The sequence below is a fragment of the Gordonia sp. (in: high G+C Gram-positive bacteria) genome (assembly GCF_049647785.1).
In the GTDB taxonomy this organism is placed as follows: domain Bacteria; phylum Actinomycetota; class Actinomycetes; order Mycobacteriales; family Mycobacteriaceae; genus Gordonia.
This window is the reverse complement of the sequence record NZ_JBARYI010000051.1, coordinates 1-57,671: the sequence shown is the minus strand read 5'-3', so window position 1 is coordinate 57,671 and position 57,671 is coordinate 1. Positions and strand designations below refer to the sequence as shown.

The window sequence follows — 57,671 nt, the reverse complement described above, 5'->3', positions numbered from 1 at the left end:
GGAGTCTCTGGAATCGAACGCGCCGCTGATGGCCTCACCGTGACTTTGGCCGACGGCACAGCGGTCGACGCGGCCCTCCTCGTCTTCGCCGCCGGCGTTCGTCCCCGCGACGAACTCGCCCGTGAGGCCGGCCTCGACATCGCCGAGCGCGGTGGCGTGCTCACCGACAGCACTTGCACCACAAGCGATCCCGACATTTACGCGGTCGGCGAGGTCGCCGCCATCGAAGGTCGCTGCTACGGCCTCGTCGCCCCCGGCTATGCCACAGCGGAAGTCGTCGCCGATCAACTCCTCGGGGGTTCGGCATCGTTCCCCGGAGCCGACATGTCGACGAAGCTAAAACTGCTGGGCGTGGATGTCGCCAGCTTTGGCGATGCCCTCAGCACCACTCCCGGCGCCCTCGACGTTGTCGTGTCCGACCCCATCGGCGGGGTGTACTCCAAACTCGTCCTCTCCGACGACGCCAGCACCCTGCTCGGCGGCGTGTTAGTCGGCAACGCGAGTTCGTACGGGCTGCTGCGGCCACTTGTCGGATCCACATTGCCGGGCGACCCGGTGAGCCTTATCAGCCCGGCCGGAGAATCCCCGGCACTCGGCGTCGCGGCATTGGGTGACGACGCCCAAATCTGTTCCTGCAATGATGTTTCCAAAGGCACGCTGTGCGCGGCGATCGCCGATGGTGCCTGCGACGTCGCCGCACTAAAGTCGTGCACCGGTGCCGGGACCTCGTGCGGCTCCTGTATCCCGCTGCTGTCGCAAATCCTCGCAGAGTCCGGGGTCGAACAGTCCACTGAACTGTGCGAGCACTTCACCCTCTCGCGCGCCGAACTGTTCGAGACCGTCCGCGCGAGTGACCTCCGAACTTTCTCCGGCATCGTGGAACGGTTCGGTACCGGCACCGGTTGCGATATCTGTAAACCCACCATTGCCTCGATCCTCGCCTCACTGGGCAGCGGCCACATCCTCGACGGCGAGCAGGCCGCACTCCAAGACTCCAACGACCGATTTCTCGCCAACATTCAACGAAACGGCACCTACTCGGTAGTCCCGCGTGTTCCCGGCGGTGACATCACCCCCGAGCACCTCATCCTGATCGGCGAAATTGCCCGCGACTTCGGGCTGTACACCAAGATCACCGGTGGTCAGCGCATTGATATGTTCGGTGCCACTGTCGACCAGCTTCCCTTGATCTGGCGGCGCCTCGTCGACGGCGGCATGGAATCCGGCCACGCGTACGGAAAGTCGTTGCGGACGGTGAAGAGTTGCGTCGGCTCGGACTGGTGTCGCTACGGGCAGCAGGATTCGGTCCGCATGGCGATCGACCTGGAGTTGCGGTATCGCGGGCTGCGGTCGCCGCACAAGATCAAGATGGGCGTCTCCGGCTGCGCCCGCGAATGCGCCGAAGCTCGAGGCAAAGACGTCGGCGTGATTGCCACCGAAAAGGGCTGGAACCTCTATGTCGCAGGCAACGGCGGCATGACTCCGAAACACGCGCAACTCCTGGCTGGCGACCTCGATGATGCGACGCTGATCGCCTACATCGATCGCTTCCTCATGTACTACATCCGGACGGCCGAGCGCCTGCAGCGCACTGCGCCGTGGCTCGAGGAACTCGACGGTGGACTCGACCGACTCAAGGCTGTCGTGATCGACGATGTCCTTGGCTTGGCCGCCGACTTCGAAGCCGACATGGAGCGACACGTCGCCGATTACCAGTGTGAGTGGAAGGGCGTCCTCGACGACCCCGACAAGCTCTCCCGGTTCGTCTCGTTTGTGAATGCCCCCGGTGTCCCCGACCCCACCGTTGCCTTCGGCGAGAGCAATGGCCGCAAGGTCCCCGTTCTGCTCGGCTCCCCAGGTATGCCCGCCCCTGCCCTACCCACCCCTGCCCTTCCCACCCTTGCCCTACCCACCGTCTGACCTGCCCAGCGTCTGAAAGGCTCACCGATGACCAGCAACTTCGACCTGCACCGCTGGACCCGCGACTGGACGGCAGCGTGTCACACCGACCGTCTCGACCGGTTGCGCGGCGTAGCCGTTCTCTTGCCCGACGGCGCGCAGGTGGCCCTGTTCCGTCTCGCCGACGACAGCCTGCGCGCGGTCGGCAACATCGACCCGATCGGGCGGGCCGCAGTCATTTCGCGTGGCATCGTCGGTGACCGCAATGGTTTTCCGGTCGTCGCCTCACCCCTCAAGAAGCAGGCCTTCAGTCTCATCGACGGTCGCTGCCTCGACGTTGAAGGCGTCCGAATCCCGGTATACGGCACCCGGATTGGCCTCGACGGTACGGTGTTCGTCGCTAACTCTCCCGACATCCGGTTTGCCTTCCGGCCCGACGGATTCGGGCAGCGAGAAGCTGCATCGTGACCGTCGTACTGGCCGCGCATGGCACGCGCAACCCGCACGGCGTCGAACTTCTGGGTGAATTGGCCCAGGCGATCTCGGCCAGGCTCGCCGACGCCGTTCATCTGAGTTTCGTCGACGTCCTCGGCCCCAGCCCCAGCGAGGTTCTGGCCACCCTGCCCGCCGGGCCGGTGACCGTCCTGCCAGCATTCCTGTCGCGCGGCTATCACGTCCGTGTCGACATTCCCGCTCACCTCGAACGTGCTAATCGTCCGATACGACTGGCGGAAGCGCTCGGGCCGTCACGACTGCTCGTGACGGCCCTCCAAGGCCGCCTGGCCGAGGCCGGGGCGACGCGCAACGACGCCGTCGTCCTGGCCGCGGCCGGTTCGTCCGACCCGGCAGCGCACCGCGATATCGAAGTTGTGGCGTGCGGCCTTTCTCATCAGATCGATGCACCCGTTCGAGTGGCGTTCGCGAGTGTAGTTCCCGGTTCTGCCTACCCGTCGGTGGCCGATACCGTCGCAGAACTTCGCGAAGACCGAGGCGTTCGACGGGTTGCGGTCGCCTCGTACCTCTTGGCCGACGGACTGTTTCAGCAGCGGCTCGCCGCGAGCGGAGCCGATATCGTCGCGCGGCCGCTCGGACTGACCGCGCCGGTCATCGAATTGGCCTGCGCGCGAATCGCGTCGGCCACTTCCTGGAAACTCACTGATCCGGATCGACGTCTAATCGATATCCCCGCTTGACGACGGTTGCCACCATCCCGCGGTTCCCCAGGGCAGTGCGGAGCCGAGCCACGGCCACCTCGACGGCATGCTCGTCGCCAGCGCCGATCGACTTCAGCAGTTCAGCCCTCGACAGGACCGTGCCCGGGCGCTCGGCGAGTCGCGCCAGCAGCCGCAGGGACGCTGCCGGCAGATCGATCACTTCCCCATCAACGACTACCGAATCGGCCCGAATCCCCAACCGATGCCCACCCGCCAGCAAGTCCGGATGTGCCGCCGGTAGGTCTTCGGCAACCAATCGAGCCAATGCTCCCAAGCGCATGCGGTCGGGCCACTTACTGATGACTCCGGCCAGTTCCAGGGGTGCCGCCGTGACCGGTCCCACGCTGTAGGTCGACACCGAATCTTGTAGCGCCTCAACAAGTTCGGCACGAAGGCCGAGTTCGCCCGCGCGAGTCAGCATCGACACGGCGGCCGGTCCCGAAGTAAAGGTGATCGCATCGACCCGCCGATGGGCGACGTCGGAGATGAGGCCATCGAATGCGGTGAGGTCGGTGGGCCGGCGCCAGCTGTACACGGGCACGGCGATCACGTCCGCACCCATCGCGGTCAGGCCGTCAACGAAGTCGCGGTTGGGATCCCAGCCGTCGATCGCACCGTGCAACTGCACGGCGACGCGTTTACCTGCGACGTCGGACGGATTGAGGTACTCGAGTACTTCGGCCGACGACTCCGACGCCGGAGACCATTCTTCTCGCAAACCGGCGGCCCGCAGCGCCCCGGTCACCTTGGGTCCGCGGGAAATGATCCGGGCACCGGTAAACGCTGCCATCAGTTCATCGGCCAGACCCCACTCGTCGGCGGCCTCCACCCAGCCGCGGAACCCGATACCGGTCGTCGGGATCAGAAGGTCGGGAGGGCTTGCGATCACCGCTTCGGTCCCCGCACGCAAGGCGGGATCGTCTGGGAGCGGCACCATTTCGATCGCCGCAGCTGAGGTCACCCGAGCACCGCGACGGATCAGCAATGCTCCGAGTTCTTCGGCGCGTCGCGCCGCAGTCACCGCGACGGTGAACCCCGCCAACGATCCTTCCGCTGGCGGGGTGGTCCGAGAGATATCAACACTCATAGGGAGATCTTGGCAGACTCGGCAACCATGGCCGCATCCTCGCGCTTGCGCGGGACTGCAACGTACACGCGCCACGTCACCGCGGCCGCGATCGCGTAGAACGCTGCGAACACCATGACGGCGATCGCCGCGTCGCCTGTGCTCATGTACGACTGCCGCAGCGCCATGTTGATCCCCACTCCGCCGAGGCCTCCGACGGCCCCGGCGATGCCGATCACCGCACCCGACATCGCCCGTGAGTAGTTGGCTCGGCCGACCTCGTCAAGCGGAAGCGACCGCGACTTCGCATCGAACACGGACGGGATGATCTTGTACACCGAACCGTTGCCCATACCGGACAAGATGAAGAGGGCGATGAACCCGACCGCCTGGATGGCAATCGACTCACCGATCAGGAGAATGCTGGCAGCGACGATCATGCCGCCGAACACAGCCAGAGTGACGCGGCTGCCGCCGATGCGGTCGGCGAGTTTGCCGCCATAGACGCGGGCGATGGATCCCAGGAGCGGGCCGATGAACGCGATCTGTGCCGCATGCAGTGATGCCTGCGCGGGGGTATCACCGGCTTCGATGAAGTTCAGTGACAGAACCTGCGAGAACGCGAATGCGAACCCGATGAATGAGCCGAAGGTTCCGATGTACAACAGTGAGATCAACCAGGTGTCACGGTCGGCGATCGCCGAACGCATCGCGGCCATATCGACGCCTGGACCGTCGAGGTTGTCCATAAAGAGGGCTGCGCCAACGGCAGCAACGGCCAACAAGACGAGGTAGACGGCGCACACCCAGTACGGCGCACGATTGCCTGCCCACGCAATAACCAGCAAGCCGACGAGTTGCACAGCGGGGACGCCAAGGTTGCCTCCACCGGCATTAAGGCCGAGCGCCCATCCCTTGAGTCGTTGCGGATAGAAGGCGTTGATGTTGGTCATCGACGAGGCGAAGTTGCCGCCACCGAAGCCGGCAAGCGCAGCACACGCCAGGTACATCCACAGCGGCTGTCCGGGATTAGCCAGGATTGCGATGGTCGCGACCACCGGAATGACCAGCACGATGGCCGAGAACATGGTCCATCGGCGGCCACCGAAGCGGGTGGTGGCCATCGTGTACGGGAATCGCAGCAGTGAGCCGGTGAGGGTGGCGACCGCGCCGATGAGGAATTTATCTCCCGCGCTGATGCCGTACACATCGGTCGGCATAAATAGCACCATCACCGACCAGAGGGTCCAGACGGAGAAGCCGACATGCTCGGCAATAACCGACCAGATCAGGTTGCGACGCGCGATAGCCGAACCGCCGGACTCCCAGTCGTTGGTGTTCTCCGGATCCCAGTTGGTGATCCGGTGCCGCTGCTTGTCTTCAACGAACCCGGGATTCACCGATCCGGTTGGGATGCTTCCACTTTCCACGTGCTACCTCCTAAAACTGTCCGGCGCAATGCTGTCGCGTCGAGAACCGTCCGGATGACCACCGGACGATTCCGAAGGTATGGGCGCGATGTTGCCAACACCGGCGGACTCGATCACGCGTACGTAATGAAGTCCTCACGGCCGATAAGCAACGTCGGTGAGGTGACCGCGGGAGGTTTGCGATCCCTTTGCCGACTTTCCAGAAACCTGCCAGAGATCCTCCAGAGGCCCCACAGAACTCGCTCCTAGATTCATTCATGTCGGACGCGAGATACGCGATCGTCGAGGATCGAAAAGACCAATAGCTTCTCGCAACTCGGCGACTATCCGAATGATTGAGGAGCACGGCATGAACTTTGATCGCAATGAGCGCAACGATCACAACAACCGCCACCGTGAACCGCAGCCCCGCCGTCGTCGCCGCGAGCGCCGCTGGGACCGCCACAATAAGCGCTGGTCGTGGGTCTGGGTTGGCTAAGCCACAGCCCTTCCCCCGCAGGTAGACATCAAGTGCGCCGACCCTACCCCCGGGTCGGCGCACTTGCCCTGCCTGCAGCTTCAGGGCTTGCGGATCCCTCGGCAGAATTGGATGCAGGAAATGAACCTTTCGACGACCGCACGACGGTACTACCCCTTCCTTTCAGGGCAAAAGAATCACCTTATTGGTGCCGCAGTCTTTCTACTTATTGCCGCCGCCTGCGACGCCATCGGCGTCTTTGTCTTAGCCGATGTTGTCGACGGGGCGTTAGGCGCCAATGGATGGCATACTTTCGCCAGGCTCGCCGCCGTGTGGCTCGGTGTGACTGCGGTCAGCGTTGGTGCCGACTACCTCGGGATGGTGCTGGCAACCATCGCCTCCGAGCGCACCGTTCTGGCCATGCGCACGGCATTGTTTGCCCACATCCAGCGCCTCGCTCCCGTCAGCCACCGCCGCCGTGGACTAGGCGACCTGATGGTCCGGCACTCCAGTGACCTCGAAGCCGTGGAGCAGCTGATCGGCACCGGCATCATGTCGTTCGCCGTCGCGGCAGCCAACGCCGCCGGCCTGCTGATCGCCGCTTTCATCCTGAACCCCGTCGTCGCAGGTGTCGCCGTCGCCGCCTGCCCCATCTTGTGGGCGGTCTCCGCGTACTTCGGACGAAAACAGACGGTCACCACGCAGAAAGAACGCGCAGCCAATAGCGCCATTGCCGACTCGGTGTACTCGGCCCTCGCCGGGCATGAGACCACTGTCGCCTACAACCAGCAGGAGCGAGAAGCCGCCGACCTCGCTCGAAACGGGCGGCGGTGGGCAGCAGCGAGAATCGGTCAGACACGCGTCGAAGCCGGTTTTGGGAGCGCACTCGGGTTCACACAGGTTCTTCTCTCTCTAGCCGTCACCCTCGCGGGCGTCTGGCAGGTACGCCAGGGCGCACTGACGGTGGGACAAATGTTGGCTCTGACCGGTTACCTCGGGATGCTCTACCCCCGGCTTCAGCAAATTGCCGATGTGCGGCTGTCGATCGCCGAAGCAGGCGTCAGCGCCGCGCGGGTGTCAGAACTGCTCGACGAGCCACCGCACCGGCCCGACCCCGAGTACGCCAAACCGCTTCCGCCGGTCAAGAGCCACGACCCGGTCACCGTCGAACTGAACGACGTCCATTTCGCCTACGACGGCCACGCAGTTCTAACCGGGACAGATCTCCGACTGCTCCCCGGGACCATTACCGCGCTGACCGGTCCTAGCGGCGCTGGAAAATCCACCCTCGCCACCATGATCTGCGCGCTCGAGAACCCCGACTCCGGGACGGTAACAATCAATGGGCACGACCTCACCCGAACGACGGGCCGGTCCGTCCGCGACCAAGTGACGCTACTCCCGCAAGTCCCACATGTGCGCCCGGGGACCGTCGCTGACAACATCGCCTACGGCAGACCAGAAGCGAGCCGTGCAGAAGTGCGATCCGCCGCCATTGACGCCGGTGCCCACAGCTTTATCACCGACCTTCCCGACGGCTACGACACGTATCTCGCCGGTGACGGACTAGAACTGTCCGGCGGCCAACGCCAGCGCCTAGCCGTCGCACGGGCCATGCTTCGCGATACTCCGGTGCTGGTGCTCGACGAACCCAGTGCAGCACTCGACGATGCCTCGGTCACCGAGATCATCGGACCGTTGCGAGCCTTGTCTTCCGGCCGCACCACGCTGCTGATCACTCACGATTCCCGGCTGACACCAATCGCCGACACCGTCGTCGAATTGCGGCACGGCCGGATACACCCAGCAGGAGAAACTGCCGACCTACGAAATCTTCAATACCCCCATGGCATTGCCGAGGATGGTGCCGAGATAGAGGGTGCCATCCCATTCGGCAACCGCAGTGACGAAGCCGAAGTCGAGATCGTCGATCCGAATGTCGTGGACCAGGGATCCGTCGAAGGTGTAGGCCTGGACCCAGATGATCTCCTCGGCGGTCGGTCCCAGGCTCTGCGGTGCTCGGGCCAGGACTTTGCGGGCACGCGTAGGAAGCCGGAAGATGCCTTCCAGGACCGAGTTTCGTGGTGAAGCCAGCGCCACCCACAGCAGTCCGTCACTGCCGATCGACATATTGTCCGGGTAGCCGCCGAGTCCATCGAGAAAGACGTCGGACGTCCCAGCGGCATCACCGGTCAGCCAGTAGCGCGAGATTCGGGATGCGCCGGTCTCCGCGACGAGGACGTACTGATCATGCGGTCCCAGGACCACGCCATTCGCGAACTGCAGATCATTGCGCAGCACCTCGACAGAGCCACCGGGCCGCAGTCGCATCAGGCGGCCGGTACCCGAATGCTCAATGAGGTCCGACCGCCAGCGGTCGATCGTGAAGTTCTGCGACGACGACGAAAAGTAGAGGGTGTCGTCGGATGCCTTGACGACGTTGCTCGCAAACCGCAGGGGACGACCATCCACCGAGTCGGCTAGCACTCGAGCACGCGATTGGCCGGCGTCGAGAACCAGGAGTCCACGGTCGTGGTCGCAGATGTAGATGCTGCCGTCTTCCGCGAATTCCAAGCCCAGTAGTCGCCCGGCGGTGTCAGCAAGGACCGCGACTTCCCCACTGACAGGATCGACGGCCAACAGGCGACCGTCGTCGAGCCCGGTGGCGATCCTGCCGTCAGGAAGGCAGACAACGTCTTCGGGAGAGGTTCCGGGGAGTGCAATGCGGTGAAACGAGGTCACGGCCACATTCTTATCAGCAAACGAGACCCACCACCGCACACCGCGCGCGAGGTTGCCGCCTTCGGAGGAAGCTTCCGACCAAAGACCTATATAAACTTATGCACCAAGGTTCATATGAACCCTATTGCATAGTGTGTAGTTGCATTGCTAGGTTGTGTTCATGGCACTCGAGCACGCAATCCTTGTGTCGCTCTCCGAGCGGCCCGGCACCGGCTACGAAATCGGTCAGCAGTTCTCCCGATCGATCGGCTATTTCTGGTCGGCTACGCACCAGCAGATCTACCGGACTCTGAAAAAGCTGCACGCCGACGGACTGGTGAGCTTTGAATCCATTGCGCAAGACGGACGTCCCGACAAGAAGGTGTACACGCTCTCCAACGCGGGCGAGGCGATGCTCGCCGACTGGGTCAACAGCCCCACCCCGCTGACCCCGCTGCGCAGTGACCTCGGAGTGAAGCTTCGCGCCGCCGATCTGGGCGACCTCCCGACAGTCATCAGCGAACTTCGCGCTCATCGCGATGAGGCCAATGGTCTCCTGGAGATCTACCGAGGATGGTCGGAGCAGTACTACCCCGAGCCCGACAATCTCACCGGCCGCAAACTCAACCAGTATCTGGTTCTCCGTGGCGGCATTCGCATGAGTGAGCACACCGTCGGCTGGTGCGACGAAGTCCTCGAACGCTACGAACGCGAACTTGCCCGAACCACCGCGACAGCCTCTGCCGCCCCCTAATCCGCTCCCCCGAACAAGCACTTCACATGCACCACAGCCTGCAACAATCCTTCGGAAGAAAGGTCGCGCCATGACAGCCCAATCAGCGCCCAACGCCCATTACCCTCGACTCATGGAGCCGCTGAAAATTGGCGGCATGACGCTCGACAATCGCGTCGTCATGGGGTCGATGCACACCGGCCTCGAAGATCGGCTGTGGGACACCCCCAAGCTAGCGGCGTACTACGCTGAGCGCGCCCGCGGCGGAGTCGGCCTCATCATCACCGGCGGCTTCTCGCCGAGCCGAACCGGCTTGCTTTCGCCCTTTGCGGGCAAGATGACCAACAACGCCGACATGATCCGTCACCGCGAGTTCACCAAGGCCGTTCATGCCGAGGGTGGCAAGATCGCGCTGCAAATCATCCACGCGGGTCGGTACGGCTACACCCCGTTCAAGGTCGCCGCCGGTAGCGAGCCCAGCCCGATTCACCCGTTCAAGCACATCAAGATGACCGAGCAGATGATCTGGCACGTTATCCGCTCGTTCGGCAGCGCCGCCAAGCTCGCGCATCGCGCAGGCTACGACGCCATCGAGATCATGGGCGGCGAAGGCTACCTGATCAACCAGTTCTTGTGCCCGCACACCAACGACCGCACCGACAAGTGGGGCGGCAGCACCGAGAACCGCCAGCGATTCCTCGTCGAGATCATCAAGGATGTCCGCAAGAAGGTGCCGCGCGACTTCCCGGTGATCCTGCGGCAAAGCGTCGCCGACTTCGTGAAGAACGGTCAGACGTTCGACGAGATCGCCCTGCTGGCCCAGCGTGCCGAAGAACTCGGCGTCGACGCCATCAACACCGACATCGGTTGGCACGAGGCACAGGTCCCGACCATCGTGACATCGGTCCCGCGCGCCGCGTTCGTCAAGTTCACCGAACGGTTGCGCGACGTCGTCGACATTCCACTCATCGCCTCGAACCGCATCAATACGCCGGAGGTGGCCGAGGAAATTCTCGAGCGCGGAAAGGTTGACGCCGTCTCGATGGCTCGCCCGCTGCTGGCCGACCCGGATTTTGTTAACAAGGCGCGCGATGGTCGTGCCGACGAGATCAACACCTGCATCGGCTGCAACCAGGCCTGCCTGGACCACGCGTTCGTCGGCAAGAAGGTCTCCTGCCTGCTGAACCCGCGCGCTGGTCGGGAAACCGTCCTGACCTTAGGCGCTACCCGCACTGCGAAGCGCGTGGCTGTGGTCGGTGCCGGTCCCGCCGGATTGTCGGCTGCCGTGTCGGCCGCGCAGCGCGGTCACCGCGTCGACCTGTACGAGGGCGGCACGAGCATCGGTGGCCAGTTCTCGATCGCCGCTCGGATCCCGGGCAAGGAAGAGTTCAACGAGACGATCCGCTACTACGGCCGCCAGTTGGAGATCAACCACGTCAACGTTCATCTCGAAACCCGTGTCACCGCGCAGGAACTCATCGACGGCGGCTACGACCAGGTGGTTGTCGCTACGGGTGTGGTGCCGCGCATCCCGCAGATCGACGGCATCGATCACCCGATGGTGATGTCTTATGCCGACGCCGTCCTCGGTCACCGCGAGGTCGGCAAGCGGGTAGCCGTCATCGGTGCGGGTGGCATTGGTTTCGACGTTTCCGAGTTCCTCACCGTCGACGAGTCCCCCACCTTGAACTTGAAGGAGTGGGAGCAAGAGTGGGGCGTCACCGACGACCTCGACACCCCCGGGTTCCTCACCAAGCCGCGCCCGCTGCCTGCCGTCCGCGAGGTTTTCATGGTCCAGCGCAAGACCGGCAAACAGGGCCGAGGCCTCGGCAAGACGACCGGGTGGGTGCACCGCGCCAGCGTCAAGATGAAGGGCGTTGAGCAGATCTCGGGCGCCGTCTACGACAAGATCGACGACGCCGGCCTGCACATCACCCTCCACGACAAGGAAGGTAACGAGACGGGCAAGCGCATTCTCGAGGTCGACAACGTCGTCGTGTGTGCCGGCCAGGAATCTGTTCGCGACCTGGTTGATCCGTTGACCACCGCAGGCATCATCACCCATGTGATCGGCGGCGCCGACCTAGCGTCCGAACTCGACGCGAAGCGCGCCATCCGCCAGGGCACCGAGGTCGCCGCCGGAATGCCCTGACCGACACCGCCTTCAGGCGAGCCCCCCGCTCGTTCTCGCATGATGCGTTGATTCCCGCTCCACGTCTGACGTGGAGCGGGAATCAACGCATCATGCGAGAAGGGCGGGGCGGCGGGGCGCAGCTAAGGATGCACACAGATCAGGGTGCGGAGTCCTGCGAGCGCGGTGCTCGTCTGTTGCGGATTGGCTGCGACGCTTTGCTGCCCGCACAGTGTTTGACCACTGGCTGTTTGCAGAAAGCTGATGCTCGCTCTCGACAGGGTCCATCCGAGTGGCAGTTCCACTGAAGGCCCAATCGGCGGGGCCGACGTCACCACCGATCCCTTGCGCACACCGATCGGCCACGACCCGCCGAACAGCTGCTCTCGCGCCGACCCGCAACCACCGTCTTTCACCGGTGGACACACGGCGTCGAATGCGGCATTGATTCGGTCAATCGACGCGTCCGGCCAAGCCATTGAGCCCGGATTGTTAGAAGACGGAGGGACCAGCGCTTCTGGGGATGGCGGGTTCGAGCCCAACCGGGTCGGCGGTTTGGGCTCATCGTTCAGATACACGACCACCGGAACGACAATCGGGCCGCCGGGTTTCGCGTTCTGTTCCCGCACCAATTCCGCGACTTGCGCCGACATGTCGGCGATCGTTCCGAGCCCCTCCCCTTCGACGTATCCGCCGTCGATGATCTGCAGCGAATTGTCCGCACAGTATCCGGGCGCTCCGGCTGGCGGCTGATTAACCTGCACGCGGCCCGACGGTGTCACGTACGGAAAGCGGGCAGACAGCATGGCCGTTGTGGCCCAACTGGTCACCGGCAAACATTTGCCAAACACCGAGGCGAAATCCATAGATCGTGCAGGCACACCCTCTTGACCGTCGCAGTTGATACCTGAGGACTGGGCGGCGAATTGCACCTGTCCGACGAGCAGTCGGCACGGGCCACTGACCGACGCGGCGTTGAAGATCAGCGCACCGGTGGGACCGCGGGCATTCGTCCAGTCAAAGTCGTCGCTCAGCTTCGGAACTGCGCGGATCCACCGCTGTTCCATCAGGGCGGCCCGATCGCGCCACCCGATCTGGCCGTTCACCCACTGCACGCGAATCCCTGTCGCAGAGGCCAAGGCGTCCGACACCAGGAGACCGCTGATCCCGGCCGCTAGCGCATCGGGGTTGCTGACGTTTGCTACATCGCGCCGAAGATCCGCTGGTTTCCACTGCACATCCGGCGAGGTTGCACGGGCCAGTGCCAGTCCGACCGAACCACCGCTGACGCCAACAGAGGCGAACACCGCGACCTGCCCGCACGGATCGATTCGGTTGCCCTCGGAATCGGCAGCGGAAATGGTGGCCAGGGAGTTCGCGGTCCAGACTGCCGATCGAATCCCACCACCGCTCGCAGCAACCATGATCATCGGCCGCACCGGTCGGTCCACGCCGTTAACCTGCCGATCACAGGCTTTCGACCTGTCGAGCCACTGCTGGAATGTCTCCTGCAGGTCGAGTCGCTCGGTCGCGTCCGTCACTTCGGTAAAGGCGATGCGGTGCAGTCGCGGCGGTCCGCCGCCCGCCGCAGCCAGGACAGCGATAACAAGGCAGATGGTGAGGACCGGGGTTCCGGTAAACTGGAGCGCACCGAAAATATCGAGCGGCTCACGGTCTTGCAATCCGACGACGACGCAACCGAGGAGGGCCGCAATCAGACCGATCACCATTGTCGTGGTGCCGACTACCCCGAAGACTCCCGATAGTGGCAGCGGCCAGAACACAAATGATCCGAGCATCCCCAGTCCGACGATGACGACCAGACCCGTGAGGCAGCTGCTGATTCGAAGCGAACTCGCATCGAATCTGCTCGGGCGCGGTACCCACCAACTTGCCACTGCTCCGACTACAACGAGCGCAAGCCAACTGGCGGTCAGCACCGCACCTTGTGCCCAGTCGACTGATACTCCGCCGGACGTGGCCAGTGTCAGGATCACCGGCGCGGTGAACGACCGCACCCCGCCCCAGGCGCACACGGCGAGGAACAGCATTGACATTGCGCGTGCCACCCACTGTGCCACGACAATCCGTTCGTTTGCCGAGACCGATGGCATCGTCGGCATCGCGGCGGAGACGATCGGGGAAGCACGTCGGCGCATTAGCGTCGCGATAACGAACCCGGAGATGATCGCGACGACGACCCACGCCGCAGCCCAACCGGGCATCCCGGCCAGCCCGAGGAACGCCAGGCAGGCGATGAGAGAGATGACCGCGTCAATTACCGGCCAGAGTGGGGTGCGTAGTTTGGGGTCGAACGTGGCCAAACGTGCCGACGCCGACGCTGCAACAATCACCACGAGCACAGTTCCGGTGTTGACGAGGGTGCGAACGTCAACGAGGTTCTCGTGACCGCGCCAGTCGAGGAATCGCATGCCGCTAACCAATGCGAGGGGCACCACCGTCCAGGGGAGCAGCAAGGCGGGCGGTCGTGCACGGCGGAGACCGCCGGAATCTAGGTCGGTGTACCTGCGGCGGACACGATTGGCCCGGGCAGTCCCGACGACGTACAAGGATCCGGCGACGACCGCCGCTGCCACTCCGCCCGCCAACAGCGACCACAGATGATCGCCGCTCCCGAGGTCGTCCAACCAACGTCGTTGAGCGTCGGGAAACTGGTCGAGCGGACCCGCCGCCGACACCACACCGGCCACTGCGGCGACCAGCACGACGAAGACCGACAGTCGTTGCACCCAGAGCCCTGTCCACAGAACCCGCACAGCCACGGTCAATTGGCGACGAACCTGCGGTGAGGCGACCACCAGGACCGCCGCGATCAGCAACGACAGCCACTTCACTGCGCTACCAATTCTGAGCAGCCACTGCACCATCTCGGGTGCGTCGTGCACCAAGGCAAGTACCGCGATCGACTCCACGGCTTCACCTGCAATTGCGGCCACGATGCAGGCCCGAACCGCGCGCCTCACGATCGGGTGGGCGATGAAACTTGAGCCCAGGAGCAGCGCCGTCACGTAACCGATGGTGAAGACCGCGTCGAGTCCGACGTACCAGGCGGTCAGTCGTTCGACGATGGTGGCCGCGCCGGAACTCCAGCCCGACCACTGTTGCCGGTCGGACTGAAAGACCCCTCCCGGGGCTTGCGCCGCACTGAGCGAGAGCGCGCCGTCGGTCGTCCGCAGGAGGAGCCGATCCACTTCGGACAGCGCGATAAACCCAGCAATTCCGATTAACGCGGACAGCCACAAGCCCGCCCGCCGATGCACCGTTAGGAACGCTCCCATGGTCACACCTCGATGTCGGTCCGCCTTACGTCCACCTCACCGATTTCCCTGACCGCCTACCGCATAGCCGTCCTTACAGTCTGCGCTTAGGAGCGTCCCGACGTTAGATCTTTGTGATTGCGGGGATCGTGTACGTGCCGTCCAAGACGGAGTTAGCCGGTTCGTACATGCGCAGGATCGGGCGGAAAGGCCCCGCTGGGGCGGGCAGCCAGTTGGCCCGGGCACGCGCGTCGTCGGGCTCGTCGTGGGAGATGGTGATGATGAGCGAACCATCGTCCTCAAATTCGATCCCCGCGGTCCGATCACCGATCGAGTAGCGATTCGCCGCGTTCGCGACCAGGAAGTAGTCGGGAACGTCGTACATGGTCAACGACCAGAACGCCGAGACCGGCGGCAACTCCAGCAAGTGGAGCTGGTAGGTGTTGGTGCCGACCAACTGCTCACCCGCATCGTCGACGTACGTCGCAATGTAGGCGGCCTCGTACGCGTGGTTGCCCCATAGCCCGCCGAGGGCGGCCGCTGCCCGCTGGACGACGCGACGCTGCGGATCGGCAATCTTGAACTCGGGAAGATCCAGCGTCCCGACCTCGAAGTAATCCAGGTTGTAGTCGAACGAGTGGTAGGCCAGGTTCCACCCATTCACCACGTCGTTGCCGCCGCCCGCGCCCAGGATCTCCTCGAGCTTGGCTTGCCCCTGTTCGACGGCCGCTTCAAGGTCCTCCGCGCTGGCCGCGGCGACGAGTTCGACGTAGCGCTCCTGCATCTCGCGGTCACGGTCAGCGGGTGCGAACGCCTCGCTCCATCGCGCAAATCGCTGCCAGAATGCCGCCGAGTCCGACAACCCGGCGTCGATCGAGGGCACTCCGGCGGGCACAGCTGCCGGATCGATCTGGGTCAACGTGGTGGCGTCCTGCAGTGCGTGCACGTTCGGCAGATCATCGTCGTTGGCGACCGCCCAGCGCCCGACGATCGAAGCGACCCGTGTCGGGACCCGCACCAGCATGGCATCGTCGGGGATCGGGCCCGCCCAGTTCGGCGGAACCAAGAGGAAACGACCGGCGCGCGGCCCGGTGGCCCGATGTCCGATGTACGCGAAGTTCTCGGTCCACGCACTCACAAACTGCAGGACGAAGTACCGGCCCGCAGTCTCGGGTACCTCAAGCAGGATCGGTCCGACGCTCATATCGAGCTGAGCCATGGAGTACAGCGTGTCGTTGTTGATGGTCACGAAGGTGTCTTCGGGGCCAGCGAGGCCTCGCGCATGGCTAAAGGTGTTGAAGTCGGCTGCCGGGTTCTTACCGACGCCTGTCGTCAGGTATCGCTCAACCTGCTCAATGTTGAAAACGACGGGGAACCCGTAGAAGTAGGCGCCGATGAGATCAGAGAGGTTGCCGGTCATGCCGCTGTCTCCTGTCATGCCGCTGTCGCCTGTCATGCCGTCGTCTCCTGTCATGCCGCTGTCTCCTGCCGGATGGTGGGGAACTGCCAGGTGCCGTCGAGGATTTCTGGTCGCGGCCGGTACAGGCGGACCAAGTAGTTCCAGCCTTCCACGATGGGCAGCGTGTTCGGCCGACTTGGGTCGCCGCCGAATCTGATGGTGACGGTGCCATCGTCGTTGCGGTCGGCGGTGATGTTGTTGACGCTGTACGCGCCGGCCTCATTCTCCGAGAAGTAGCCTGCGGCGTCGTACATCGAGACTGACCAGAAACCGTCGACCGGGACGTCCCCCACCGTCAGGGTGTACTCCCCTACTGGCAGACCTGGGTCGACCACATAGTAGGCCTCCTGCTCCGGCAGGCCGCCCCATCCCGATGCTGCCCCCAGGAGGTGCCGAATCGGGTCAACGTCCTCGCGCCGACCGAAGCAACCGTCCAATCCCCCGAGCCCGCGGGACAGTTCAAGGAGCGCATTTCGGGTGCGTTCGAAGGAGGGTTCATCGTAGGTCGGCGGTACAAAGGTTCCGCCTGCCACGGAGTGCAGCCCGAACCCATCCTGGATTGCGTTGACGGCGGCAACGTCGGCCGGGTCTTCGGCATCAACTAAGACCCGTCCCGCAGCCAGGACGAAGTCGCTCCCCAATTCGGCTGCGGTGAGCGAGTATTCGCCCGCGCCGTGGAAAACGCGATTGACGTAGTGGTCCTCGCTGACGATCATCACCGAGACGTACCGGTCACCGACCTCGGGGATCGTCAGTGTCGCGCCGCGCGAAACGTCGACGATCGCCGCACTGTAAAGGGTGTCCCGATTCATTCGGATGACGGTCTGCTGGTCGATGGGCGTCGGGACCCGGTAGTGCCCCCACTTGTTGGTGCCGCCAGCAAAGGCCGTGATGCCCGCGAACATTCGCGCGCTTTCGATTCGGACGTAGTTGGCGTAAGTGACAGCTGCGTGAGATTCGGTCATTCACAAAGCCTTTCACGGTGCGGAACCGCCGCTCCGGACGGGTGACGGCGTGTCCAATCATAGGTAATGCCGGATTCACCGAAGCCCAAACGAGCAGCTAGGTTTCGCTCGGTCCTAGTTGCCCGGCCGATTGAGATCGTCGTCGTTTGGGTAGCTCGACATCCCAGTCTGCTGTGTCCCGTACGGCTGTGTCCCGTACGGCTGTGGACCGGATACCCAGACCGTGGAAGGCGGAGCCTTGGCTGTGTTGGCCCCGATGATCCACAAGATTGCGCCGATCACCAGAAGCAACACACCGAACCCACCGCCAAATACCGCCAGCAGAATGCCGCCCACGCCGGTGAAAATGCCGGCCGCCAGATCTCGAGGGCCCGCAATGACGTCGGGGGCGTCGCACACGATCGTGTAAGTACCAGCCTTGGTGAAACGGAAGGACTGGAAGCTGGACACCGAACGGTTGTTGTAGGTCACCGAAGAATTGGTCCGCTGTAGCCCCGACTCCACCCGGGCCGGGCCGGTAGCAGTGCACTTTGGTGCGTCGAAGCCGACCTGCGACGAATACAGCACCAGGATCGCGTCTGTCTCCGCGACGAACTCCGTGGGTCCGTCAACACCGAATGCATCGGATTGGAAGTCGCTCATCTTGCCGAACCCCATCACAGCCAGCACCGTTCCCGCGACGACGGTCGCGATCGCGATGGCGAGTCCGGACCACGTGAGCCATTTGCCAAGCTTTTTCATCTGCCCATCCTGACCCAACCGGAGATCGCTTCCTAGCCGCCCCGCAGTACCATGACCGGCATGTCTGTTCCCGCTCCTCAGCCCACGGCCCGCGCAGTCATCACCGGCGCCTCGTCGGGTATCGGAATGGCCCTAGCCCGAGCACTCGCGGCCCGTGGTCATTCGCTGATCCTCGTGGCACGGCGCGGTGAGATTCTCGCCGAGCTGGCCGCCGAATTGACGACCAACCACGGTGTCGAAGCCGAAGTGCGTGCCGTCGACCTGTCTGATCTGACCGCCGTCGCAACCCTTTGCGACGAACTCGTAGGCCGTGAAATCTCCATTCTTTGCAACAACGCGGGCATCGCGACGTTCGGTCCGATCGCCGAGTTGGACGCGGCGTACGAGCGAGCCCAGTTGCGTCTCAACGCTAACGCCGTGCAGGAGTTGACGCTCGCAGTACTTCCGCAGATGGTTCAGCGCGGTTCGGGCGGCATCCTGATGGTCGGGTCGGCCGCTGGCAACATGGCGATCCCGAACAACGCCACCTATGCCGCATCGAAGGCCTTCGTCAATACCTTCAGCGAATCGTTGCGCGGCGAACTCAGGGGCGCCGGCGTCCATGTGACCCTCTTGGCACCCGGTCCGGTCCGCACCCAGACTCCCGCACCTGAAGACGAGTCGATCGTCGACAAGATGGTCCCCGACTTCCTGTGGCACTCGTCCGACAAGGTCGCGGAGATGAGCCTTGATGCGTTGGCGCGCAACAAAATGCGCGTCGTGCCGGGCACGCTAAGCAAGGCCATGTCGGTGGCGGGTGGCTACTCGCCGCGCGCGATCGTCGCGCCGATTGTCGGGAGGTTTTACGGCAAGATGGGGGAGCCCGAGTAGTCATCGTCCTCGATCCCCCCGGACAGTCGTGCTGTGACGGCACTACAGTTGACTGCGTGCAAGACAAACTGGTGTGGATCGACTGCGAGATGACCGGTCTCGATGTCGGATCCGACAAACTCATCGAAATCGCCGCTCTCGTCACCGACAGCGACCTCAACATTCTCGGAGACGGCGTCGACGTGGTGATCCATGCCGACGACGAGGCCCTGGCAAACATGCCCGACGTCGTGACCAAGATGCATGCCGATTCCGGGCTGACGGAGGAGGTCCGCGCATCCACGGTCACTCTCGCCGAGGCCGAAAAGATGGTCCTGGACTATCTCCGCGAGCACATCACCACGGCCGGTGCCGCACCACTCGCTGGCAACTCAATTGCCACCGACCGCGGCTTCATCGTGCGCGATATGCCTGAGCTGAATGCATACCTCCACTACCGGATGGTCGACGTCAGCTCGATTAAAGAACTGTGCCGCCGCTGGTTCCCGCCGATCTACTTCGGTCAGCCACAAAAGGGCCTCGCACACCGCGCACTGGCCGATATTCGCGAGTCGATCCGCGAACTCCGCTACTACCGCGAGGCGGCCTTTGTCGCCGCTCCCGGACCGGATGCCAAGACGCTTGAGGCGATCGTCGAAAAGCTTGGCCCGGCGTAAAGTCACTGGTAGCTAAACCGATTGGAGTTTCGGACGGTAACTCCGCTAGAGTATGGTCCTGGCTCGGGAACAACGGATATCCGTTGCGAACTGAGTCGATGGTGGATGTAGTTCAGTTGGTAGAGCACCAGGTTGTGATCCTGGCTGTCGCGGGTTCGAGTCCCGTCATCCACCCCTAGAGAGAACGTCTGACCCGCAAGGGTCAGGCGTTCTTTCGTTTCTGTGCACCGAGAACTGTCGATTTCGTCGCTCCGCGTACGTCGCCATGGTGTCGGGTAGTTCGGCCCGGAAGAACCACAGGGAGTAGTCATGAAACATGCACTGTTACTGATCGGCCATATGTCGAAGATCCGGCCTGCGGGCGAGACGGCGGTGCCGACCCGGAAGAGTTCTTCGCCTTCGACAAGGAGATCACCGATGCTGGCGTGGTCGTCAGCTCGTTCTCCCTCGAAGACGAGTGCGTCTACGTCCACACCGATGCTTCTGGCGCGGCACCGGGGGGGCACGTCGAGATCAGCCCGCGGGCGCCGTAATGACCGATGACGGTCCCTCCGCACCGTCCGGGAGCCTCCCCCCGCTGAGGCCCGCCGGGCGGTCGCAGCCGTCGACCGTGAGGCCAGATCCAGGTTGCTCGCCACCCTTACGAGGCTGTCGGGAAAATTGGACCCGATATGGTGACCGATGACCGGCTTGGAATGTTCTTCGCGTGCGCACACCCCGTCTTGCCACTGGAAGACCGCATCGCGCTCACCTTGCGCTTTGTTGCCGGGCTCACGACCGCGGAGATCGCCCACGCTTTGCTCGTGGCCACCGCAACGATGCAACAGCGGAGTTGCAGGCCCCTACGCCATTCAGGCAGCGATCGCCGCGGTCCATGCCGAAGCACCCAGCATGGACGCGACGGACTGGGCTCAGATCGCGGTGCTGTACCAACTCCTGGAGACAAAGGATCCGAGCCCGGTGGTGAAGTTGGGTCATGCGGTCGCTGTCGGCCGTTCGGTTTCTGTCGGCCGTTCGATTTTCGAGGACGACTATCTGGCAGCCGCACTCGCCGACTGCCTTGAATGAGATCCCTCAGCGTCGCTGAAATACCAGCAGCGCGTCGGCAACCAGGTCGTGCGGGTACTGATCCCACACGATCTCGGTGGTCCCGATGTAGACCAGATGCTGCGCGAGGACCTGCCGACAATCGTCGATCAGGTGCGTGGTGTCGCTCATGTGGTGAATGTCGGCCACATTCCAGACGACGTACCCGCCGGGCGCTACCAGGTGCGCGCATTGCGCCGCGACGAATCCAAGCTCGTTCAGGTACTGGGTATAGTTGCCGTCCTGTTCCTCGTACGCAGTCAAGGGGTCGGCGTCGTGATTCTCCCTAGTCATATACGGCGGCGACGTCAGGATGAGGCCAACAGATCCATCTGAGCTCTCCCCCGCCGCCCGCAAAACGCGAACCATGCCCCGGGCATCACCCTCATAGATTCGCGCCGCAGGCGTCCGCTCCCGCAGATAGTCCACCCGCTCGGGAAGCAGCTCGATACCGAGTGCTTCCCTGCCGAGTTCCACGGCGCGGGCGATCGTAGTTCCGAAACCGGCGAACGGATCGAACACTATCTCTCCCGGACGACTGCAGCGAGTAATCACGTGATCGACGATGTCGGCGATCATGTGAACATCTTCCTCAGCCGACGACGGACGCTGGTCCAGAAAGTCAGCGAGCACCGCCGACAAATGCCGATCCAACGGAGACTTCAGCGAAGTTGTCACCAACCCAGTTTATTCACTCTCGGACTGGGGGCTCCTCGATGCGGGGCAAGGAGCCCGGAAATGCGAATGTGCGCTGTTACCGCTCAGCGGCAACAGCGCACATTCGCTTACTTTGGCCTACCGGCCGCTAGCTACCGGCGGAAGCGAGAATTTCGTTGAAGGTTGCGCTCGGACGCATTGCAGCGTCGAGCTTTTCCTCGTCGGCGAGGTAGTAGCCACCGAGATCCACCGCGCCACCCTGCACTGCGGCCAGCTCGGCGATGATGGTTTCTTCCTGCGCCGCCAGTTTCTCGGCGAGCGGCTTGAAGTAGGCCGCGAGCTCTGCATCTTCGGTCTGTGCGGCCAGTTCCTGCGCCCAGTACAGGGCGAGGTAGAACTGGCTGCCGCGGTTGTCGAGCTCGCCGGTCTTGCGCGACGGCGACTTACTGTTGTCGAGCAGCGTTCCGGTCGCCACATCCAGGGCCTGGCCCACAATGCGGGCCTTCTGGATCCCCGACTTGCGTCCCAGGTCGTCGATGCTCACCGCGAGTGCCAAGAACTCACCGAGCGAATCCCACCGCAGGTGGTCTTCTTCGACGAGCTGCTTGACGTGCTTCGGTGCCGAGCCGCCTGCGCCCGTCTCGTAGAGCCCGCCGCCGGCCATCAGTGGAACAATCGACAGCATCTTGGCGCTGGTACCCAGTTCCAAAATCGGGAACAGGTCGGTGAGGTAATCGCGCAGGATATTGCCGGTGACGGAGATCGTGTCGAGGCCGCGGACCAAACGCTCCAGGGTGTAACGCATCGCGCGCACCTGCGACATGATCTGTATGTCGAGGCCCTCGGTGTCGTGGTCCTTGAGGTACTCGCGAACCTTACCGATGAGCATGTTCTCGTGCGGGCGGTACGGGTCAAGCCAGAACACGGCGGGCATGCCCGACTCACGGGACCGCTCAACCGCCAACCGCACCCAGTCGCGGATCGGCGCATCCTTGACGGTGCACATGCGCCAGATGTCGCCCTCTTCGACGTCCTGCGACAGCAGGACCTCGCCGGTCGACAGGTCGATAATGTTGGCGACGCCGTCCTCCGGGATTTCGAAGGTCTTGTCGTGCGAGCCGTACTCCTCGGCCTTCTGCGCCATCAGGCCAACGTTCGGGACTGTGCCCATGGTGGTCGGATCGAAGGCACCGTTGGTCTTACAGAAGTTGATGATCTCCTGGTAGATACGGGCGAACGTCGACTCCGGCATCACTGCCTTGGTGTCCTTCAGACGACCGTCGGCGCCGTACATCTGCCCGCCCGCGCGGATCATCGCCGGCATCGAGGCGTCAACAATCACATCGCTCGGCGAGTGGAAGTTGCTGATGCCGTTATCCGAGTCGACCATCGCCAGTTCGGGGCGATTCTCGTGGCAGGCGTGCATGTCGCGCCGAACTTCCTCGCGGAGCGAGGACGGCAGCTTGTCGATCTTGTCGTACAGGTCAACGAGGCCGTTGTTGACGTTGACGCCCAACTCCTCGAAGAGTTCGTGGTGCTTGGCGAAGGCGTCCTTGTAGAAAACCTTGACCGCGTGACCGAAGACAATCGGGTGCGAGACCTTCATCATGGTCGCCTTGACGTGCAGCGAGAACATCACACCGGTGTCGCGGGCATCGTTGAGCTGATCCTCGTAGAACTCGAGGAGGGCCTTCTTGCTCATGAACATGCTGTCAATGACGTCGCCAGCGTCGACGCGGACGGACTCCTTCAGCACGATCGTCTCGCCACTCTTCGTGACGATCTCCATGCGGGTGTCGCAGTCGTGGTCGACGACCATCGACTTTTCACCGGCGTAGAAGTCGCCGTGGGTCATGTGCGCGACGTGCGAACGCGACGCCATGGACCACTTGCCCATGCTGTGCGGGTGCTTCCGCGCGTATTCCTTCACGGCCTTCGGCGCGCGACGGTCGGAGTTGCCTTCGCGGAGAACCGGGTTGACGGCGCTGCCGAGGCACGCCGAGTAGCGGTCGCGGATCGCCTTTTCTTCTTCGGTCTTCGGATCCTGCGGGTAGTCCGGAACCGCGTAGCCCTTGTCCTGCAACTCAGCGATCGCGGCGTGCAGCTGCGGGACCGAGGCGCTGATGTTGGGGAGCTTGATGATGTTGGTGCTGGGGTCCTGCGTCAGGCGACCCAACTCCGCCAGGTTGTCCGGGACGCGCTGTTCCTCGGTCAAGAAGTCGGGGAACGCCGCGAGGATGCGGGCACCAACGGAGATGTCAGAGGTTTCGACATCGACGCCTGCGGGCTCGGTGAAAGTCCGAATGATCGGAAGGAACGAGGCCGTCGCGAGTCGCGGAGCTTCGTCAGTCAGTGTGTAAATGATTGTGTTCGGCTGTGAGGCCATCTGTGGCAACCTCTTCTGAATTATCGTTCTTGTGGAACTCATGGATAGGTCAGTCGCCCTGTATTGTCCCGCTGATCGTGACGCGAATCGAGCGGACCCGCGAATGCGAGACGATACACACATTCCTGAATCCTGTGACCTGGCCCGCTAGCTGTAGCAAGCAGTCAGGCGCGTCGCAATTTACGTCGTCTAACCGCGGTATTGCGGGCGATGAGCCATGTCCCAGGTTAGTCGAGGGCTCCAGATAGGGCCCACAGCCTCGCCGCGGCATAGCTGCGGAAGGGCCGCCACCGCGCGTCCGCGTCATCACCTCGGTTCGCTTTTCGCATCATTCGACGCAGCACCGCGTCCGAATGCGGGAACGCATCGGGGTCGCCGCCAGCACGCACCGCCAGGTAGTCGAGGGTCCACGGGCCGATACCGTAAAGACCGGCGAGCTCCGATCGTGGTGGCAATGTGGCACTCGATGGACGAGCCGCGAAAAAGTCGGCCACTCCGTGCACCGTGCGAGCACGGGCACCGGTGAGTCGCAAAGTTGACTGCAGATCGTCAACCGGAACTCGGGCAAGCGTTCGGGGTGTCGGGAAGGTCAGGAGTCCGTTTGGGGCGGGTGTTCCGAACGCCGCGACGAGGCGGGCACCGAACAATCTCCCGGCCGAGAGCGTCACTTGCTGACCGAGGACTGTTTGTACCACGGCTTCGAAGGGCTCAGGGCTGCCCGTGATCCGCAGACCCGGATGGTCGGCGACATGCCCCGCGAACAAGGGATCGGTCGCCAGGTGCGCGTTGATCGGCCCCAGATCGGTGGCGAGATCAAACCAGCGCTCAACCTCGCCGGCGATCACTTCGACCACGCCGTCGTCGACGGTGTTGGTTGAGATCGTGACTCCCCCAGGGTCCAGTTCGCAGGAGGCCGCATGCACGGCGTCGTCGACGGTGAACAGTCGGGTGACGGCAGCCGATTCGACGTCGACCCGCATGCGCCCCTCAATGCGATGCGCTGCCAGAACGGCGATCGCGGCAGCATGGTCGAACGGCCCGTTCGCGTTCACGCGGAAAACCGTCACCGGTTCCAGACACCCGACGTACCGCGACGGTGAGACCCGAGCAGATGCGTATCGACGATGCCAACCGCCTCCATCAAGGCGTACATGGTGGTCGGCCCGACGAACGAGAATCCTTTTTTGCGCAGTGCTTTGGCCAAGGCCACCGATTCCGGCGACTGCGTCGGCACGTCGGCCTGCGTCTGTGGTTCGGGCGTCACGTCTGGCTGGAAGCCCCAGATAAAGTCGGCGAGCCCACCCTGCTCCCGCAAGCGCAGGGTAGCGGCAGCATTGGTGATCGCCGCGTTCACCTTCATCCGATTGCGGACGATGCCTGCGTCGCCCATGAGTCGTTCAACATCACCGTCGTCGAACCGTGCCACCCGTTCGGGGTCGAAGTCGGCGAACGCCTTCCGGAAGGCTGGTCGTTTGCGGAGGATGGTGGCCCACGACAAGCCCGACTGGAAGGCTTCGAGGCTCAAGCGCTCGAACATGCCTTGTTCGTCGCGGATCGGCATGCCCCATTCGGTGTCGTAGTAGTCGCGGAGCAGCGGATCCACACTCGCCCAGACCGGGCGGCCAAGTCCGTCGTCGCCCACCACGAGGCCTGAATCATCGCTCACGCCGCACGCTCCAATTCCAGTAGTGCGGCCTTGGCCGCTGTACCGCCGAGGTAGCCGCCCAGGCTCCCGTCGGCCCGCAACACACGGTGACAGGGGACGACGATCGGCAGCGGATTAGTTGCGCAGGCAGTCCCGACGGCCCGCACCGCGTTCGGGTTGCCGACCGAGGCCGCAACCTCCTTGTACGACGCGGTCTGCCCGTACTTGATATGCGGCAGAAATCGCTGCACGGTCTGCCGAAATCCGGACGACAGCCGCAGGTCCAGGGGGACGTCGAACACGCGGCGACGCGACGCGAAATACTCGTCGAGCTCCGTCGCGATCTCATCCAATCTTGTTGGGGCACACAGGATTCGGGGGCTTATCGTGGTTGCGAGATCCTCCAGGACCGCGTCGAAATCTTCACGCTGAAAGGCGACGCGCACCAGACCGGCATCGGTCGCCGCGAGCAGGAGTGGGCCAATTGGGGTGTCGACGATGCGGTACGCCAGATCAAGGAGTTGCAAGGAGTCCGCGGCGTTAACCAAGCGCGCCCGCAATCGAGCCAGATCGGCAGAATCGACGGCAAATAGGTCGATATCAGTCATGGTTCATCACGCTTCCGGTAGGTCTTGCGTAGCGATTTCAGGCCGTCGGCGGCGGCGCGGCGAACGGCGTCGGGTGTCCCACCGATAAGTTCCGCGGTCTCGACGTGCGTGAGGCGACCGAGGTAGTGGTAGCCGATGGCGAGTCGTTGCCGCTCGGGCAGTGCCGCGACGTCGGTCCACACGTCCCGGTTTTCGGTGCCGGGGATACCTTCGGTCGACACGGATTCGGGAAGGTCGTCGGTGGGGATCGCTTGCCGCGCCCGCGCCCGTGTCACGTCAATGGCTTTGCGCTTGGCGACATGCACCAGCCACGCCTCAATGTTGGTGCCTTCGTCCAAGGCTGGCCAGGCCTTCAACGCCGATAGGAAGGTCTCCGACCACGCATCGTCCGCGTCCGCGCCAGCCCCCAAGACTGCGCGACACACCCGCAACACGGTGGTCCCGTATTGCTCCACGGCCCGCTCGAACGGTCTATTCATCCTTAGAACAGTCTCGACTCAGCGACTTCGGGCGGTTCTTCTATCTCCAGCAAGCGACGCTTGTTGCCCAATCCGCCCGCATAACCTGTCAACGATCCGTCCGCACCCACGACGCGGTGGCACGGGATAATCACGCTGATCGGGTTGTGACCGACGCATTGCCCGACCCGCTGCGCCAGATGCCGATTCCCCAGGCGAACGGCGAGTGCCCCGTAAGTGGTGGTTTGGCCGTACGGAATCTCCCGGAGCATTTCCCACACTCGTTCGGAAAAGTCATCGCCGGAGGTGGCAATGGGTACGTCGAACTCACGTCGCTCCCCCGCCGCGTATTCGTTCAACTCGATGATCGCGGCGGCAAAAACCTCGTCGGACGAGTCGCCAACGATTCCGTAATCGGACTCCGGCGGCAGGTGCCAGTGATTCGGAAAGTAGATCCCCACCAGTGCCGGTCCGTCGGCAACCATGGTGAGTTCGCCCAGCGCGGTCTGCACGACCGCGTGCCGTCGCGCCTTTTCCAGCCCCTTCATGACAGCCTCCTATCTCCATTCATAGAGCAGACGCGTCGGGAACGTCGAACGTGAGACGACGCATCGAAAACCTCGTGACTATCCTCGACGCTGGCGCGCATACTCACGCGACCGACGATATCTACCAGAATGAGACCTGATGCCAGCCTCCGCCGAGCACCCCACATCACCCAGCGAAACGATCCTGTCGACAGCTGGTGCCAATGCCTTGGAACTTGATGTGCGCCCCGCGGAAGTCGTGGTCTTCGGATCACAGCTGGCCTTCGGTTCAGTCGGCCTCAATGCCGGTCTCCCCGTTTACGCGGAATCGACGGTGCGGTGTGCCGCGATCCCAACGGTCATCTTGAGTAACCTGCCGCACTACCCGTCGGTGCACGGCATCGGCGTACCGGCGCAGTGGATCACCGATACGCTGCACGACCTCGCCGCCACCGGCGCACTGCGGTCCGTTCGGGCGATCGCCGTCGGGTACCTCGCCGCACCGGACCAGGCACATGCAATCGCCGACTGGTACCGCGAGCTCGACGCCGAAACTCGGCCCCAATTGATACTGGATCCGACATTCGGCGACGCCGACGTGGGCTTCTACACCGACCCGGCCGTCGCGCCTGCCGTCCGCGACGCACTGGTTCCACTGGCCATGATCGTCACACCGAATACCTTCGAGCTTGAGCACCTTTCGGCACACCCGGACGCGGAGGCCGCACGGCAGGCCGGGGCCGATGTCGCTGACGTCATCGACCGCGCACAGACCTTGCGGACTGCCGCAGCGCCGGGTGCCCGGGTCGTCATCACCGGGTTGGCGACAGCGCCGGCGACCATCGGCAATCTCATCGTCTCCGGGAGCGACAGCGAGGTGGTGACCGGACCGGAATTGTCGACCGTGGCCAAAGGCCTCGGTGACACTTTTGCTGCTCGACTGGTCAGCCGAACGCTCGCCGGCGACTCGCTTCGCGACGCCGTTGATGCTGCTGCTGGTCGCGTACGTGCGGCGATCGCGAAGGCAAACGCCTCAGACGGCCCCGCGCAGTCGTAGTTCAGCATTAGTGTCGAAGGCGTGAGTCGCGCGAACACTTCCCCCACTGACGACCGTGTCACGCTTCGGGTCCTCGTCTACTCCGACAATCCCGGAACGCGGCGTCAAGTTCTGGGAGCGTTGGGTGAACAACTCCATCCCGATCTGCCCGATCTTGAGTTTGTTGAGGTAGCGACCGCACCGATGGTCCTCTCCCATCTGGACGAGCGGACCGTTGACCTGGCCATTCTCGACGGTGAAGCCGCGCCCACCGGCGGTATGGGTTTGGCGAAGCAGATTCGTGACGAGTACGAGCCATGCCCGCCCATCCTGCTGCTGATTGCCCGAAAGGATGACCGCTGGCTCGCTGACTGGTCACGCGCCGACGCCACCGCCACCCTCCCGATCGATCCGCTCGCATTGCCGCGGACCGTTGTGGGTTTACTGCAGTAGCCGACCTCGGCCAGGCGAGTTCGGTGCTTTCCCTGGCCGCACCGCCCTACGTTCTTCGCGATGATCGCGTGCACGCCTTCACCGGTGGCCTGCATCGCCGTCAGGAAATCGACGCCGTCAAAGTCGGTAGCTGCGAAGGACGCCCTTGCTGATAATGGTCTTCTGAATCTCGCTGGTTCCCTCACCGATAAGTAGGAATGGGGCTTCGCGCATGAGCCGCTCGATCTCATACTCCTTCGAGTAGCCGTAGCCACCGTGAATCCGGAAGGCCTCCTGCGTGACCTCCGAGCAGTATTCGCTCGCCAAGTATTTGGCCATCCCGGCAGCTACATCGTTGCGGTCGCCAGAGTCTTTGAGGCGGGCGGCGTTAACCATCATGAGGTGAGCGGCCTCAACCTTGGTCGCCATCTCGGCAAGTTTGAAAGCGATGGCCTGATGTTCCACGATCGGCTTGCCGAATGTCTCCCGCTGCTGCGCGTAGCGAGCCGCCAATTCAAAACTCCGCAAGGCCACGCCGCAGGCCCGTGCCGAGACGTTGACACGCCCCACCTCGACGCCATCCATCATGTGGCCGAAGCCCTGACCGGGGGTTCCCCCGAGAATGTCCGACGCTGGGGCCCGATAACGGTCGAAGATGAGTTCGGTGGTGTCGATACCCTTGTAACCCATTTTCTCAATTTTCCCGGGGATCGTAATCCCGGGGACGACCTCGCCAAATCCGGCGGGCTTCTCGATCAAGAAGGTGGTGAGATTCTTGTGCGGCTTCTCAGCCCCTTCCTCGGTCTTGACGAGGGCGGCAACCAGCGTCGAGGACGCGCCGTTGGTGAGCCACATTTTTTGCCCGTTGATGACGTAGTCACTGCCATCGCGCGTGGCGCGCGTGCTAATCGCGGCAACGTCTGAACCCAACGCTGGCTCGGACATCGAGAACGCTCCGCGTACTTCGCCCGTAGCCATCCGAGGCAGGAAACGATCCTTCTGCTCCTGCGTTCCATGCTGGCCGATCATGTAGGCGACGATGAAGTGCGTGTTGATGACACCCGACACGCTCATCCATCCGCGGGCCAATTCCTCAACGCACAGCGCATAGGTCAACAGTGATTCGCCCAGGCCGCCGTACTCGGTCGGAATCATGAGTCCGAACAGGCCCATGTTCGCCATGTGGTCGACAATTTCCTGCGGGTACGTGTCCGAATGTTCCAGTTCTTGGGCATTCGGAATCACCTCTTTGTCGACGAAGCTTCGCACTGCAGCAAGCACATCAGTCTGAAACTCGGTGAGGCCCGGGGTCTGTGCAAGACGCGTCAAGGCGGACTCCTATCGAAGGGCGGCCAGCCGATGCGGCGACCGCGTAACCCTTGTCGTTATATCCCGAAAGTCACCGCGCGGCAGCCACCTTCACGGAAGGACAAATTCGCCGAGAAGTCCCACAGCGCACGCAATTACGTGAGTAGGGTGTGCAGTGAGTCACAGTTAATCGTCTTGGTGAGTAGCCACTCACCGCGCGTAGTGAAAGTGGAGGCGTGCGGGCATGAATGCGTACGGACCGATCTTGGTTCTCGGCGGCATCGCACTGGCCTTCGGAGTGGTTTCGGTGGTAATCGCCTCCGTCATCGGCCCCCGCCGCTACAACCGCTCAAAACTCGAAGCCTACGAATGCGGCATCGAACCGCTTCCCCCAACAGCGGGCCTGGTCCAGCGCTTCCCAGTGAAGTACTACCTGACCGCCATGCTGTTCATCATCTTCGACATCGAGATCGTCTTCCTTTATCCGTGGGCAGTCGCGTCCGACAGCCTCGGCTGGTTCGGACTGATCGCGGTCGCGCTGTTCCTCATCAACGTTTCCGTTGCCTACGCCTATGAGTGGCGACGCGGAGGACTGCGCTGGGACTGACCTGGCCCAAACACCACAGCCGCTAAACGAATACCGACCGCGCACCCATCCCCGCGCCAGTGGGATGTCGCAGGCGCGGCAGCGCACGAGGAGAAGGAGAAGCATCATGGGACTCGAAGAACAGGTACCTGGTGGTTTTCTACTGAGCACCGTTGAAGGCCTCGCAGGCTATATGCGAAAAGGCTCGCTCTGGCCCGCGACCTTCGGATTGGCCTGCTGCGCAATCGAAATGATGGCGACCACCGCTGGCCGCTACGACCTCGCCCGCTTTGGCATGGAAGCCTTCCGCGCGTCTCCTCGCCAAGCTGACCTCATGATCGTCGCCGGTCGCGTAAGCCAAAAGATGGCGCCGGTGCTTCGGCAAATCTACGACCAGATGGCCGAGCCAAAGTGGGTCCTAGCGATGGGCGTGTGCGCCTCCTCGGGTGGCATGTTCAACAACTACGCGATCGTGCAGGGTGTCGATCATGTCGTTCCAGTCGATATCTACTTGCCCGGGTGTCCGCCACGCCCGGAAATGCTGCTGCACGCCATTCTGAAATTGCACGAACAGATTCAGGAAACCCCACTCGGAGTGCATCGGGAAGAGACAATCCGTCGGGTCGAGGCGGCCGCCTTGTCGGCACCGGCCAAGATCGAGCTCAAGGGTCTTCTCCGATGACGGGCGAAGTTATCCGGCCGGGAAGCGGCCACGAAGTTATCGGCACTCGCCACGGCCTCTTTGGCGCCGAAGGACCAGGTGACACGTCCGGCTACGGCCGCATGGTGGCTCCAATCACGCTGCCCGGCAATACCTCTCGGCCGTTCGGCGGCTACTTCGATGAGGTCGTCGACGAGCTAGAGGCAGCGTTGGGACGTCGTGGCATCGTCGTCGACGACGCCATCGAGAAGTACATCGTCGACCGCGGCGACCTCACCGTCTTCGTGACTGGCACGCACCTGCTGCCCGTCGCCTCGGCTCTGCGGGACGAACCGCTACTGCGATTTGAACTGTGCCTCGGCGTCAGCGGCGTGCACTACCCGGACGAGACCGGCCGCGAACTGCATGCGGTTTACCCGCTGCGGTCCATCACCCACAACCGCCGAATCCGACTGGAAGTGGCAATCCCCGATTCCAATCCCCACGTGAGCACTCTGCTGCCGGTGTATCCGACAAACGATTGGCACGAGCGCGAAGCCTACGACTTCTTCGGCATCATCTTCGACGGACACCCGTCGTTGACCCGAATCGAAATGCCAGACGACTGGGAAGGACATCCCCAGCGCAAGGACTACCCGCTAGGCGGCATCCCGATCGAGTACAAGGGCGCGACCATAGCGCCGCCCGATCAACGAAGGCGGTACAACTAATGGCTCCCCGGTCCACCTTCAGTGTCGCCGGCCGCGACTGGGAAGATGTCGTCGCAGCAGTCCACGAACGCGCTTCGGCCGGCCCCAACGATGAGCGGATCGTCGTCAATATGGGTCCACAGCATCCGTCGACGCACGGGGTGTTGCGTCTCATCCTCGAGTTGGAGGGTGAGACTGTCACCGAGGCTCGCTGCGGTATCGGCTATCTGCACACCGGGATCGAGAAGAACCTCGAATACCGGACGTGGACGCAAGGCGTCTCCTACGTGACGCGAATGGACTACCTGTCCCCCTTCTTCAACGAGACCGCCTACTGTTTGGCAGTCGAGAAACTTCTCGGTGTGACCGACGACATCCCGCCGCGCGCCACCGTGATTCGCGTGTTGCTGATGGAACTGAACCGGATCGCTTCGCACCTGGTGGCGCTCGCGACCGGCGGAATGGAACTCGGCGCGGTGACGCCGATGTTCTTGGGTTTCGGAGCCCGTGAAACCATCCTTGACCTGTTCGAAGACATTTCCGGACTCCGCATGAACCATGCGTTTGTCCGGCCCGGCGGCATCGCGCAAGACCTCCCCGAAGGCGCCGAAGCCAAAATCGCCGCCGTGCTCGACGGCCTCCCCGGCCAGATCGGCGACGTCGAGGCCCTGCTTACGGAAAATTACATCTGGAAGGCCCGCACCCAGGGCGTCGGATATTTGGACCTGACCGGCTGCATGGCCCTCGGCATTACCGGGCCAGTCCTGCGGTCAACCGGATTGCCCTACGACCTCCGCAAGTCCGAGCCCTATTGCGGCTACGAGAACTACGACTTCGACGTCATCACCGACACCGCGTGTGACTCATACGGCCGCTACCTGATCCGCATCGAAGAAATGAAGCAATCGGTACGGATCGCACGGCAATGCCTGGACGCCCTCGAACCGGGGCCGGTCATGATTGCCGACCGCAAACTCGCCTGGCCAGCCGACCTGGCTGTCGGTCCGGATGGAATGGGCAACTCTCCCGAACACATCGCCGAAATCATGGGCATGTCGATGGAGTCGTTAATTCACCACTTCAAATTGGTGACCGAGGGGATGCGCGTCCCCGCCGGGCAGTGCTATGTCGCCATCGAGTCACCGCGAGGCGAACTCGGTGTCCACATGGTTTCCGACGGTGGTACCCGCCCCTACCGCGTTCACTTCCGCGATCCGTCATTCACCAATCTGCAGGCTGTCGCGGCGATGTGCGAGGGCGGTCTGGTCGCCGATGTCATTACCGCAGTGGCGAGTATCGACCCCGTGATGGGAGGTGTGGACCGATGAGCGAACCGGTCTTTGTGGAGATTTCGACGGGTCCGCCCACATCGTCGGTGATGCCGTTCTCGACCGGCATGGCGCATCCGCCCATTGGATTCGACGGCCCGGCCGCCTATTCCGACGAGGAGACGGCAGCGTTAGCTGTCGAGGCGTCCACCATCATCAGCCGCTACCCGCAGTCGGAGTCGGCGTTACTGCCACTGCTGCACCTCGTGCAAAGCCATGACGGCTACCTCACGCGTGCAGGCATCATGTTCTGCGCCGATCAATTGCAATTGACGGCCGCGACGGTCGCGGGCGTGGCGACCTTCTACTCGATGTATCGGCGCGAACCGACCGGCGAGTACCTGATCGGAGTCTGCACCAACACCCTGTGCGCAGTAATGGGCGGCGATGCCATCCTGTCCGAACTGACCGACAGTCTCGGGATCAATCCTGGCGATTCCACCTCCGACGGGCGCGTCACCGTTGAGCGCGTCGAATGCAATGCCGCCTGCGACTTTGCACCCGTCGTGATGGTCAATTGGGAGTTCTTCGACAACCAGACACCCGAATCGGTGAAACAGTTAGTCGACGACCTGCGTGCCGGAGTGCCGCGCACCCCCAGCCGTGGACCCGAAACGCTGTGTACGTTTCGGCAGGCGGCTCGACTGCTGGCCGGGTTGCCCGAGATTGCCAATTCCGGCGAGGAGGCGCAGCCATGATTGCCGTCAGCTTGCCGTCGTCTACCCCTGAGCCCGCCGAGGTGCCCCAACTAAGTCGATACTGGTCCGAGCCGGAATCGTGGACGCTCCGAAGCTACCTGCGCCAGAACGGGTACCAGGGCCTGAAAGCCGCGCTGCGCCTCCCCCCGGACGAAGTGATTGATCAGGTGAAGGCTTCCGGACTTCGCGGTCGAGGCGGTGCGGGTTTCCCCGTGGGCACCAAGTGGTCATTCATTCCGCAGGGCGACAAGCCCGGCGGAGCTGATACGCCGCATTACCTCGTGGTGAATGCGGACGAATCCGAGCCCGGGACCTGCAAGGACATGCCGCTGATGCTGGCATCGCCCCACACCCTGATTGAGGGTGCCATCATCGCGGCCTACGCGATCCGCGCCCAGCACGCCTTTATCTATATCCGCGGCGAAGTCGCTGGCGTCGTTCGGCGGTTGCGCGCCGCCGTCGCCGAAGCCTACGAGGCCGGATTGATTGGGTCCGACATCTTCGGCTCCGGATTCGGCATGGACCTTGTGGTGCACGCCGGGGCCGGGGCCTACATTTGCGGTGAGGAAACCGCGCTTCTGGATTCGTTGGAAGGTAAACGCGGTCAGCCGCGTCTGCGGCCGCCATTCCCGGCCGTCGCTGGGCTATATGCGAGCCCGACCGTCGTTAACAACGTCGAATCGATCGCCAGCGTCCCCTCGATTCTCCGCAACGGACCCGACTGGTTCCGCGAGTTCGGGACCGAGAAGTCCCCCGGATTCACCATGTATTCGTTGTCCGGGCACGTCAAGAACCCCGGACAGTACGAGGCTCCACTCGGGATCACCCTGCGTGAGCTGCTTGATCGGGCAGGCGGGATCCGCGAAGGTCACCAGCTCAAGTTCTGGACACCGGGCGGATCGTCGACGCCGATGTTCACGCCGGAGCACCTCGACGTTCCGCTCGACTACGAGGGGGTCGGTGCCGCCGGTTCCATGCTCGGCACCAAAGCCCTGCAAATCTTCGACGAGACCGTTTGCGTGGTCAGGGCAGTCTTGCGGTGGAGCGAATTTTACGCACACGAATCGTGCGGCAAGTGCACCCCGTGCCGCGAAGGCACCTACTGGCTCGTCCAGATGATGCGGCGGCTGGAGTCCGGTGACGCCACGGAAGCGGACCTCACCACACTGACCGAGATCACCGACAGCATCGTCGGGAAGGCCTTCTGCGCACTCGGTGACGCGGCAGGTGCCCCGATCATGAGTTCTCTCGAGCACTTCCGCGACGAATACCTGGCGCACTTCCCCCACGACGGCCATCCCGGCGGCTGCCCGTTTGATCCGGATAAGAGCACCGTCTTTGATTCCCCCGAAGGAGTCACGCCATGACCGCCCCCGGCAAAAATACCGAGTCCAGCCCGACCGAAGCGGTACCCGACAACATGGTGACACTGTCGATTGACGACACCGAGGTGACCGTTCCCAAGGGCACGCTGCTGATTCGAGCCGCCGAGTTGATCGGCGTGGAAATCCCCCGTTTCTGCGACCACCCGCTTCTCGCGCCAGTTGGTGCCTGCCGGCAGTGTCTGGTCGACATCGAAGGTCAACGCAAACCCATGGCGTCGTGCACCATCACCGTCAGTGACGGCATGGTGGTCCGCACCCAGCACTCCTCCGAAGTCGCCAAGCGCGCGCAGGAGGGGATCATGGAATTGCTCCTCATCAACCACCCGCTCGACTGCCCCACTTGCGATAAGGGTGGCGAGTGCCCACTGCAGAATCAGTCGATGTCGACGGGCCGTCCGCAGTCGCGCTACGGCGGCGTCAAACGTACGTTCACCAAGCCGGTTCCCCTCTCGACCGGGGTCCTGCTGGACCGCGAACGGTGTGTCCTGTGCGCGCGGTGCACCCGCTTCTCGACCGAGATCGCGGGTGATCCCCTCATCGAGATGGCCGAGCGCGGCGCACTGCAGCAGGTCAGCGCCTACGAGGACGAACCATTCGAGTCGTATTTTTCGGGCAACACCGTGCAGATCTGCCCAGTCGGCGCACTGACGGGCACCGCGTACCGTTTCCGGTCGCGCCCGTTCGATCTCATTTCCTCGCCCAGTGTGTGTGAGCACTGTTCGGCAGGCTGCGCGCAACGCACCGACCATCGACGAGGAAAAGTCATGCGGCGCATGGCCGGTGACGATCCGGAAGTCAACGAAGAATGGAACTGCGACAAGGGTCGGTGGGCGTTCACCTACGCCACCCGGCCCGACCGCATCACCACCCCGCTGGTTCGCGGCGACGACGGCGAACTCCACGAGGCACCGTGGTCGTACGCGATGGCGCTCGCAGCGGAGGGCTTGCGCGCTGCGGGAAGTCGCACCGGAGTGCTGGTCGGCGGGCGCTCGACCGTCGAAGACGCCTACGCCTACGGCAAGTTCGCGCGAGCGGTGCTCGCCAGCAACGACGTCGACTTCCGTGCGCGGACCCATTCGGTTGAAGAAGAAGACTTCCTCGCCGCGCACATCGCGGGCACCGGGATCGGCCTCACGTATGCCGAACTCGAGCAGGCACCGGTGGTGGTCCTGGCTGGTCTGGAGTCCGAAGAAGAATGCCCGATGCTGTTCCTGCGCCTGCGGAAAGCCCACCGCAAGCATGGGCAGCAGATTTACTCCATCGCCTCGTGGGCATCGCCGGGAGTCACCAAGGCCGGCGGAACTCTCATGCAGTGCGTGCCGGGAAGCGAGGCCGCGGTGCTGCGCGACCCTCGCTTGCGCGCACTGCTCGCCGAGCCCGGCGCTGTTCTCCTCTGTGGAGAACGTCTTGCGGGGTGCGCCGGTGCACTTGTCGCCGCGGCCGAGGTGGCCGCGGCGACGAGTGCGCGAATCGCTTGGATTCCGCGACGCGCTGGTGAACGCGGTGCACTCGATGTTGGGGCCGCTCCCAACTTGCTTCCCGCGGGTCGACCGTTGGAGTCCGAGCGCGCTCGCCGAGATGTCGCCGCGATCTGGGGTGTGCGACCACCGGCAACACCGGGACGCAACACCGCCGAGATCGTCGAAGCGCTCACCCGCGGCGAACTTTCCGCGGTGGTCGTCGGCGGTGTTGAGCTTGACGACCTTCCCAATCCCTCCGCCGCAGAAACTGCGCTGGCGAACGCCGACTTCGTAGTCAGCCTCGAAATGCGACACAGTGCAGCGACAGCCCTCGCCGACGTCGTCTTTCCCGTGGCTGCGGTCGCGGAGAAAGCGGGTACGTTCGTCAATTGGGAGGGCCGTCCACGGGCCTTCGACGTCGCATTGCCGCCCGCTGAATCGGACGGTGGCACGCTGCGCGTATCCGACCATCGGGTCTTGCACAATTTGGCCGCTGAACTGGGCGTCGACCTCGGCTGCAATGATGTGGCAAGCATCCACCGCGAGTTCGGTCAGCTCGGCAGTTGGGCGGGCGAACGACACCTTGCGCCGCCCGTCGAAGGGGCACCGTTGCCCGAGCCCGCAGCCGGTGAAGCCGTGCTGGCGTCGTGGCGGATGCTCCTGGACTTTGGCGGCATGCAAGACGGCGAACCGCACCTCGCGGGGACCGCGCACCGCGCGACCGCCCGACTTTCGGCTTCGACAGCCACCGAAATTGGTGTCGCCGACGGCGAGCGGGTCTGCGTCTCCACAGATCACGGCACCGTGGCTCTGCCGCTCACCATCACCGAGATGCCCGACCGCGTGGTCTGGCTGCCCATGAATTCGCCGGGTTCCCGCGTGTATCCGATGCTCGAAGCCGAGCCGGGGCAGGTTGTCACGATCGCGAAGGACCAGCATGAGTGAGATTCCCGTCGCCCAAACGGTGTTCCCCGACCTCGCCAATTTCGGGTACGACGCCTGGTGGTTGATGCTCCTTAAGTCCGTCGGCATCTTCGCGTTCCTCGTTCTGACCGTCCTCGTCGCGATCCTCGCCGAACGCAAGATCATGGCGCGGATGCAGTACCGGATCGGCCCAAACCGTGTCGGCTGGCACGGTGCGCTGCAGTCTCTCGCCGACGGTGTCAAACTTGCTCTCAAGGAGGGATTGACCCCGTTTGGCGTCGACAAGGCCCTCTACCTGCTGGCACCGGTGATCTCGGTGGTCCCGGCGTTCATGGCCTTCGCTGTGATCCCGATGGGCCCGGAGGTCTCCATCTTCGGACACCGCACCCCGCTGCAACTCACCGACCTCCCGATCGGCGTGCTGTATGTGCTGGCCATGGCGTCGATCGGTGTCTACGGCATCGTCCTTGCTGGCTGGTCGTCGGGATCGACGTACCCGCTGCTCGGAGCCCTCCGGTCGACGGCCCAGGTGATTTCCTATGAGATCGCGATGGGGCTGACGTTCGCGGCCGTCTTCATTCTGTCGACGACGATGTCCACATCGGAGATTGTGTCGAGCCAGGTGCACCACTGGTACATTCTGCTGCTGCTGCCGTCGTTCGTTATTTACGCGATCTCCATGGTTGGTGAAACCAACCGCGCCCCATTCGATCTTCCTGAAGCCGAAGGCGAACTCGTGGGCGGCTTCCACACCGAGTACTCATCGCTGAAGTTCGCGATGTTCATGCTCGCCGAGTACGTCAATATGGCAACCGTATCTGCACTGGCGACCACGCTCTTCCTTGGCGGCTGGCAAGCGCCATGGCCCATCTCCATCTGGGACGGCGCCAACTCTGGCTGGTGGCCGATGCTGTGGTTCGTCATCAAAATGTGGATCTTTATGTTCGTCTTCTTCTGGCTTCGGACCACGCTCCCGCGCCTGCGGTACGACCAATTCATGGCGTTTGGCTGGAAAGTCCTGATCCCGTTCGCGCTCGGATGGGTAATGGTGGTCGCGGTGATTCACCAAGCCACCAGTGGCGCATCGGAATGGACGTCGAGTCTGATCGTGGCGGCCGCGGGCATCGTTGTCACCGCCGCACTGCTGTACGCGATCCGCCGAGAAATCGTCGGCGGCCCGGCCTCGGTGAAGCCCGAACTGCCGCCACCTGGCTCGCCGTTTGATCCGATGGCTGGCGGGTTCCCGGTACCGCCGCTCCCAGGCCAGGTACTGCCCACCCCGCAGCTCGCGGGCCCGCAGCTTTCTGGCGCGCGCAATCCGACCGGCACCACGTCTGCACCGGAGGCACCCAATGTCTGAGCTATCCAAGCCCACCGGTTCGAAGCTGCCGCCCGCCTCGCGATTCAAGATCCCCGATGCGCTCGCTGGCTTCGGCGTCACGTTTAGCGGCATGTTCGGCAAAACCATCACCGAGGAATACCCCGAGCACAAGGAGCCGACTTCCCGTCGCTACCACGGCAGACATCAACTCAACCGGTACGACGACGGGTTGGAGAAGTGCATCGGCTGCGAACTTTGTGCGTGGGCGTGCCCTGCCGATGCGATCTACGTGGAAGGGGCCGACAACACCGAGGACGAACGATTCTCGCCCGGTGAACGGTATGGCCGCGTCTACCAGATCAACTACTTGCGGTGCATCGGCTGCGGCCTGTGTATCGAGGCCTGCCCCACCCGCGCACTCACGATGACCAATGACTACGAGATGGCTGGCGACTCCCGGGTCGGGATGATTTACGAAAAAGACCAACTCCTCGCACCGATGGAACCGTGGATGACTCCGGCACCGCACGACATGGCCCCCGGGTCCCGTCCCGAAAACTACTATCGCGGGGACATTGGACCCGATGGGCTCAAAGACGGCGTGAAGCCGACACCTGGCAGTCCGGGCCCTACTGACCCAAGTGTTCGGGAGCGGCAATGACGGCGGCCTCCTTGGCGCAAGAGCTGACGCGCACCTCGAACACCGAAGCGGTCACCTTCTGGGTGCTCGGCGTGATCGTCATCATCGGGGCGCTCGGCGTCATCCTCAGCGCGAAGGCCGTCTATTCGGCGGTCTTTCTCGCAATGACGATGATCATCCTGGCCGTGTTCTACGTGATGCAGGGTGCCCTGTTCTTAGGCGTCGTCCAAGTCGTCGTCTATACGGGCGCGGTGATGATGCTGTTCCTGTTCGTGTTGATGCTGATCGGCGTCGACTCCTCCGAGTCACTCGTCGAAACTATCCGCGGGCAGCGCTTCATCGCCGTCGGATTGGGTGTGGGTTTTGCAATCCTGCTAATCGCAGGCATCGGCAGTGCCTCGCTGGCCGCGTTCGTCGGTGCACCCGATTACAGCTTTGGGACCGCGCCCGGTGGCGGCAATGAGAATATCCGCGAACTCGCCGTCCTCATTTTTGGGCGCTATCTGTGGGCCTTCGAATTAACGGGGGCCCTGTTGATTGCCGCAACTCTCGGCGCCATGGTGTTGGCGCACCGCCAGCGGGTCGGTCGAATTTTGGGGCAGCGAGAGCAATCCATTGAGCGCTTCGCATCGGGGGGCCATGTGACGCCGCTGCCGCCTCCCGGTGTGTACGCCCGGCACAACGCCGTCGACGTGCCCGCCCGCGAACCCGACGGAAGCCCGTCCAAGCTGTCTGTCAACGCGATGATCAAAGCCCGCGATCTCGCCGCCAACGGGCACGAGATCACTACGGTGAGCAAACCTGAAATACCGGGCGAACCCGAGGTAGAGGACGGTCGATGAATCCGGAAAATTACCTCTACCTGGCGGCCGCCCTATTCGCGATCGGCGCGTCGGGGGTGCTCCTGAGGCGCAACGCCATCGTCGTTTTCATGAGCATCGAGTTGATGCTCAACGCCGCGAACCTGTCGTTCGTCACGTTCGCGCGGATGCACGGCAGTCTCGACGGGCAGGTGATCGCCTTCTTCACCATGGTGGTCGCCGCCGCCGAAGTGGTCGTTGGTCTCGCGATCATCATGATGATTTTCCGTACCCGTCGTTCCGCCTCGGTCGACGACGAGAACCTGTTGAGGCGGTGACCGTATGAATGCTGACCTCACCAGCACGCTCCTCTGGTTGATTCCGGGCCTACCCGCCTTTGGGGCGCTCTTCCTGCTCGTGGCCGGGCGGCGCACCGATCGGTGGGGCCACATCGCGGCAACCGTCCTCGCCGGTGGCTCGGCAATCCTCGGCATCCTCATGTGGATCGGCATGATCGGGCGCGACGAGTCCGCGCGGGGCGTTTCCAGCGGCAGTTACCGCTGGATCGAAACCGGCAGTTTCAGCGTCGACGCTGGCCTGCGCCTGGACCAGTTGTCCATGTGCTTTGTCCTCCTGATCACCGTGGTCGGCACACTGATCCATGTGTACTCGTTCGGGTACATGGCTCACGATCCCGGGAGGCGTCGATTCTTCGCCTACCTGAATCTGTTTCTAGCTGCGATGCTGATCTTGGTGCTCGCCGACTCTTACCTCGGCCTCTATCTGGGCTGGGAAGGCGTCGGCTTGGCGTCGTACTTGCTGATTGGGTTCTGGCAGCACAAGCCGGTCGCGGCCACCGCAGCCAAAAAGGCCTTCGTGATGAATCGCGTCGGCGATATCGGCATGGTCATCGCTCTTGCGATCATGTTTGCCACCATGGGCTCGGTCGACTTCAACGGGGTTTTCGGTGCCGCCGGCACCACCAGCGAGGCCGCGTTGACGGCCATCTGCTTCATGTTGCTTCTCGGTGCCTGCGCCAAGTCGGCACAGGTGCCGCTGCAGGCCTGGCTCGGCGACGCGATGGAAGGCCCAACACCGGTGTCGGCTCTCATTCACGCCGCCACCATGGTGACAGCGGGTGTCTACCTGATTACTCGGTCCGCCCCGCTGTTTAACCTTGCGCCGCACGCGCAGACGGGCGTCGTCGTTATTGGTGCGGTAACGCTCCTATTCGGTGCCATCATCGGTTGCGCCAAGGACGACATCAAGAAGGCGCTTGCCGCCTCGACGATGAGCCAGATCGGCTACATGGTGCTTGCCGCCGGGCTCGGTCCCGCGGGTTACGCGGTGGCGATCATGCACTTGCTGACACATGGCTTCTTCAAGGCCGGACTCTTCCTCGGATCGGGTTCGGTGATGCATGCCATGAACGACGAAACCGATATGCGGCGCCTCGGTGGGCTACGGGCGTTCATGCCGGTCACCTTCGTGACCTTCGGTCTTGCCTACCTCGCGATTATCGGTGTTCCACCGTTTTCGGGCTTCTACTCCAAAGACCACATCATCGAAGCGGCACTTGGCGCTGGCGGGCTCCGCGGTTGGCTACTCGGCGGGGCCGCGATCCTCGGCGCGGGAATCACCGCTTTCTACATGACGCGCGTCATGATCATGACGTTCTTCGGCGAGAAGCGTTGGGCGACCAGCGACGCTGCAGGCAACACCCCGGCCGAACCGCACGAGTCACCCGCATCGATGACTTGGCCGATGATCCTGCTCGCCATCGGCTCGGTATTCTCCGGCGGACTCCTCGCCATTGGCGGCACGCTCAGCGACTTCCTATCCCCCGTAGTCGGGGTGGCCCCGGACCACGGTGGCCCGCTGCCGTCGTGGGCGGTCACCGTGGTCGTACTCGCGGTGGTCGCGGTGGGAATCGCCATCGCCTGGCAGCAATACGGTCGAGCACCGATACCGGAAAGCCCGCCGGAAAGAGTGTCGGGATTGACGCGCGCCGCGCGTGAGGACCTCTACGGAGACGTCTTCAATGAGCGCGTCGTAGCCGGTCCCGGCCAGCTGCTCACGACCGCACTGGTCGGCGTCGAAGATCGTGGATTCGGCGTGGTTCCCACCGGAATCGGTGCTGGCGTCACCGGAGTTTCGCAAGTGACGCGCCAGGCGCAGAACGGCTTCGTCCGTACCTATGCGCTCTCAATTCTCGCGGGCACTGTCGTGGTGGCCGCACTGACGATGGTGGTGAGTGTCCTGTGACGATCCCCTGGCTCACCGTCCTCTGGCTCATTCCGGCCGTCTCGTCGATCGCGGTGATGCTGCTGCCCGCTCGCCGCACCGTGAGCGCCAAGCAGGTGGCGATAGGTGCGGCACTGCTCACGCTGGTGTGGTCGATTGTGGTGGCGACGCAGTTCGACATCGGTGACGGTAAGTTCCAACTTGTCGAGGATGTCAGTTGGATTCCGGCGTTCGGTGCCCGCTATTCACTGGCGCTCGACGGGATCGGACTCGCCCTCATTCTGCTGACCGTGGTGCTGACGCCGATCCTGTTGCTCGCAGGCTGGCGCGATGCCGACAGCACGGCCGACGATGCTGGCTCACCGCGACGGGTTCACACGTATTTGGCATTGATGCTGGCAGTCGAGGCGATGGTGCTGATGAGTTTCGTCGCCATCGACGTCCTGCTGTTCTATATCTTCTTTGAAGCGATGCTGGTCCCGATGTACTTCCTCATCGGCGGCTTTGGGTCGGCGACCGAGCAAGCCCGGTCGCGGGCGGCGCTCAAATTCCTGCTGTACAACCTGTTCGGTGGCCTCATCATGATGGCGTCGGTGATCGGGTTGTATGTGGTGAGCGCGCAGTCAAACCTCGGGAACGACGGTGGTGGCACCTTTAGTTTCACCGCCCTGCAGGCTGCGGCGAGAACCGGCGGGCTAGACGCCTCGTCGACGACGATGAACATCATTTTCCTGGGATTCGTGTTCGCGTTCGCGGTCAAAGCACCCCTGTGGCCCCTGCACACGTGGCTCCCCGACGCCGCCGTCTCAACCACCCCGGCTGCAGCCGTGATGATGATGGCAGTAATGGATAAGGTCGGCACGTTCGCGATGCTGCGCTTCTGCATCGGACTGTTCCCGGAGGCTTCCGAGACCTTCGCGCCAGTGATCTCGACGCTCGCGGTCATCAGCATTGTTTACGGCGCGATCTGTGCTGTTGGGCAACGCGACGTGATGCGCCTGATCGCCTACACCTCAATCTCGCACTTCGGATTCATTGTGCTGGGTATTTTCGCCCTTACCAGCCAGGGTCAGTCCGGTTCGACGCTGTACATGGTCAACCACGGACTATCCACGGCCGCACTATTCCTGATCGCCGGGTTCCTGGTGACCCAGCGCGGTACCGCGCTAATCGCCGACTATGGCGGCGTCCAGAAGCTCGCCCCGATACTGGCGGGCACCTTCCTCGTCGCGGGAATGGCGACGCTGTCGCTGCCTGGCCTAGCTCCCTTCGTCAGTGAGTTCCTGGTCATCATCGGCACCTTCACTCGCTATCCCGTAGCTGCCATCATCGCGACATCTGCACTGGTGCTCTCTGCGATGTACATCCTGTGGACATACCAGCGCATGATGGGTGGTCCGGTACGCAAAAGTGCGACCGTTGACACCGGTTCCGATACCCAGATCGTCGATCTGAATCTCCGGCAAAAGGCCGTCGTTGCACCGCTGATCGTTGGCTTGCTGGTGTTGGGCATCTTCCCGCAGTTGGCTCTCAACTACATCAATCCTGCTGTCGACCATTCGCACCAGCCGCCAGCCGTTGAACGCTCCGTCACCATCGGCCCGGCCGACAGTTCCGTGGAAGGACCGCGATGACCCTCGCCCTCGACCCGCACAGCATCGACTACTTCCGCCTGTCCCCGATGCTGATCGTGTTTGGCGTCGCCGTGATTGCCGTCCTCGTCGAGGCGTTCGCATCGGCCGCATCGCGGTACATCGTCCAGTTGTCACTAGCCTGCGGTGGCCTCGTCGCGTCCTTTGTCGCGCTGATGTTCGTGGTCGCGTCGTACCGGTCCGATGGGCCGTCGAAGGCAATGTCCGGTGCCGTCGTGATTGACGGGCCAACGCTGTTCTTACAGGGCGCGGTACTGGTCGTGTCGCTGGGTGCCGTGGCCCTGATGGGCGAGCGGCACCTGGACCGCGTGTGGGCACCAGTTGAGGTGCAAACTGCGGCTGGTCGGCGAATCTCGGTCGGCGGCGGCGGAGGACAGGACGACGACTCCGGCGGCAGCGCGATCGACGATGCTGATCTGCCCGCTGACGCATTTACCCCATCCGGCGCCACCGTGCCGGGCTCCCCCGAGGAGTTGCTCGCCGGTCGCGCGGGGTCGATCACCACTGAGGTGTATCCCCTGGCATTGATCGCGATCGGCGGCATGATGCTGTTCGGTGCGTGCGGCGATCTCCTTACGATGTTTATCGCACTAGAAGTGCTGTCACTTCCCCTGTACGTGATGTGCGGCCTGGCGCGACGACGCCGCTTGCTCTCGCAGGAAGCGTCGCTGAAGTACTTCCTCCTGGGAGCATTCTCGTCGGCGATCTTTGTTTTCGGTGCGTCCTTTGCTTACGGCGCGACCGGGTCACTGTCACTGTCCGAGATTGGGCGGGCGCTGATCGGCAGTAGCCTCGAGCCCGCCACTGATCGCACGCTGGCGCTCATGGCACTCGCTTTGATCGCCGTTGGCCTGTTATTCAAGGTCGGTGCGGTGCCCTTCGGGTCGTGGGTGCCCGACGTGTATCAGGGCGCGCCAACTCCGGTGACGGCTCTGATGGCCTCTGCCACCAAGGTCGCCGCGTTCGGTGCACTCTTGCGCGTATTCCATGTCGGTTTCCCTGCATTGCAACAAGATTGGCGACCGGCACTGTGGGTCATCACGATCGCGACAATGGTGATCGCGACGCTGATGGCGGTGACGCAGAACGACATCAAGCGCATGCTCGCGTATTCGTCCGTCAGTCATGTCGGCTTCGCGCTAGTCGGTGCCATCACCATTTCGCGCGCTGGGGTCTCCAGCACCCTCTTCTATGTCGCGGCCTATGCGATCTCCGCCTTCGGTGCCTTCGCCTTGCTGTCGGTGGTGCGCGATTCCACCGGGCGCGAAGCGACCGACCTTGCGTCATGGGCTGGCATCGGGCGGCGCCGCCCACTGGTCGGCGCGATGATGTCGCTGTTCTTGCTGTCATTCGCGGGCATTCCACTCACCAGCGGCTTCATCGCCAAGTTCGCGACGTTCAGCGCGGCGGGCCACGACGGTGCGTGGGCTCTGGTGATCGTTGGTGTGGTGTGCAGCGCCATCGCCGCGTACTTCTACATTCGCGTCATTGTGGCGATGTTCTTTACCGACTCCGAAGCGGGCAGCGAGAACACTGTGCCGGATGTGGTGGTGCCGAGTCTGCTGACCACCGTGCCGATCGCAGTATCTGCGGCCATCACACTGGTCCTCGGCATTTTCCCGCAGTGGCTGCTCGACATCGCCGACTCCGCGTCGGTATTTCTACGATAAGAACCGGCAGCTAGCCATGGAATAGCGTGTCGCCGGACCCGGTGGCCGCGAGGCGGATTCGTTCACGCAGGTCGTCGGATGCCACAGCCGCGAGGTCGTCGAGATCGTGCCAGCCGACCGCTGTCATCTCACCGTCGGCCGGGTGTGGGTCTCCGGAGATCCAGCGGCATCGGAACGTGAGGTCGAAGTAGTCCACTTGGTCGCCGTTGACGTGTGTCTTTCGCGGCAGTTGGTGGACCCACGCGAGTCGCTCCACCGCAATCTCGACGCCCGCCTCTTCCATCGCCTCCCGGCGTGCGGCGAGCGCGGGCTCCTCCCCTGGATCAACGATCCCGGTGATCGGCGTCAACGCACCGTCGTCGGACCGCGTTCCGAGGAGAACTGCTATGCCCGCCGGCGACTCGCGCAGGATCACCGCGGTGACACCGATCAAGACCAGTGGCTCGTGACCGATGTGCTCGCGGAGCTTAAGGACGTATTCGGGTGTCGGCATCAGTCGCGCGGCACCGCGACTACACCCTGCGCTGCGGCGATCTCGTCGATCCATTGTGCGAGCGCGACGTCGAGCTCCGTCAATTGTCCGGCACTGTGGGTGACGATTCGGAAGGCGACCGTGGAGTAGCGAAGGTCGATGTCGGGATGATGCCCGGACGCTTCGGCTGCGGCGACCACGGCGGTGACCAGGTCGAGCCCGCTGACCATGGTGCCGGGCCAGAAACTCGCCACGAGTTCCCCATCGACGACGGCCCAGGCTTCCGAGGTTTGTGCCATTGCCTCAGCCTCGGTGAGTCGGGCGGGCAGATGGGGATCTGGATTGTGTTGTTCCATGAGCTAACCTCCGGTGAACGGTTCCACAGCGACGCACGGGACGCGGCGCGGATGCGCGGGGTCGAGCGCATTCAGGACCAGTGCGGCACTGCGGCGGTTGGAAGTGATGGACATGTGATCGGAGTGATCACGTGCACAACCGTCCTGCACCACAATGTTACGGACTTGGGTGCCAGGTGGCCCGTCGAGCAAGCCAACGCTGTACGGGGTCACGATCTCGTCGTGGCGGGTCACGATGTTGGTGTAAGCGACGCCTGGCAGGTAGGGCGTCGGTTCACGGACCGCGCGGTTGAAGTTGAGATCGGCAGGCGGCGTCGAACACGCGGGGCAGGCCGGTCGAGTTGGCTCCAGGATTCCGAGACTTTTTCTAAATTCGGTGACCGCTTCGCCGCGGGCATCGTCGTCATCCGGTCCTTGCCGCCAGTAGGGTGCGAGCGACACGTAGTGCGCCACATGGCCTCGGCCACCCAAATACTTCATCCAATAGGTTGGAATCTCGGTGCCGAGGGAGTGACCGACAATGTCGACTTTGTCGGTACGGGTCGCTGCCAGGACGCGATCGATAAACGTCTTCACATCCCAGGCGCTGTCTGTCTTGGGGCCTAGACCGCCCAGGGCCGACGCGGGCCAGACCGACGACAGGGCACCGTAGGTGGGCGCGAAGACACAGTAGCCCTCGTTCTTGAGGACTGCGGCGAGGGTTACCCAGTTGGTTTGGCGACCGCCACCGCTGCCGTGCAGCAGAACTACCGGGTGCGGATGCTGCCGTGTGGGGCGGCAGGTCAAGTCGTTGGTTCCGGGAAGGGATCCGCCGGGGTTCGACAGTTCAGCGCGAATACCGTCGAGGAAGTTGTAGGTGACCGGCAGCTTGTTCGGTGCCCCCGGAGCCGCTGCCACCGGGGTCGCCAGCAGCCCGGCAACGACGACTGTCACTACAGCGGAGATCAGGACGTTGATCGCGCGGCCGGTCCTCATTGCTTCGCTACTTCTTCGGGCGTTTGCTGCTCAGTTGGTGGCGGCGAGGTGGTCGGCTTGGAAGATCGCCATGCGGGTCACGTCTCGGTAGGCACCATCGGCGAAGTACTCCTCCTTGAGCACCCCTTCCACACCAAATCCGGCCTTGCCGTACACGTGGATGGCCGACGGATTGTCGTTATCGACGAGCAAGTACACCTTGTGCAGGTTGAGCGAGCGGAAAGCAAAGTCGAGTGCTGCTCGGGTTGCGGTTCCCGCGAAACCGCGTCCCTGCTCACCCGGCGCAATGATGATCTGGAATTCACAATGCCGGTGCAACAGATCGATATTCACCAGTTCGACCAGCCCCACTCTGCGACCAGCGGAGTCAACGATAAATCGTCGGTCACGGTCGTCATGGTGGTTCGCCGTGTGCGCATCCTCAAGATCGGCAAGGGTCAGGTGAGCTGGCGAAAACCAGAACCGCATCACGTCTGGATCGTTGAAGAGCGCATGGATGAACGGCAGATCGGATTGTTCAAGCGCACGGAGGGTTGGTGCGGCAAACCTCTCCGAAATCGTGGCGTCAGACATGTCTCGACCCTACGTTGCATGCGGTCGATACGGGAACGTCAACGCTAGATGTCGTCGAATGATCCGCCGCGGCCTTTACCGGAGGCAAATCGGCCTGCACCTCCGACGCCGTCAACTTGCAGCGAGGTCATACCAATCGCGAACTCGTGCCGCAGGGCCGCTTCTTCGGTGTCGGACCATTGGGCCCTGGCCGACCGACGGTCTCCGCGCATGCAGACGGCGGGCATTCGCGCGATCTCGTGTGCCAATGCCACTGCGACATCACGTGCGGTACCTGCTGGGACCACTCGGTTGACGAGGCCAAAACTCAAGGCTTCTGGGGCGTCGACGGGGCGGCCGGTAAGGATGAGATCCATTGCACGGCTGTGCCCAATCAGGCGTGGGAGTCGGACTGTGCCACCGTCAATCAGCGGTACACCCCAGCGTCGACAGAACACCCCGAGCGTGGCATCTTCGTCGGCGACGCGGAGGTCGCACCAGATGGCGAGTTCCAGGCCTCCCGCCACTGCGTGGCCATTGATTGCGGCGATGACCGGCTTGCTCAAGTCCATTCGGGTCGGCCCCATTGGGCCGTCGCCTTCCAGATTCAGCGGGTTGCTCCGGTCAGTCCCGACTGCTTTAAGGTCGGCGCCCGCGCAGAACGACGGCCCGTCGCCTGCCAAGACTGCCACCTGTGAGTCGGAGTCTTCAAACGCCCGGAAGGCCTCGGCCAGTTCACGTGACATGATCCCGTCGACCGCATTGTGGCGGTCGGGTCGCGCCATGATGATGATCGTGACGTCGCCGTCGCGCTCAACTCGGATATCTTTCATATTTCGAGCCTCCCCGTTTCCAGTTGCCATTGGTTGCCGCTACTTGTTCCACAGCGGCTCGCGCAGGGCTCGGCGCAAGATTTTGCCGACCGCAGACTTCGGAATGGCGTCTATGAACATCACGGATTTCGGTGCCTTGTGCGCAGCGATCTGCGAACGAACGTGTGCAATCAAGTCGGCTTCGGTGACATCGACACCCGGCTTTCGTACGACGAAGGCGGTCACTGCCTCGACCCACGTGTCGTCGGGTGCGCCGACAACTGCACATTCGGCGACCGCCGGGTGCGAAGCGAGCGCATCCTCCACTTCGCGCGGGTACACGTTGTAGCCGCCGGAGATGATCATGTCGCTGGTGCGGTCAACGAGGAACAGATAGCCGCGATCGTCGAATCGGGCCAAATCGCGTGTGCGTAGCCAACCGTCGGCGGTGATCGTCTCGGCATTGAGTTCGTCCGCGTCAAAATAGCCCGCCATCTGAAAGGGTGCCTTCAACGTAATTTCGCCGATCTCCCCCTGCGGCACCTCATGACCGTCCTCGTCGATGAGCTTCAGGTCCACATCGTTGGCTGGCATTCCACATGCGCCCCACAGCGTGCGGTCTGCATGCGCAAATTCGTCCAGGCTCGCGATAACCAGCGGGGATTCAGTCTGCCCGTAGTACTGCGCGAGGATCGGACCAAACGCTTCGATCGACCGTTCCAAGACGGGCGCTGGCATCGGGCTGGCACCGTAGATGACCTTCCTCATCGATGACAGATCGGCACCGTTGAGGACTCCCGTGTTGAGGAGCATTGCGAACATCGTCGGGACCAGGTTGGTTTCGGTGACTCGGTAGCGGCTGATTGCGTCGACGAATCCCGTTGGCTCAAATCCGGGGAGGATGGCGGACGCACCGCCGCGGATCCAGTACGGCAGGACAAACGTTCCGCTGGCATGGATCAGCGACGCAGCATGCAGCATCACCGAATCAGGTTGCGGATTAAGCAAATTGCCAAGGATATTGGAGCAGATTGCTCCGTATGACGCCTGCGTGTGCACGACCGCTTTGAGCTTGCCTGTGGTCCCAGACGTGTAGAGCATGAGCGTCGGATCATCAGGCGTCAGAGCCACGTCCGGCTCACCTATCGGGTCCGACGACGGCGACAAGAGGTCAGCGGGGTCACTCGTTCCGACGCGGAACACCCGCAGTTCAGGAATCCTGGTGGCCAGTTCGGCAGCGCGGTCGGCCAGGGTCGAATCAGCAACGACGACAGTCGCTTTGGACCCTTCCAACATGGCGGCGTGTTCATCGAGCGACAGTCGTGCGTTCAGCGGGACGCGTACGACACCGGACTTGATGGCGGCAAAATCAACGGGCAGAGAGTGCAGTCCATTGTTGACCAAGAGCGCGACATGGGTGCCCTTGGCGATTCCCGCTTCGATCAGTCGGTGTGCGATGAGGTTGGCGCGGTCGTTCACTTCACGGAACGTGAGAGTGTCGTCGCCGAAGTACACGGCAGTGCGGTCGGCGTGCGCCAGGGCGCCGCGTCGAATGTGCGTAGCTGCCATGACCATGGCTGGCTCCTTTGTGTTGCAGTTCGTGATGCCCGATTCTTAAAACAGATCATTCAGTCTGTTTTAGTTTCTGTCAAGACCCTTCCTCTGCCAAGGCTGCCCACCTCCCGCCAAGATTGCCCAACTCCTGCCAAGATTGCTCTGTGAGCATTCAGCCTCGTCAAGAACGTGCAGTCCGCACCCGCGACCAGATCCTGTCCGGAGCCGTGGAGGTTTTGGTGGAGTTCGGATATGCCGGAATGACCATGCAGCGGGTGCAGACGGCTGCGGGAGTTAGCCGCGGCGCGCTCACCCACCACTTCGGTTCGATGACCGAAATCGCTGTTGCCGCAATTGATTTCATCGCCGAGAACCAGGGCGAGGAGATTCGCGGCGCGGTTGGTCCAAACACCTCAGCGGAGCAAGCGGTCGATATCGTTCATGAGATCACGCGACGGCCGACCTTCGTGGCTGGCCTACAACTGTGGATGGCGGCACGCACAGAACCTGCGCTCCGGGAAGCTTTGCAGCCCGGCGCGCACCGACTGTTCCGCGACCTGCATGACTCGCTGGCACCGTTTGTCGATCGACTCAGCGTTGACGGCGATATCGACGGCGAGCACTATCTGATTTTCCTCGATGGACTGCTCAGTTTGCTTCGCGGCTTAGCCATTGGCGCGGTGTTGCGCGACCGACCCGATCGGGAGAAGCAGGTTCTCGCGACGTGGCTGGCGGCGTTCTCTTCGGGGCAACAGTCCTCTTAGTTGCCCCTTGCGGTGGCACAGTGTTTGTCATGAGCACTGCGTCAGCCATGAGGGACGTCGTTATTTGCGAGCCGGTCCGTACCCCGATCGGTCGATACGGCGGTGCGTTGAAAACACTCTCGGCCGCTGAACTCGGCGAGATTGCATTGCGAGGCCTCCTCGATCGAACCGGGGTTGCACCGGCCTCGATTGACGATGTGATTCTCGGGCACGTGTATCCGACCAGCGAGGCTCCGGCGATCGGTCGCGTCGTCGCGCTCGACGCTGGTCTGCCGGTGACCGTGCCTGGCGCGCAGGTGGATCGTCGGTGCGGGTCGGGCTTGTATTCGGTGGTCATGGCTGGAATGCAAGTGGCCAGCGGCGTCAACGACATTGCGGTCGCTGGCGGTGCCGAGTCGATGAGCAATGTGCCTTTCTACAGCACCGATATGCGGTGGGGTGTACGTGGTCCCGGCGTGATGTTGCACGATGGTTTGGCGCGCGGGCGGGTTACGGCGGGCGGTCGGAATTATCCGGTGCCTGGCGGGATGATCGAGACTGCCGAAAACCTCCGACGCCAGTACTCGATTTCCCGAATCGAGCAAGACGAGTTGGCAGTGGAGTCGCACCATCGCGCTGTTGCTGCGCAGCACTCGGGCGTGTTTGCCGAGGAGATTGTGCCGGTGACCGTCCGCTCCAAGAAGGGCAACATTGTCGTTGATTCTGACGAGCATCCCCGTGCGGACACAACTATGGAGAGCCTATCTCGCCTGCGGCCGATGCTCGGCGCGTCCGACCCTGAAGCAACGGTCACTGCGGGCAATGCGAGTGGACAGAATGATGCCGCCGCTGTCTGCTTCGTGACCCATCCGGAGTACGCCGAACGCGTGGGTTTGCGGCCGATCGCGAAGCTGGTGTCGTGGGCTGTGGCTGGCGTCGATCCGGCCTACATGGGCATTGGCCCCGTCCCTGCCAGCAATGCAGCACTAGCGCGCGCTGGGTTGTCGTTGGAGGACATGGATGTCATCGAGCTCAATGAGGCCTTCGCCGCGCAGGCTCTCGCCTGCACACGGGAATGGGGTTTGGTCGCAGACGATTTCGCCCGTATCAACGTTCACGGCTCGGGCATCTCCCTCGGACATCCCGTTGGTGCGACAGGCACTCGCATGATCGGGACACTGGCCCGGGAGCTGCAGCGACGCGACGCCCTGTACGGCCTCGCGACCATGTGCATCGGCGGCGGCCAGGGCTTGGCCGCGATCATCGAACGGGTTTAGCTCCGAGCCTCTTCACCTTTCCCACCCTTGCAGCACCCCGGTTACACTGCAATGCCTCAGGCCGCGGCGTCGTTGGCGATCGTCATCGTGCGCCTAGCGTGCGAACGCACCACCCGAACCTTCTCGCCCGGCCGAGCCGGATCGGCCGGCACCCGAAACCACGGGTGATGGTCGTGGCCCATGAACACTTCCCAGCCTCCGTGGTGAACCATCGTGTGGTGCATCCGGCACAACAACACCGAATTCTCAACACTCGTCGCCCCGCCCTGCGACCACGGAACAATATGGTGCGCATCAGTCCAACCAACCGGGCGCCCACACCCCGGCGCCGCACACCCCCGATCACGGGCCTCCAACGCTTTGCGAATCGGGACCGTCACCGTCCGATGCTCACGCCCCACGTCCAACACCGCACCCTCACCATCAACGCCAATCCGACGTAACGCCGAATCACACAAAACCAACCCGACGGTCAGGTCCGACACCGGCCCAGTAAACCCAAGCGACGCCACCCGACCCGAGCCAACAGAACCACCAGCACCTGGGACCGAGCCCGAACCTGCACTCCCCGAACCAGATTCGGCCACCACCGGAACCAAAAGGCTCACGTGCGGCAACACCCCACCATTCGTCGGCCGCTCACTACCAGACAGATACGTCCGCACAATCTGCCCGAACGCATCAGCCCGACGCTGCCCCACATTCCGCGGATCCCGACCCCCATCCGGTGCCAACACTGGCCGACACAGCGGATCGAGAGCCTGCAGCAGTTCCTCCCCCAACACCACATCCACATCCAGCGCCACACTGGTACGACCATCAGCCCCGACCACCACACTCATCTCATTGAGCTCAGCGTCCTCAGCCACCGGAACCGCCTCCGGATCCAACTCCTCCGCGTCCGGCGCCAGCTCGATCGCGATCTCCCGCGCCCGATTCCTAACGTCCCCCGGCCGCTCCTGCACGATCAGCCTGCGCGCCACCTGCGCCTCAGCCTCAGTGTCGAGCTCAACCCGCTTCCCCACAAAGGTGAGCCCTTCCCCCACCGCATCAGCGTGCTCGATCGGCACCCCACCAACCCGAGCCTGCGAAGCCAACCCGGACAGGGCTTCCACCGACTCAAACGACTTCCCCACGCGCGCCAGCCAATACGCGACCGCCGGCGGAACCCCCAACCCCAACAGCAGATCAGCCCCGGTCTTCAAACGCTTTCGCATCGGAACCCCAACCCGCACCGCACTTTGCACCGTCTGCGCGAGCAGCGTGTTCGCCACATTCAGCAACCGCACCCCCTCGACCAACACCGCGAGGACTTCACCGTCGTCGACCCCGGCAGGCGAAGCGTTGGCGAGCAACCCCGCCAACGACCCACCACCCGCCTGCTCTTCCACCCCGGAGAGGTCATCGGAAAGCCGATCGGCGAACTCCCTGACCACTTCAGAAACGCTCATGACATTCCCCATCTTTCAAGAAACGAAGTATTCAGCCACCCACCGCACCCGCCCGAGCCCCCCGGATCACCGGAAACCACCAAGCCAGCGCGGCAGCAATTTTGACCCCACCAACAGGGCCGTCAAGCAGGCAGTAACCGCGCCCGACAACCCCATGCCGCCGGGCCAGCGGTACCACCCATTGCCGTCGCAACACTCACCCGTACTTCCTCGGCAGTGCCGTGGAAGCAGTTGGTGTCGCCGTGTGCCGCGACGCGCTTTTAAGTTTTCAAAGAACACCAACCACTCGAACAAAGTCGAGTAGTTGATGTGATCTACGTTACTCCGGAGATTCAATTAGCACAAGTGTTCGATTCGAATTTTCGTCGATCGCCCCGCTCACCATCGACGCTGCCAGCACAGGCAACACCTGGCCGTCGTTCAAGCGACCTACCCCAGCCACGATGATTTCGACCAATTCGCCATATTCGGACAGCCAGTTCGTCGAATCTATTCGGCGGCAATCTGTTTCACAGGGGAAGTGTCGTGCAGTCTCGTGTTCTTAAGGTCGTCGCGGTGTTCACCGCGTGCCTCGCATTGGTGTTCGCAAGTGCGCCGGCTGCCCACGCCGATGTGGACCGAAACGACCTTAAGGATCAGCTGTCGAGTTCCCTCGTCCGCGTTGTTGCCGACTCGTCAGACGTCTCTAATGCGACCACCGAACCCATGCCGCTGATCTCGCGAAGCCCGGTCTTGATGATCGCTGAACCGAGGCCGTTTCTGCCCGCGCTGGGCCGAACACCGAGTGTGGCGAGCATCCATGCGTTTGAGGGCGGGAAAGGGAGTTCTGCACTCATAAGGCGACTGAGCCGGTCGCCATGCAATTCAGCAATGCGGGCCCGTGCAGCCTCGGGCGGGTCCGGAGCATTGAGCGGCAAGAATGCTCCGACGCCTTATACTTCGTCATCTACCAGAACAAGGCCATGGGCAAGTCCGTGCTCCAGATAGATTCGTTGCAGGTCCGCAAGGCGCGCGGCGTAGTGGTCCGTCGGGATCGACCGCCGTGTCCACGGGTACTGGTCAAAGGCCAGCGCAAGTGTGTGCGCTGCTGCAGCGAGGTCGGACGAGGTCGCGGTTCGAATCGAGTAGTGCACTCATCCAAGTTGCCGATCACCGCCAGCCCAACGCCGGTGCCACGTGAGTCAGAACCGATTCGATGACGTGGGCGTTGTAGTCGACGCCCAACTGGTTCGGCACCGTCAACAGCAGCGTGTCTGCGGCGGCGATAGCTTCGTCGCCCCGCAGTTGTTCGATGAGTTTGTCGGGCTCGTCGGCGTAGCTGCGGCCGAATCGGGACCTTTCCCCTTCGATGACACCGATCTGGTCCTCGCTGTCACGACCACGGGCACCGAAATAGAGTCGGTCAGTGTCATCGATGAGCGGGAAGATGCTGCGGCTCACCGAAACCCGAGGCTCCCGCTCGAATCCGTGAGCTTTCCACTCATCGCGGAAACGCTGGATCTGTTCGGCCTGCAACTGGTGGAACGGAACGCCGGTGTCCTCGGTGAGGAGGGTCGAACTCATGAGATTGAGGCCCTGGCGTGCAGTCCATTCAGCAGTCGCGCGCGTTGCCGCACCCCACCAGATGCGGTCCCGCAAGCCGGGCGAGTACGGCTCGATGCGGAGTGGGCCGGGCGGGTTCGGGAACATCGGACTGGGGTTGGGCTTGGCGAACTTCTCTCCCGAGATCACGCGCATGAAGACATCCGCACGCTTGCGCGCCATGTCGGCGATCGTATGGCCTTCTTCGGGTGCGTACCCGAAGTATTTGTAGCCTTCTTGCACTTGCTCGGGCGAGCCGCGCGAGATCCCCAACTGGAGTCGGCCGCCGGAGATGAGGTCGGCAGCGCCGGCATCTTCGGCCGTGTAGAGCGGATTCTCATAGCGCATGTCGCGGTTGCAACACTCGCCTTATCGGTCGCTCTCGCCGCCTTGCATGCGGTCGCGCAACGCCTCATCGATCTGTGTTGCCGCCGGTGCGCCGGCGAAACCGTTCTCAGCCACATAGACACGGCACGCCAGTGAGTGAACGAGTGTTGTCGGGAACAGGTCGATGCCGTCGACGAGAATCGTAGGCGAGCCTCCGAACCCAGTGTTCGCCGCTTCGGCCTCGGTCCCGATCGTCACCAGCTCGACAGGCACGGCCCCGAGTCCGAGAGCGTCCAGCGCTGCCCGTGCGTTGGCTTCGGCGATTCCCGTGTTCGGGCAGTCGGCGATGTGCAGCAGTTCCACCTTCATGAAGCTTCTTCCGTTCGTTCACCCTCAGCTGTCGTGCGAGGGGTCTGCGTGAGGAGGTTCAGACATACCAGGCCGACACCGGCGACGACGAAGACGTCGGCGACGTTCCCGACGAACAGGTCGCCGTAGGCGAGGAAGTCCGTGACGTGCCCCTGCCCGAACGCGGGCGAGTTCACGAGCCGGTCGACGAGGTTGCCGACCGCGCCGCCGAGGACCAGCCCCAGCGCGACGCCCCACCGCGCCCCGCGCATCCGTGCGGCAAACACGACCACCGCCACGGCGGCGAGGAGGCCGCTGATCGTGAAGATCCAGGTGGCCCCGGAACCGATCGAGAACGCGGCTCCGGGGTTGTAGACCAGCGACAGCCCGAACAGGTCGCCGACCAGCGGGATCCGCTCGCCCTGGGTCAGCTGCGCCGCGGCGAGGACCTTCGAGCCTTGATCGATCGCCAGAGCGAGCGCCGCGACGACGAGGGCGACGACGAGCGCCTGCCTGCTCCTCGTGGATGCCCCGCCCGTCGACTCGACGACAACGGCGTCCTGCGCAGTCACGCGGCGCTCTTCCGGGTCCGGGCAGCCCGCAGGCCGTTGAGGATCACGACGACCTCGGCGATCTCGTGCACGAGCACCACGGCCGCGAGCCCCAGGACGCCGAAGAGGGCGAGCGGGAGCAGGGCGGTGATGATCAGCAGCGAAAGGATGATGTTCTGGTTGATGATGTGCCGTCCGCGGCGGGCGTGGTCGAACGCACGCGGCAGCAGGCGCAGGTCGTGGCCGGTGAACGCGACGTCGGCGGACTCAATCGCGGCATCCGAGCCGGTCGCGCCCATCGCGATGCCGATGTCGGCAGCGGCGAGGGCGGGAGCGTCGTTGATGCCGTCGCCGATCATCGCCACAGCCCCCTTCTCGCCGAGTTCTGCGATCGCGGCGGCCTTGTCCTCCGGGCGCAGCTCGGCACGCACGTCGCCGATCCCGGCTTGGGCGGCGAGGGCGCGGGCGGTGCGAGCATTGTCGCCGGTGAGCATGGTGACCCCGATGCCCTGTGCGGCGAGGGTGCGGACGACCTCGGGGACCTCGGGACGCAGCTCGTCGCGGACGCCAATCGCGGCGACCGGCGTGCCGTCGCGGTGCACGATCACGACCGTCATGCCCTGCTCCTCCAGCCCAGCAACCTGCTCGCCGAGCGTCCCGGCGTCGAGCCAGCGCGGGCTGCCGACCGTGATCCGCGCACCGTCGAGGGTTCCCTCGATGCCGTGCCCGGCCTGCTCGGTCACATCCGCGGCCACGGGAACACCCGGGGCTGCAGCGGTGATCGCCGCCGCAAGGGGATGCGTGCTGTGCTGCTCCAGAGCCGCCGCCCAAGCCAGCGCCTGCTCCTCGGC

51 protein-coding genes, 1 tRNA gene and 4 pseudogenes (1 of these 56 running past the window's edge) are annotated in these 57,671 nt (G+C 63.4%); 29 read left to right on the top strand and 27 right to left on the bottom strand.

What is annotated here, in order from left to right:
* The 3 genes in view from nirB to WBA38_RS07780 are tightly spaced (at most 27 nt apart) and all read left to right on the top strand, a layout consistent with a single transcriptional unit that may run on beyond the window.
* Positions 1–1,920, top strand: the 3' portion of a protein-coding gene (gene nirB, locus WBA38_RS07790) for a nitrite reductase large subunit NirB (RefSeq protein ID WP_424294456.1). The gene continues 660 nt to the left of window position 1, outside the view; 1,920 of the gene's 2,580 nt are visible here — the last part of the coding sequence; the start codon falls outside the window, past its left edge; it ends in the stop codon at positions 1,918–1,920.
* Positions 1,921–1,947: 27 nt separating this feature from the next.
* Positions 1,948–2,367, top strand: coding sequence for a nitrite reductase small subunit NirD (gene nirD / locus WBA38_RS07785; RefSeq protein WP_424294455.1), 420 nt, complete (start codon positions 1,948–1,950; stop codon positions 2,365–2,367).
* Entirely contained in the window at positions 2,364–3,092 is a 729-nt protein-coding gene (locus WBA38_RS07780; RefSeq protein ID WP_424322432.1) for a sirohydrochlorin chelatase, read from the top strand. Before nirD ends, WBA38_RS07780 begins: the two co-directional genes overlap by 4 nt.
* On the opposite strand, the gene WBA38_RS07775 is transcribed toward WBA38_RS07780, so the two are convergent.
* Together WBA38_RS07775 and WBA38_RS07770 are read right to left on the bottom strand one after the other, a co-directional pair.
* Positions 3,052–4,200, bottom strand: coding sequence for a uroporphyrinogen-III synthase (locus WBA38_RS07775; protein ID WP_424293594.1), 1,149 nt, complete (start codon positions 4,198–4,200; stop codon positions 3,052–3,054). The two genes, WBA38_RS07780 and WBA38_RS07775, sit on opposite strands and share 41 nt — an antisense overlap.
* The gene (locus tag WBA38_RS07770; RefSeq protein WP_424293596.1) at positions 4,197–5,579 is read right to left on the bottom strand and encodes an MFS transporter; all 1,383 of its coding nucleotides are present in this window, start codon (positions 5,577–5,579) and stop codon (positions 4,197–4,199) included. Before WBA38_RS07770 ends, WBA38_RS07775 begins: the two co-directional genes overlap by 4 nt.
* 379 nt (positions 5,580–5,958) lie before the next feature.
* On the opposite strand from WBA38_RS07770, the gene WBA38_RS07765 reads away from it, so the two are divergent.
* Complete coding sequence (locus WBA38_RS07765) at positions 5,959–6,087, top strand: hypothetical protein (RefSeq protein WP_424293595.1); 129 nt, start codon at positions 5,959–5,961, stop codon at positions 6,085–6,087.
* 120 nt (positions 6,088–6,207) lie between these two features.
* Positions 6,208–8,154, top strand: coding sequence for an ABC transporter ATP-binding protein (locus WBA38_RS07760; protein ID WP_424322431.1), 1,947 nt, complete (start codon positions 6,208–6,210; stop codon positions 8,152–8,154).
* Between the two features lie 9 nt (positions 8,155–8,163).
* On the opposite strand, the pseudogene WBA38_RS07755 reads toward WBA38_RS07760, so the two are convergent.
* Positions 8,164–8,808 (bottom strand): annotated as a pseudogene (locus tag WBA38_RS07755) (SMP-30/gluconolactonase/LRE family protein); the annotation flags it as partial.
* A gap of 160 nt (positions 8,809–8,968) precedes the next feature.
* On the opposite strand from WBA38_RS07755, the gene WBA38_RS07750 reads away from it, so the two are divergent.
* Together WBA38_RS07750 and WBA38_RS07745 are read left to right on the top strand one after the other, a co-directional pair.
* On the top strand, positions 8,969–9,541 hold the full coding sequence (locus WBA38_RS07750; protein WP_424296183.1) for a PadR family transcriptional regulator: 573 nt from the start codon (positions 8,969–8,971) through the stop codon (positions 9,539–9,541).
* 70 nt (positions 9,542–9,611) lie between these two features.
* The gene (locus WBA38_RS07745; RefSeq protein WP_424296181.1) at positions 9,612–11,672 is read left to right on the top strand and encodes an FAD-dependent oxidoreductase; all 2,061 of its coding nucleotides are present in this window, start codon (positions 9,612–9,614) and stop codon (positions 11,670–11,672) included.
* A 122-nt stretch (positions 11,673–11,794) separates the two neighbouring features.
* On the opposite strand, the gene WBA38_RS07740 is transcribed toward WBA38_RS07745, so the two are convergent.
* From WBA38_RS07740 to WBA38_RS07725, 4 genes are all read right to left on the bottom strand, one after another.
* Positions 11,795–14,950 carry a hypothetical protein gene (locus WBA38_RS07740; protein WP_424322430.1) on the bottom strand — a complete coding sequence of 1,052 codons (3,156 nt, stop codon included), beginning with the start codon at positions 14,948–14,950 and terminating at the stop codon, positions 11,795–11,797.
* A 103-nt stretch (positions 14,951–15,053) separates the two neighbouring features.
* Positions 15,054–16,349 (bottom strand): DUF1254 domain-containing protein, encoded by a 1,296-nt coding sequence (locus WBA38_RS07735; RefSeq protein WP_424322440.1) that lies wholly within the window; start codon positions 16,347–16,349, stop codon positions 15,054–15,056.
* A gap of 50 nt (positions 16,350–16,399) precedes the next feature.
* Entirely contained in the window at positions 16,400–17,353 is a 954-nt protein-coding gene (locus WBA38_RS07730) for a DUF1214 domain-containing protein (protein WP_424322429.1), read from the bottom strand.
* Between the two features lie 114 nt (positions 17,354–17,467).
* Complete coding sequence (locus WBA38_RS07725) at positions 17,468–18,094, bottom strand: hypothetical protein (RefSeq protein ID WP_424322428.1); 627 nt, start codon at positions 18,092–18,094, stop codon at positions 17,468–17,470.
* A 60-nt stretch (positions 18,095–18,154) separates the two neighbouring features.
* Here WBA38_RS07725 and cmrA point away from each other — a divergent pair, with 60 nt between their 5' ends.
* The 5 genes and pseudogenes from cmrA to WBA38_RS07700 all read left to right on the top strand — a co-directional run bounded on the left by cmrA (position 18,155) and on the right by WBA38_RS07700 (position 20,688).
* Positions 18,155–18,964 (top strand): mycolate reductase, encoded by an 810-nt coding sequence (gene cmrA / locus WBA38_RS07720; protein ID WP_424294216.1) that lies wholly within the window; start codon positions 18,155–18,157, stop codon positions 18,962–18,964.
* Between the two features lie 56 nt (positions 18,965–19,020).
* Positions 19,021–19,620 carry an oligoribonuclease gene (gene orn, locus WBA38_RS07715; protein ID WP_424294215.1) on the top strand — a complete coding sequence of 200 codons (600 nt, stop codon included), beginning with the start codon at positions 19,021–19,023 and terminating at the stop codon, positions 19,618–19,620.
* A gap of 101 nt (positions 19,621–19,721) precedes the next feature.
* Positions 19,722–19,794, top strand: a tRNA-His gene (locus WBA38_RS07710).
* A 497-nt stretch (positions 19,795–20,291) separates the two neighbouring features.
* Positions 20,292–20,393: pseudogene (locus WBA38_RS07705) on the top strand (hypothetical protein); the annotation flags it as partial.
* 118 nt (positions 20,394–20,511) lie between these two features.
* On the top strand, positions 20,512–20,688 hold the full coding sequence (locus tag WBA38_RS07700) for a hypothetical protein (RefSeq protein ID WP_424294222.1): 177 nt from the start codon (positions 20,512–20,514) through the stop codon (positions 20,686–20,688).
* Between the two features lie 6 nt (positions 20,689–20,694).
* On the opposite strand, the gene WBA38_RS07695 is transcribed toward WBA38_RS07700, so the two are convergent.
* From WBA38_RS07695 to WBA38_RS07665, 7 genes are all read right to left on the bottom strand, one after another.
* Positions 20,695–21,384: a DNA methyltransferase gene (locus tag WBA38_RS07695; RefSeq protein WP_424294214.1), complete on the bottom strand. Its 690-nt coding sequence runs from the start codon at positions 21,382–21,384 to the stop codon at positions 20,695–20,697.
* 127 nt (positions 21,385–21,511) lie between these two features.
* Positions 21,512–23,749 (bottom strand): NADP-dependent isocitrate dehydrogenase, encoded by a 2,238-nt coding sequence (locus tag WBA38_RS07690; RefSeq protein WP_424322427.1) that lies wholly within the window; start codon positions 23,747–23,749, stop codon positions 21,512–21,514.
* Positions 23,750–23,976: 227 nt separating this feature from the next.
* Positions 23,977–24,801: a DNA-3-methyladenine glycosylase family protein gene (locus WBA38_RS07685; protein WP_424294445.1), complete on the bottom strand. Its 825-nt coding sequence runs from the start codon at positions 24,799–24,801 to the stop codon at positions 23,977–23,979.
* An 11-nt stretch (positions 24,802–24,812) separates the two neighbouring features.
* The gene (locus WBA38_RS07680; protein WP_424322426.1) at positions 24,813–25,415 is read right to left on the bottom strand and encodes a DNA-3-methyladenine glycosylase I; all 603 of its coding nucleotides are present in this window, start codon (positions 25,413–25,415) and stop codon (positions 24,813–24,815) included.
* On the bottom strand, positions 25,412–26,002 hold the full coding sequence (locus tag WBA38_RS07675; protein WP_424322425.1) for a methylated-DNA--[protein]-cysteine S-methyltransferase: 591 nt from the start codon (positions 26,000–26,002) through the stop codon (positions 25,412–25,414). The genes WBA38_RS07680 and WBA38_RS07675 overlap by 4 nt, the downstream gene beginning before the upstream one ends.
* Positions 25,999–26,481 carry an RNA polymerase sigma factor gene (locus WBA38_RS07670; RefSeq protein ID WP_424322424.1) on the bottom strand — a complete coding sequence of 161 codons (483 nt, stop codon included), beginning with the start codon at positions 26,479–26,481 and terminating at the stop codon, positions 25,999–26,001. The genes WBA38_RS07675 and WBA38_RS07670 overlap by 4 nt, the downstream gene beginning before the upstream one ends.
* Before the next feature lie 2 nt (positions 26,482–26,483).
* Entirely contained in the window at positions 26,484–27,008 is a 525-nt protein-coding gene (locus WBA38_RS07665; RefSeq protein WP_424294441.1) for a methylated-DNA--[protein]-cysteine S-methyltransferase, read from the bottom strand.
* A gap of 139 nt (positions 27,009–27,147) precedes the next feature.
* On the opposite strand from WBA38_RS07665, the gene WBA38_RS07660 reads away from it, so the two are divergent.
* Together WBA38_RS07660 and WBA38_RS07655 are read left to right on the top strand one after the other, a co-directional pair.
* On the top strand, positions 27,148–28,044 hold the full coding sequence (locus tag WBA38_RS07660) for a PfkB family carbohydrate kinase (RefSeq protein ID WP_424322423.1): 897 nt from the start codon (positions 27,148–27,150) through the stop codon (positions 28,042–28,044).
* Positions 28,045–28,065: 21 nt separating this feature from the next.
* Positions 28,066–28,476, top strand: coding sequence for a hypothetical protein (locus tag WBA38_RS07655; protein ID WP_424294439.1), 411 nt, complete (start codon positions 28,066–28,068; stop codon positions 28,474–28,476).
* Positions 28,477–28,593: 117 nt separating this feature from the next.
* Here WBA38_RS07655 and WBA38_RS07650 read toward each other — a convergent pair whose 3' ends face one another.
* A complete protein-coding gene (locus tag WBA38_RS07650) occupies positions 28,594–29,784 on the bottom strand; it encodes an acyl-CoA dehydrogenase family protein (RefSeq protein ID WP_424294438.1) in 1,191 nt (396 codons plus the stop codon).
* A 223-nt stretch (positions 29,785–30,007) separates the two neighbouring features.
* On the opposite strand from WBA38_RS07650, the gene WBA38_RS07645 reads away from it, so the two are divergent.
* From WBA38_RS07645 to nuoN, 13 genes and pseudogenes are all read left to right on the top strand, one after another.
* Positions 30,008–30,370 (top strand): NADH-quinone oxidoreductase subunit A, encoded by a 363-nt coding sequence (locus WBA38_RS07645; protein WP_424294437.1) that lies wholly within the window; start codon positions 30,008–30,010, stop codon positions 30,368–30,370.
* Between the two features lie 106 nt (positions 30,371–30,476).
* Complete coding sequence (locus WBA38_RS07640) at positions 30,477–31,031, top strand: NuoB/complex I 20 kDa subunit family protein (RefSeq protein ID WP_424294436.1); 555 nt, start codon at positions 30,477–30,479, stop codon at positions 31,029–31,031.
* Complete coding sequence (locus WBA38_RS07635) at positions 31,028–31,720, top strand: NADH-quinone oxidoreductase subunit C (RefSeq protein WP_424294435.1); 693 nt, start codon at positions 31,028–31,030, stop codon at positions 31,718–31,720. The genes WBA38_RS07640 and WBA38_RS07635 overlap by 4 nt, the downstream gene beginning before the upstream one ends.
* Entirely contained in the window at positions 31,720–33,027 is a 1,308-nt protein-coding gene (gene nuoD / locus WBA38_RS07630; RefSeq protein ID WP_424294434.1) for an NADH dehydrogenase (quinone) subunit D, read from the top strand. Before WBA38_RS07635 ends, nuoD begins: the two co-directional genes overlap by 1 nt.
* A pseudogene (gene nuoF, locus WBA38_RS07625) lies at positions 33,024–35,092 on the top strand (NADH-quinone oxidoreductase subunit NuoF). The gene nuoD and the pseudogene nuoF overlap by 4 nt, the downstream one beginning before the upstream one ends.
* The gene (locus WBA38_RS07620; protein ID WP_424322422.1) at positions 35,089–37,515 is read left to right on the top strand and encodes an NADH-quinone oxidoreductase subunit G; all 2,427 of its coding nucleotides are present in this window, start codon (positions 35,089–35,091) and stop codon (positions 37,513–37,515) included. The pseudogene nuoF and the gene WBA38_RS07620 overlap by 4 nt, the downstream one beginning before the upstream one ends.
* Complete coding sequence (nuoH, locus tag WBA38_RS07615) at positions 37,508–38,854, top strand: NADH-quinone oxidoreductase subunit NuoH (protein WP_424293589.1); 1,347 nt, start codon at positions 37,508–37,510, stop codon at positions 38,852–38,854. The genes WBA38_RS07620 and nuoH overlap by 8 nt, the downstream gene beginning before the upstream one ends.
* Positions 38,799–39,476, top strand: a complete 678-nt coding sequence (gene nuoI, locus WBA38_RS07610) for an NADH-quinone oxidoreductase subunit NuoI (RefSeq protein WP_424293592.1) — start codon at positions 38,799–38,801, stop codon at positions 39,474–39,476. Before nuoH ends, nuoI begins: the two co-directional genes overlap by 56 nt.
* On the top strand, positions 39,473–40,297 hold the full coding sequence (locus WBA38_RS07605) for an NADH-quinone oxidoreductase subunit J (protein WP_424293588.1): 825 nt from the start codon (positions 39,473–39,475) through the stop codon (positions 40,295–40,297). The genes nuoI and WBA38_RS07605 overlap by 4 nt, the downstream gene beginning before the upstream one ends.
* Positions 40,294–40,593 carry an NADH-quinone oxidoreductase subunit NuoK gene (gene nuoK / locus WBA38_RS07600; RefSeq protein ID WP_424293587.1) on the top strand — a complete coding sequence of 100 codons (300 nt, stop codon included), beginning with the start codon at positions 40,294–40,296 and terminating at the stop codon, positions 40,591–40,593. The genes WBA38_RS07605 and nuoK overlap by 4 nt, the downstream gene beginning before the upstream one ends.
* A 4-nt stretch (positions 40,594–40,597) precedes the next feature.
* Entirely contained in the window at positions 40,598–42,520 is a 1,923-nt protein-coding gene (gene nuoL, locus WBA38_RS07595) for an NADH-quinone oxidoreductase subunit L (RefSeq protein WP_424322421.1), read from the top strand.
* On the top strand, positions 42,517–44,133 hold the full coding sequence (locus WBA38_RS07590) for an NADH-quinone oxidoreductase subunit M (RefSeq protein WP_424293585.1): 1,617 nt from the start codon (positions 42,517–42,519) through the stop codon (positions 44,131–44,133). Before nuoL ends, WBA38_RS07590 begins: the two co-directional genes overlap by 4 nt.
* Positions 44,130–45,821, top strand: a complete 1,692-nt coding sequence (gene nuoN, locus WBA38_RS07585; protein ID WP_424322420.1) for an NADH-quinone oxidoreductase subunit NuoN — start codon at positions 44,130–44,132, stop codon at positions 45,819–45,821. Before WBA38_RS07590 ends, nuoN begins: the two co-directional genes overlap by 4 nt.
* Before the next feature lie 10 nt (positions 45,822–45,831).
* Here nuoN and WBA38_RS07580 read toward each other — a convergent pair whose 3' ends face one another.
* The 6 genes from WBA38_RS07580 to WBA38_RS07555 are packed head-to-tail and all read right to left on the bottom strand — an operon-like array spanning position 45,832 to position 50,563.
* On the bottom strand, positions 45,832–46,314 hold the full coding sequence (locus WBA38_RS07580) for an NUDIX hydrolase (RefSeq protein WP_424322419.1): 483 nt from the start codon (positions 46,312–46,314) through the stop codon (positions 45,832–45,834).
* Entirely contained in the window at positions 46,314–46,649 is a 336-nt protein-coding gene (locus tag WBA38_RS07575) for a 4a-hydroxytetrahydrobiopterin dehydratase (protein ID WP_424293582.1), read from the bottom strand. Before WBA38_RS07575 ends, WBA38_RS07580 begins: the two co-directional genes overlap by 1 nt.
* Positions 46,650–46,652: 3 nt before the next feature.
* Positions 46,653–47,624, bottom strand: coding sequence for an esterase/lipase family protein (locus WBA38_RS07570; protein WP_424322418.1), 972 nt, complete (start codon positions 47,622–47,624; stop codon positions 46,653–46,655).
* Between the two features lie 30 nt (positions 47,625–47,654).
* Complete coding sequence (locus WBA38_RS07565; protein ID WP_424293580.1) at positions 47,655–48,197, bottom strand: GNAT family N-acetyltransferase; 543 nt, start codon at positions 48,195–48,197, stop codon at positions 47,655–47,657.
* Between the two features lie 44 nt (positions 48,198–48,241).
* A complete protein-coding gene (locus WBA38_RS07560) occupies positions 48,242–49,009 on the bottom strand; it encodes a crotonase/enoyl-CoA hydratase family protein (RefSeq protein WP_424293579.1) in 768 nt (255 codons plus the stop codon).
* Between the two features lie 39 nt (positions 49,010–49,048).
* The gene (locus tag WBA38_RS07555; protein WP_424293578.1) at positions 49,049–50,563 is read right to left on the bottom strand and encodes a class I adenylate-forming enzyme family protein; all 1,515 of its coding nucleotides are present in this window, start codon (positions 50,561–50,563) and stop codon (positions 49,049–49,051) included.
* A 143-nt stretch (positions 50,564–50,706) separates the two neighbouring features.
* On the opposite strand from WBA38_RS07555, the gene WBA38_RS07550 reads away from it, so the two are divergent.
* Both WBA38_RS07550 and WBA38_RS07545 read left to right on the top strand, forming a co-directional pair.
* Positions 50,707–51,306 (top strand): TetR/AcrR family transcriptional regulator, encoded by a 600-nt coding sequence (locus WBA38_RS07550; protein WP_424293577.1) that lies wholly within the window; start codon positions 50,707–50,709, stop codon positions 51,304–51,306.
* Between the two features lie 47 nt (positions 51,307–51,353).
* Positions 51,354–52,562 carry an acetyl-CoA C-acetyltransferase gene (locus WBA38_RS07545; RefSeq protein ID WP_424322439.1) on the top strand — a complete coding sequence of 403 codons (1,209 nt, stop codon included), beginning with the start codon at positions 51,354–51,356 and terminating at the stop codon, positions 52,560–52,562.
* 56 nt (positions 52,563–52,618) lie between these two features.
* On the opposite strand, the gene WBA38_RS07540 is transcribed toward WBA38_RS07545, so the two are convergent.
* The 6 genes and pseudogenes from WBA38_RS07540 to WBA38_RS07515 form a co-directional block, all read right to left on the bottom strand.
* Positions 52,619–54,013: a DUF222 domain-containing protein gene (locus WBA38_RS07540; protein ID WP_424322417.1), complete on the bottom strand. Its 1,395-nt coding sequence runs from the start codon at positions 54,011–54,013 to the stop codon at positions 52,619–52,621.
* Between the two features lie 635 nt (positions 54,014–54,648).
* Positions 54,649–54,849 (bottom strand): hypothetical protein, encoded by a 201-nt coding sequence (locus WBA38_RS07535; RefSeq protein ID WP_424322416.1) that lies wholly within the window; start codon positions 54,847–54,849, stop codon positions 54,649–54,651.
* A gap of 313 nt (positions 54,850–55,162) precedes the next feature.
* Positions 55,163–55,945: pseudogene (locus tag WBA38_RS07530) on the bottom strand (LLM class flavin-dependent oxidoreductase); the annotation flags it as partial.
* 18 nt (positions 55,946–55,963) lie between these two features.
* Positions 55,964–56,290, bottom strand: a complete 327-nt coding sequence (locus tag WBA38_RS07525; RefSeq protein WP_077350327.1) for a hypothetical protein — start codon at positions 56,288–56,290, stop codon at positions 55,964–55,966.
* Positions 56,287–56,841 (bottom strand): signal peptidase II, encoded by a 555-nt coding sequence (gene lspA, locus WBA38_RS07520; RefSeq protein ID WP_077350329.1) that lies wholly within the window; start codon positions 56,839–56,841, stop codon positions 56,287–56,289. Before lspA ends, WBA38_RS07525 begins: the two co-directional genes overlap by 4 nt.
* A partial coding sequence (locus WBA38_RS07515) for a heavy metal translocating P-type ATPase (protein WP_424322415.1) occupies positions 56,838–57,671 on the bottom strand: 834 nt, incomplete at its 5' end. The genes lspA and WBA38_RS07515, both read right to left, overlap by 4 nt.

Coding starts and splice junctions, on each gene's coding strand:
- WBA38_RS07620 (WP_424322422.1), top strand. CDS start 35,089: ATGACCGCCCCCGGCAAAAATACCGAGTCCAGCCCGACCGAAGCGGTA.
- nuoK (WP_424293587.1), top strand. CDS start 40,294: ATGAATCCGGAAAATTACCTCTACCTGGCGGCCGCCCTATTCGCGATC.
- WBA38_RS07700 (WP_424294222.1), top strand. CDS start 20,512: ATGGACGCGACGGACTGGGCTCAGATCGCGGTGCTGTACCAACTCCTG.
- WBA38_RS07690 (WP_424322427.1), bottom strand. CDS start 23,749: ATGGCCTCACAGCCGAACACAATCATTTACACACTGACTGACGAAGCT.
- cmrA (WP_424294216.1), top strand. CDS start 18,155: ATGTCTGTTCCCGCTCCTCAGCCCACGGCCCGCGCAGTCATCACCGGC.
- WBA38_RS07540 (WP_424322417.1), bottom strand. CDS start 54,013: ATGAGCGTTTCTGAAGTGGTCAGGGAGTTCGCCGATCGGCTTTCCGAT.
- nirD (WP_424294455.1), top strand. CDS start 1,948: ATGACCAGCAACTTCGACCTGCACCGCTGGACCCGCGACTGGACGGCA.
- WBA38_RS07775 (WP_424293594.1), bottom strand. CDS start 4,200: ATGAGTGTTGATATCTCTCGGACCACCCCGCCAGCGGAAGGATCGTTG.
- WBA38_RS07675 (WP_424322425.1), bottom strand. CDS start 26,002: ATGACTGATATCGACCTATTTGCCGTCGATTCTGCCGATCTGGCTCGA.
- WBA38_RS07665 (WP_424294441.1), bottom strand. CDS start 27,008: ATGAAGGGGCTGGAAAAGGCGCGACGGCACGCGGTCGTGCAGACCGCG.
- WBA38_RS07580 (WP_424322419.1), bottom strand. CDS start 46,314: ATGCCGACACCCGAATACGTCCTTAAGCTCCGCGAGCACATCGGTCAC.
- WBA38_RS07740 (WP_424322430.1), bottom strand. CDS start 14,950: ATGGGAGCGTTCCTAACGGTGCATCGGCGGGCGGGCTTGTGGCTGTCC.
- WBA38_RS07605 (WP_424293588.1), top strand. CDS start 39,473: ATGACGGCGGCCTCCTTGGCGCAAGAGCTGACGCGCACCTCGAACACC.
- WBA38_RS07730 (WP_424322429.1), bottom strand. CDS start 17,353: ATGACCGAATCTCACGCAGCTGTCACTTACGCCAACTACGTCCGAATC.
- WBA38_RS07660 (WP_424322423.1), top strand. CDS start 27,148: ATGCCAGCCTCCGCCGAGCACCCCACATCACCCAGCGAAACGATCCTG.
- WBA38_RS07570 (WP_424322418.1), bottom strand. CDS start 47,624: ATGAGGACCGGCCGCGCGATCAACGTCCTGATCTCCGCTGTAGTGACA.
- WBA38_RS07545 (WP_424322439.1), top strand. CDS start 51,354: ATGAGGGACGTCGTTATTTGCGAGCCGGTCCGTACCCCGATCGGTCGA.
- WBA38_RS07750 (WP_424296183.1), top strand. CDS start 8,969: ATGGCACTCGAGCACGCAATCCTTGTGTCGCTCTCCGAGCGGCCCGGC.
- WBA38_RS07760 (WP_424322431.1), top strand. CDS start 6,208: ATGAACCTTTCGACGACCGCACGACGGTACTACCCCTTCCTTTCAGGG.
- WBA38_RS07670 (WP_424322424.1), bottom strand. CDS start 26,481: ATGAATAGACCGTTCGAGCGGGCCGTGGAGCAATACGGGACCACCGTG.
- WBA38_RS07560 (WP_424293579.1), bottom strand. CDS start 49,009: ATGAAAGATATCCGAGTTGAGCGCGACGGCGACGTCACGATCATCATC.
- WBA38_RS07635 (WP_424294435.1), top strand. CDS start 31,028: ATGACGGGCGAAGTTATCCGGCCGGGAAGCGGCCACGAAGTTATCGGC.
- WBA38_RS07765 (WP_424293595.1), top strand. CDS start 5,959: ATGAACTTTGATCGCAATGAGCGCAACGATCACAACAACCGCCACCGT.
- nuoD (WP_424294434.1), top strand. CDS start 31,720: ATGGCTCCCCGGTCCACCTTCAGTGTCGCCGGCCGCGACTGGGAAGAT.
- WBA38_RS07725 (WP_424322428.1), bottom strand. CDS start 18,094: ATGAAAAAGCTTGGCAAATGGCTCACGTGGTCCGGACTCGCCATCGCG.
- WBA38_RS07535 (WP_424322416.1), bottom strand. CDS start 54,849: ATGAGTGCAGAACTCCCTTTCCCGCCCTCAAACGCATGGATGCTCGCC.
- WBA38_RS07735 (WP_424322440.1), bottom strand. CDS start 16,349: ATGACCGGCAACCTCTCTGATCTCATCGGCGCCTACTTCTACGGGTTC.
- WBA38_RS07575 (WP_424293582.1), bottom strand. CDS start 46,649: ATGGAACAACACAATCCAGATCCCCATCTGCCCGCCCGACTCACCGAG.
- WBA38_RS07555 (WP_424293578.1), bottom strand. CDS start 50,563: ATGGTCATGGCAGCTACGCACATTCGACGCGGCGCCCTGGCGCACGCC.
- WBA38_RS07645 (WP_424294437.1), top strand. CDS start 30,008: ATGAATGCGTACGGACCGATCTTGGTTCTCGGCGGCATCGCACTGGCC.
- nuoL (WP_424322421.1), top strand. CDS start 40,598: ATGAATGCTGACCTCACCAGCACGCTCCTCTGGTTGATTCCGGGCCTA.
- WBA38_RS07525 (WP_077350327.1), bottom strand. CDS start 56,290: ATGAAGGTGGAACTGCTGCACATCGCCGACTGCCCGAACACGGGAATC.
- nuoH (WP_424293589.1), top strand. CDS start 37,508: ATGAGTGAGATTCCCGTCGCCCAAACGGTGTTCCCCGACCTCGCCAAT.
- WBA38_RS07640 (WP_424294436.1), top strand. CDS start 30,477: ATGGGACTCGAAGAACAGGTACCTGGTGGTTTTCTACTGAGCACCGTT.
- WBA38_RS07565 (WP_424293580.1), bottom strand. CDS start 48,197: ATGTCTGACGCCACGATTTCGGAGAGGTTTGCCGCACCAACCCTCCGT.
- nuoN (WP_424322420.1), top strand. CDS start 44,130: ATGACCCTCGCCCTCGACCCGCACAGCATCGACTACTTCCGCCTGTCC.
- WBA38_RS07745 (WP_424296181.1), top strand. CDS start 9,612: ATGACAGCCCAATCAGCGCCCAACGCCCATTACCCTCGACTCATGGAG.